Annotated in this window: 51 protein-coding genes and 1 pseudogene (2 of these 52 running past the window's edge); 21 read left to right on the forward strand and 31 right to left on the reverse strand. The window is 72.1% G+C overall.

What is annotated here, in order from left to right:
- From AC060K_RS04475 to AC060K_RS04485, 3 genes are all read left to right on the forward strand, one after another.
- A protein-coding gene (locus AC060K_RS04475; protein WP_483764254.1) for a site-specific DNA-methyltransferase crosses the window boundary here: on the forward strand, positions 1-236 show its 3' portion. It extends 2,500 nt beyond the left edge of the window; the window shows 236 of its 2,736 coding nt (coding positions 2,501-2,736); the start codon falls outside the window, past its left edge; its stop codon occupies positions 234-236.
- A gap of 1 nt (position 237) precedes the next feature.
- The gene (locus AC060K_RS04480) at positions 238-3,024 is read left to right on the forward strand and encodes an ATP-dependent helicase (RefSeq protein WP_483764255.1); all 2,787 of its coding nucleotides are present in this window, start codon (positions 238-240) and stop codon (positions 3,022-3,024) included.
- A gap of 120 nt (positions 3,025-3,144) precedes the next feature.
- Positions 3,145-4,290: a Fic family protein gene (locus AC060K_RS04485; RefSeq protein ID WP_483764256.1), complete on the forward strand. Its 1,146-nt coding sequence runs from the start codon at positions 3,145-3,147 to the stop codon at positions 4,288-4,290.
- Positions 4,291-4,366: 76 nt separating this feature from the next.
- Here the strand turns inward: AC060K_RS04485 and AC060K_RS04490 are convergent, their stop codons facing one another.
- Positions 4,367-4,675 carry a hypothetical protein gene (locus AC060K_RS04490; RefSeq protein ID WP_483764257.1) on the reverse strand — a complete coding sequence of 103 codons (309 nt, stop codon included), beginning with the start codon at positions 4,673-4,675 and terminating at the stop codon, positions 4,367-4,369.
- 152 nt (positions 4,676-4,827) lie between these two features.
- Between AC060K_RS04490 and AC060K_RS04495 the strand changes: the two genes are divergently transcribed.
- Positions 4,828-5,028 carry a hypothetical protein gene (locus AC060K_RS04495; protein WP_483764258.1) on the forward strand — a complete coding sequence of 67 codons (201 nt, stop codon included), beginning with the start codon at positions 4,828-4,830 and terminating at the stop codon, positions 5,026-5,028.
- Between the two features lie 76 nt (positions 5,029-5,104).
- Here the strand turns inward: AC060K_RS04495 and ileS are convergent, their stop codons facing one another.
- Positions 5,105-8,395, reverse strand: coding sequence for an isoleucine--tRNA ligase (gene ileS / locus AC060K_RS04500; RefSeq protein WP_483764259.1), 3,291 nt, complete (start codon positions 8,393-8,395; stop codon positions 5,105-5,107).
- Here ileS and AC060K_RS04505 point away from each other — a divergent pair.
- Positions 8,394-8,549 (forward strand): hypothetical protein, encoded by a 156-nt coding sequence (locus AC060K_RS04505; RefSeq protein ID WP_483764260.1) that lies wholly within the window; start codon positions 8,394-8,396, stop codon positions 8,547-8,549. The two genes, ileS and AC060K_RS04505, sit on opposite strands and share 2 nt — an antisense overlap.
- Before the next feature lie 143 nt (positions 8,550-8,692).
- On the opposite strand, the gene AC060K_RS04510 is transcribed toward AC060K_RS04505, so the two are convergent.
- Together AC060K_RS04510 and AC060K_RS04515 are read right to left on the reverse strand one after the other, a co-directional pair.
- Entirely contained in the window at positions 8,693-9,058 is a 366-nt protein-coding gene (locus tag AC060K_RS04510; RefSeq protein WP_483764261.1) for a type II toxin-antitoxin system PemK/MazF family toxin, read from the reverse strand.
- The gene (locus AC060K_RS04515; RefSeq protein WP_483764262.1) at positions 9,030-9,251 is read right to left on the reverse strand and encodes a hypothetical protein; all 222 of its coding nucleotides are present in this window, start codon (positions 9,249-9,251) and stop codon (positions 9,030-9,032) included. The genes AC060K_RS04510 and AC060K_RS04515 overlap by 29 nt, the downstream gene beginning before the upstream one ends.
- 110 nt (positions 9,252-9,361) lie before the next feature.
- On the opposite strand from AC060K_RS04515, the gene AC060K_RS04520 reads away from it, so the two are divergent.
- On the forward strand, positions 9,362-9,856 hold the full coding sequence (locus AC060K_RS04520; protein WP_483764263.1) for a DUF3817 domain-containing protein: 495 nt from the start codon (positions 9,362-9,364) through the stop codon (positions 9,854-9,856).
- 2 nt (positions 9,857-9,858) lie between these two features.
- Here AC060K_RS04520 and AC060K_RS04525 read toward each other — a convergent pair whose 3' ends face one another.
- From AC060K_RS04525 to AC060K_RS04545, 5 genes are all read right to left on the reverse strand, one after another.
- Complete coding sequence (locus AC060K_RS04525; RefSeq protein WP_483764264.1) at positions 9,859-10,392, reverse strand: hypothetical protein; 534 nt, start codon at positions 10,390-10,392, stop codon at positions 9,859-9,861.
- A complete protein-coding gene (locus AC060K_RS04530; RefSeq protein ID WP_483764265.1) occupies positions 10,389-10,745 on the reverse strand; it encodes a PadR family transcriptional regulator in 357 nt (118 codons plus the stop codon). Before AC060K_RS04530 ends, AC060K_RS04525 begins: the two co-directional genes overlap by 4 nt.
- Before the next feature lie 32 nt (positions 10,746-10,777).
- Complete coding sequence (locus tag AC060K_RS04535) at positions 10,778-12,220, reverse strand: MFS transporter (protein ID WP_483764266.1); 1,443 nt, start codon at positions 12,218-12,220, stop codon at positions 10,778-10,780.
- 132 nt (positions 12,221-12,352) lie between these two features.
- A complete protein-coding gene (locus AC060K_RS04540) occupies positions 12,353-13,999 on the reverse strand; it encodes a molybdopterin-dependent oxidoreductase (RefSeq protein ID WP_483764267.1) in 1,647 nt (548 codons plus the stop codon).
- Between the two features lie 63 nt (positions 14,000-14,062).
- The gene (locus tag AC060K_RS04545; RefSeq protein ID WP_483764268.1) at positions 14,063-14,860 is read right to left on the reverse strand and encodes an SDR family oxidoreductase; all 798 of its coding nucleotides are present in this window, start codon (positions 14,858-14,860) and stop codon (positions 14,063-14,065) included.
- A 314-nt stretch (positions 14,861-15,174) separates the two neighbouring features.
- Between AC060K_RS04545 and AC060K_RS04550 the strand changes: the two genes are divergently transcribed.
- From AC060K_RS04550 to AC060K_RS04565, 4 genes are all read left to right on the forward strand, one after another.
- Entirely contained in the window at positions 15,175-16,227 is a 1,053-nt protein-coding gene (locus AC060K_RS04550; protein ID WP_483764269.1) for a putative F420-0 ABC transporter substrate-binding protein, read from the forward strand.
- A 119-nt stretch (positions 16,228-16,346) separates the two neighbouring features.
- On the forward strand, positions 16,347-17,360 hold the full coding sequence (locus tag AC060K_RS04555; RefSeq protein WP_483764322.1) for a putative F420-0 ABC transporter permease subunit: 1,014 nt from the start codon (positions 16,347-16,349) through the stop codon (positions 17,358-17,360).
- Positions 17,357-18,229, forward strand: coding sequence for a putative F420-0 ABC transporter ATP-binding protein (locus AC060K_RS04560; protein WP_483764270.1), 873 nt, complete (start codon positions 17,357-17,359; stop codon positions 18,227-18,229). The genes AC060K_RS04555 and AC060K_RS04560 overlap by 4 nt, the downstream gene beginning before the upstream one ends.
- A gap of 52 nt (positions 18,230-18,281) precedes the next feature.
- Positions 18,282-18,692: a nitroreductase family deazaflavin-dependent oxidoreductase gene (locus AC060K_RS04565; protein ID WP_483764271.1), complete on the forward strand. Its 411-nt coding sequence runs from the start codon at positions 18,282-18,284 to the stop codon at positions 18,690-18,692.
- An 18-nt stretch (positions 18,693-18,710) separates the two neighbouring features.
- Here the strand turns inward: AC060K_RS04565 and AC060K_RS04570 are convergent, their stop codons facing one another.
- Positions 18,711-19,271, reverse strand: a complete 561-nt coding sequence (locus AC060K_RS04570) for an AMIN-like domain-containing (lipo)protein (protein ID WP_483764272.1) — start codon at positions 19,269-19,271, stop codon at positions 18,711-18,713.
- A 127-nt stretch (positions 19,272-19,398) separates the two neighbouring features.
- Here AC060K_RS04570 and AC060K_RS04575 point away from each other — a divergent pair, with 127 nt between their 5' ends.
- A complete protein-coding gene (locus AC060K_RS04575; RefSeq protein WP_483764273.1) occupies positions 19,399-19,965 on the forward strand; it encodes an HhH-GPD-type base excision DNA repair protein in 567 nt (188 codons plus the stop codon).
- A 34-nt stretch (positions 19,966-19,999) separates the two neighbouring features.
- Here the strand turns inward: AC060K_RS04575 and AC060K_RS04580 are convergent, their stop codons facing one another.
- The 5 genes and pseudogenes from AC060K_RS04580 to AC060K_RS04600 all read right to left on the reverse strand — a co-directional run bounded on the left by AC060K_RS04580 (position 20,000) and on the right by AC060K_RS04600 (position 26,496).
- Positions 20,000-21,505, reverse strand: coding sequence for a family 43 glycosylhydrolase (locus AC060K_RS04580; protein WP_483764274.1), 1,506 nt, complete (start codon positions 21,503-21,505; stop codon positions 20,000-20,002).
- Positions 21,506-21,518: 13 nt separating this feature from the next.
- Positions 21,519-22,391 (reverse strand): AbfB domain-containing protein, encoded by an 873-nt coding sequence (locus AC060K_RS04585; protein WP_483764323.1) that lies wholly within the window; start codon positions 22,389-22,391, stop codon positions 21,519-21,521.
- Positions 22,392-22,823, reverse strand: a pseudogene (locus tag AC060K_RS04590) (glycoside hydrolase family protein); the annotation flags it as partial.
- A gap of 189 nt (positions 22,824-23,012) precedes the next feature.
- A complete protein-coding gene (locus AC060K_RS04595) occupies positions 23,013-25,811 on the reverse strand; it encodes a beta-L-arabinofuranosidase domain-containing protein (protein ID WP_483764275.1) in 2,799 nt (932 codons plus the stop codon).
- A gap of 232 nt (positions 25,812-26,043) precedes the next feature.
- Positions 26,044-26,496 (reverse strand): anthrone oxygenase family protein, encoded by a 453-nt coding sequence (locus tag AC060K_RS04600; RefSeq protein ID WP_483764276.1) that lies wholly within the window; start codon positions 26,494-26,496, stop codon positions 26,044-26,046.
- 110 nt (positions 26,497-26,606) lie between these two features.
- Here AC060K_RS04600 and AC060K_RS04605 point away from each other — a divergent pair, with 110 nt between their 5' ends.
- Together AC060K_RS04605 and AC060K_RS04610 are read left to right on the forward strand one after the other, a co-directional pair.
- Complete coding sequence (locus AC060K_RS04605; protein WP_483764277.1) at positions 26,607-27,662, forward strand: glutathione S-transferase family protein; 1,056 nt, start codon at positions 26,607-26,609, stop codon at positions 27,660-27,662.
- A gap of 84 nt (positions 27,663-27,746) precedes the next feature.
- Positions 27,747-28,343: a DUF4126 domain-containing protein gene (locus tag AC060K_RS04610; protein ID WP_483764278.1), complete on the forward strand. Its 597-nt coding sequence runs from the start codon at positions 27,747-27,749 to the stop codon at positions 28,341-28,343.
- Positions 28,344-28,355: 12 nt separating this feature from the next.
- Here AC060K_RS04610 and AC060K_RS04615 read toward each other — a convergent pair whose 3' ends face one another.
- The 5 genes from AC060K_RS04615 to AC060K_RS04635 form a co-directional block, all read right to left on the reverse strand.
- The gene (locus AC060K_RS04615; protein WP_483764279.1) at positions 28,356-28,892 is read right to left on the reverse strand and encodes a hypothetical protein; all 537 of its coding nucleotides are present in this window, start codon (positions 28,890-28,892) and stop codon (positions 28,356-28,358) included.
- Between the two features lie 61 nt (positions 28,893-28,953).
- Positions 28,954-29,121 (reverse strand): hypothetical protein, encoded by a 168-nt coding sequence (locus AC060K_RS04620; protein WP_483764280.1) that lies wholly within the window; start codon positions 29,119-29,121, stop codon positions 28,954-28,956.
- Positions 29,122-29,259: 138 nt separating this feature from the next.
- On the reverse strand, positions 29,260-29,586 hold the full coding sequence (locus AC060K_RS04625) for a YkvA family protein (protein ID WP_483764281.1): 327 nt from the start codon (positions 29,584-29,586) through the stop codon (positions 29,260-29,262).
- A 45-nt stretch (positions 29,587-29,631) separates the two neighbouring features.
- Complete coding sequence (locus AC060K_RS04630) at positions 29,632-30,321, reverse strand: YdcF family protein (RefSeq protein WP_483764282.1); 690 nt, start codon at positions 30,319-30,321, stop codon at positions 29,632-29,634.
- A 175-nt stretch (positions 30,322-30,496) separates the two neighbouring features.
- On the reverse strand, positions 30,497-30,766 hold the full coding sequence (locus AC060K_RS04635; RefSeq protein ID WP_483764283.1) for a helix-turn-helix domain-containing protein: 270 nt from the start codon (positions 30,764-30,766) through the stop codon (positions 30,497-30,499).
- Between the two features lie 272 nt (positions 30,767-31,038).
- Between AC060K_RS04635 and AC060K_RS04640 the strand changes: the two genes are divergently transcribed.
- Genes AC060K_RS04640 through AC060K_RS04650 form a run of 3 tightly spaced genes read left to right on the forward strand, consistent with a single transcriptional unit; the run spans position 31,039 to position 36,700 of the window.
- Positions 31,039-32,505 carry a DUF3375 family protein gene (locus AC060K_RS04640; RefSeq protein WP_483764284.1) on the forward strand — a complete coding sequence of 489 codons (1,467 nt, stop codon included), beginning with the start codon at positions 31,039-31,041 and terminating at the stop codon, positions 32,503-32,505.
- Positions 32,502-33,284 (forward strand): DUF4194 domain-containing protein, encoded by a 783-nt coding sequence (locus AC060K_RS04645; protein WP_483764285.1) that lies wholly within the window; start codon positions 32,502-32,504, stop codon positions 33,282-33,284. Before AC060K_RS04640 ends, AC060K_RS04645 begins: the two co-directional genes overlap by 4 nt.
- A complete protein-coding gene (locus AC060K_RS04650) occupies positions 33,281-36,700 on the forward strand; it encodes an ATP-binding protein (RefSeq protein WP_483764286.1) in 3,420 nt (1,139 codons plus the stop codon). Before AC060K_RS04645 ends, AC060K_RS04650 begins: the two co-directional genes overlap by 4 nt.
- Positions 36,701-36,721: 21 nt before the next feature.
- On the opposite strand, the gene cofE is transcribed toward AC060K_RS04650, so the two are convergent.
- Both cofE and AC060K_RS04660 read right to left on the reverse strand, forming a co-directional pair.
- The gene (gene cofE, locus AC060K_RS04655; RefSeq protein ID WP_483764287.1) at positions 36,722-37,498 is read right to left on the reverse strand and encodes a coenzyme F420-0:L-glutamate ligase; all 777 of its coding nucleotides are present in this window, start codon (positions 37,496-37,498) and stop codon (positions 36,722-36,724) included.
- A 101-nt stretch (positions 37,499-37,599) separates the two neighbouring features.
- Positions 37,600-38,592, reverse strand: a complete 993-nt coding sequence (locus AC060K_RS04660) for a TIGR03557 family F420-dependent LLM class oxidoreductase (protein ID WP_483764288.1) — start codon at positions 38,590-38,592, stop codon at positions 37,600-37,602.
- Positions 38,593-38,662: 70 nt separating this feature from the next.
- Here AC060K_RS04660 and AC060K_RS04665 point away from each other — a divergent pair, with 70 nt between their 5' ends.
- The 3 genes from AC060K_RS04665 to AC060K_RS04675 all read left to right on the forward strand — a co-directional run bounded on the left by AC060K_RS04665 (position 38,663) and on the right by AC060K_RS04675 (position 43,016).
- Entirely contained in the window at positions 38,663-42,226 is a 3,564-nt protein-coding gene (locus AC060K_RS04665; RefSeq protein WP_483764289.1) for an ATP-binding cassette domain-containing protein, read from the forward strand.
- Positions 42,227-42,300: 74 nt separating this feature from the next.
- Positions 42,301-42,798, forward strand: coding sequence for a DUF2975 domain-containing protein (locus AC060K_RS04670; protein ID WP_483764290.1), 498 nt, complete (start codon positions 42,301-42,303; stop codon positions 42,796-42,798).
- A complete protein-coding gene (locus tag AC060K_RS04675; protein ID WP_483764291.1) occupies positions 42,798-43,016 on the forward strand; it encodes a helix-turn-helix domain-containing protein in 219 nt (72 codons plus the stop codon). Before AC060K_RS04670 ends, AC060K_RS04675 begins: the two co-directional genes overlap by 1 nt.
- A gap of 102 nt (positions 43,017-43,118) precedes the next feature.
- On the opposite strand, the gene AC060K_RS04680 is transcribed toward AC060K_RS04675, so the two are convergent.
- From AC060K_RS04680 to AC060K_RS04690, 3 genes are all read right to left on the reverse strand, one after another.
- Positions 43,119-44,423, reverse strand: coding sequence for an FAD-binding oxidoreductase (locus tag AC060K_RS04680; protein WP_483764292.1), 1,305 nt, complete (start codon positions 44,421-44,423; stop codon positions 43,119-43,121).
- 10 nt (positions 44,424-44,433) lie between these two features.
- Positions 44,434-44,865, reverse strand: coding sequence for a carboxymuconolactone decarboxylase family protein (locus tag AC060K_RS04685; protein ID WP_483764293.1), 432 nt, complete (start codon positions 44,863-44,865; stop codon positions 44,434-44,436).
- 91 nt (positions 44,866-44,956) lie between these two features.
- Positions 44,957-45,436, reverse strand: coding sequence for an RrF2 family transcriptional regulator (locus tag AC060K_RS04690; RefSeq protein WP_483764294.1), 480 nt, complete (start codon positions 45,434-45,436; stop codon positions 44,957-44,959).
- A 132-nt stretch (positions 45,437-45,568) separates the two neighbouring features.
- Here AC060K_RS04690 and valS point away from each other — a divergent pair, with 132 nt between their 5' ends.
- Positions 45,569-48,325, forward strand: coding sequence for a valine--tRNA ligase (valS, locus tag AC060K_RS04695; RefSeq protein ID WP_483764295.1), 2,757 nt, complete (start codon positions 45,569-45,571; stop codon positions 48,323-48,325).
- A gap of 128 nt (positions 48,326-48,453) precedes the next feature.
- Here valS and AC060K_RS04700 read toward each other — a convergent pair whose 3' ends face one another.
- The gene (locus AC060K_RS04700) at positions 48,454-49,653 is read right to left on the reverse strand and encodes a baeRF2 domain-containing protein (RefSeq protein WP_483764296.1); all 1,200 of its coding nucleotides are present in this window, start codon (positions 49,651-49,653) and stop codon (positions 48,454-48,456) included.
- Positions 49,654-49,838: 185 nt separating this feature from the next.
- On the reverse strand, positions 49,839-50,174 hold the full coding sequence (locus AC060K_RS04705; RefSeq protein ID WP_483764297.1) for a chorismate mutase: 336 nt from the start codon (positions 50,172-50,174) through the stop codon (positions 49,839-49,841).
- 152 nt (positions 50,175-50,326) lie between these two features.
- Between AC060K_RS04705 and AC060K_RS04710 the strand changes: the two genes are divergently transcribed.
- Complete coding sequence (locus AC060K_RS04710; protein ID WP_483764298.1) at positions 50,327-52,177, forward strand: AMP-dependent synthetase/ligase; 1,851 nt, start codon at positions 50,327-50,329, stop codon at positions 52,175-52,177.
- Between the two features lie 88 nt (positions 52,178-52,265).
- Here AC060K_RS04710 and clpX read toward each other — a convergent pair whose 3' ends face one another.
- From clpX to tig, 4 genes are all read right to left on the reverse strand, one after another.
- Positions 52,266-53,558, reverse strand: coding sequence for an ATP-dependent Clp protease ATP-binding subunit ClpX (gene clpX / locus AC060K_RS04715; RefSeq protein WP_483764299.1), 1,293 nt, complete (start codon positions 53,556-53,558; stop codon positions 52,266-52,268).
- A 250-nt stretch (positions 53,559-53,808) separates the two neighbouring features.
- The gene (locus AC060K_RS04720) at positions 53,809-54,534 is read right to left on the reverse strand and encodes an ATP-dependent Clp protease proteolytic subunit (RefSeq protein WP_483764300.1); all 726 of its coding nucleotides are present in this window, start codon (positions 54,532-54,534) and stop codon (positions 53,809-53,811) included.
- Between the two features lie 45 nt (positions 54,535-54,579).
- Positions 54,580-55,218, reverse strand: a complete 639-nt coding sequence (locus AC060K_RS04725) for an ATP-dependent Clp protease proteolytic subunit (RefSeq protein WP_483764301.1) — start codon at positions 55,216-55,218, stop codon at positions 54,580-54,582.
- 178 nt (positions 55,219-55,396) lie between these two features.
- Positions 55,397-56,334, reverse strand: partial view of a trigger factor gene (gene tig / locus AC060K_RS04730; RefSeq protein WP_483764302.1) — the 3' portion only. The gene runs 418 nt beyond the window's last position; 938 of the gene's 1,356 nt are visible here — the last part of the coding sequence; its start codon lies off the right edge, out of view; it ends in the stop codon at positions 55,397-55,399.

Below are 56,334 nucleotides of genomic sequence, written 5' to 3' on the forward strand. Positions count from 1 at the left end.
TCGACACGAACTACAACGAGGAGTCGTTCTTCGTCCGGCACGGCTACTTCACCGGCGGCAACGACCCGTTCAAGCGGCTCAAGACCGCGCTCAAGGCGGAGATCGACGCCGACGCGTGGGCCACCCTCTACGACACGACGTCGCGCCCGTTCGACAAGCCCGCCACCGGCAAGATCGCCGTCAAGGTCATCAACGACTACGGCGACGAGGTCATGAAGGTCTTCACGGTGGAGTGACATGACGACCTACACCCCGGCACAGCGCGAGGCGATCGAGTGCCTCGACGAGCCCCTGCAGATCATCGCCTGCGCGGGCTCCGGCAAGACGCAGGTGATCTCCCAGCGGATCGCCGACCTCCTCGCACTGCCCGGCGTGACGCCGGCGAACATTGTGGCCTTCACCTTCACGGAGAAGGCGGCGGCGGAGCTCAAGGACCGCGTCCTGGGCCTCGTCGCCGAGCAGCAGGGCAGCACCACGGGGCTCGCCGAGATGTTCGTGGGCACCATGCACGCCTACTGCCTGAACCTGCTCCAGACGTACGTGCCGGAGACGTTCAAGTACTCCGTGCTCTCCGAGATCACGCAGCGGCTGTTCATCGACCGCAACAGCAAGCGGTCGGGGCTGACCGACTGCCCCACCACGTCGTCGGGCACCCCGAAGCTCCGGCGCTACATCCACTCCCGGCTGTACATGCAGCTGCTGTCCGTCCTCGCGGAGGACGAGGTGGACCCCGCCCTGATCCCCGCCGGCGTGATCCAGTCGCAGTACGCCTACAAGACGCTCCTGCGCAGCGGCGCCTTCTTCGACTACACGACGATGCTGGAGCTCGCCGTCCAGCTCCTCGAGTCCGACGAGGGCGACGCCCACGCCGACACCCTCCTCAAGCACGTCCAGCAGGACGTCCGCTACGTCGTCGTCGACGAGTACCAGGACGTGAACCCGCTCCAGGAGCGCCTCGTGCGCGCCCTGGTCCGGTACGGCGCCAACCTCTGCGTGGTAGGCGACGACGACCAGACGATCTACCAGTGGCGCGGCAGCGAGGTCGCCAACATCATCTCGTTCGCCGACCGGTACGACGGCGTCCGCCAGGTCACCCTGGCCGACAACTTCCGCTCCACGGACGGCGTCGTGGCCGTCGGCAAGGCGATCGCCGAGAGCATCTCCCCCGCGCACCGGCTCGCCAAGTCGATGCAGTACGCGTCCCACCAGTCGTGGAGACGGGGCGACATCCTGGCACTCGAGCACGCGAGAGCCGACGACGAGGCGCGCTGGATCTGTGACCGCATCCAGGCCCTGCGCGGCGTCGCGTTCCAGGACAACCCGGACTCTGCGCCGCGCGGCATGTCCTGGTCGGACATGGCGATCCTCCTGCGCTCGGTCGCCCGCGACGCCGGACCCGTGGTCGCGGAGCTGGAGCGCCGGGGCATCCCGTACATGGTCAAGGGGCTCACCCGGCTCTTCGACGCCCCTGAGGTCAAGGCCGTTGCGGCGATGTTCCGCTACCTCGTCGGTGACCTGGGCCGCGCCGAGTTCGAGCACGTCTGGTCGCTGGGTCGTCTCACGCCGCCCGGATACTCGCTCGCACCGCTGCTGGCGGTCCTCAACGAGGGCGGGCGGTTCGACCAGGGCGAGCGGTGGAGCAACTACAACATCCAGCGTGTCTACCTGGCTGCGCTGGAGGCAGTCGGTGTCCGCGAGGACACCATCCCGGGGGACCCGGTCCGCGGGGAGCTCGTCTTCTACCAGCTCGGGAAGTTCAGCCAGGTCATCTCCGACTTCGAGACCATCCACTTCGCATCGTCGCCCGAGCAAAAGTACCGGGGCTTCGTGGACTGGCTGGAGCATCAGGCGCCGGGCTACTACGACGACGCGGACGCCGACGCGGGCTACGCGACGCCCGACGCCGTGACGATCTCGACCGTGCACCGGGCCAAAGGCATGCAGTGGCCCGCCGTGTTCGTCCCGTGCCTCCGGAAGAACCGCTTCCCGAGCAAGCGCCAGGGCGGGCTGGGCGTGTTCCACGTCATCCCCGACACCGCCGTGCACGACCCCGACCGGTACAAGGGCACGAACGAGGACGAGCGGCGGCTCTTCTACGTTGCCGTGACCCGCGCGCAGAAGTACCTGTACCTCTCGTACTCGCCGGGCGAGAGCACGATGTACCAGAAGCCGTCGGAGTTCCTGAAGGACGTCACGGCCGTGGCGCACGTGTCGACGGCCGATGCCGGTCTGCCCACCGACGTACCCCGTCTGACTCCGCAGGCCAAGTTCGAGACGCCGCAGGTCACGCTCTCTTTCTCCGAGCTGAAGTTCCTCTTCGAGTGCCCGTACCAGTTCAAGCTCCGCTTCCTGTACGGGTTCAACCCGCCGATCCACGAGGCACTCGGGTACAGCAAGGGACTGCACGACGCCCTCGCCGAGATGCACAAGCGCGCCCTCGCCGGCGACATCGCCACCGCCGACGACGTGGACCAGCTCGTGAACCGGCACCTGCACACGCCGTACGCCTACCCGGCCCTGCGTGAGCAGCTCCAGGACGCGGCCAAGAAGTCGCTGCGTCGCTACCTCGACAAGCACGGCGGCGACCTCGAGCGGACGATCCACTCGGAGAAGCAGATCCAGGTGCACATCGCACCCGGCATCACCGTCGACGGACGCATCGACCTGGTGAAGCGGATCGAGACCGACGAGGTGTCGATCGTGGACTTCAAGTCGTCGGAACGCGCACAGGCTGAAGACGTCACGCGGGACCAGCTACATGTCTACGCGGTCGGCTATGCGGAGCTCACCGGGACCGACGCGGACCTCGTCGAGGTACTCAACCTCGACCCCGACGGCAAGAACGTGCGCGAGCAGGTCCAGGACACTCTGCTGGAGGACGTCCGGGGCCGTATCCGTGACGCTGGTGAGGCGCTGCGAAGGAACGAACTCGCCCGTCTGCCGGTGTGGTCCAGCGCTTGCGACACCTGCGACCTAGCGGGCCTGTGCCGGACGCAACCGCCGAATCACCAACCCGCTTACTAACACTTTGGATGAAACTGTTAGTAAGGTAGCCCCGTGACAACAGATCGGAGCCCCTTCGCACCCCTCCCGATCGAACCGGTCGGACACGAAGACCACCACTGGGTCGCCGAGACCAACGGCATGGTTACTCGCGCCCAGCTCAGCGCCGCCTCCGGACCCTATCGATCGACCGTCCCGCCTCGGATCGAGCGCTACCAGCCCACCCTTCCGGCGGACCTCGCCGCAGACGTTGAGGAAGCCGCAGCCGCGCTCGCCCGGTTCGACTCGTACGCGCGCGGCCTCCTCGGTGCAACGAGCCCGACGCTCGGCCCCATGGGCTCCATCCTTCTTCGCACCGAGTCGACATCTTCTTCGCAGATCGAAAACCTAACGGTAGGCGCCCGGCAGCTCGCTCTCGCCGAGATCGATCAGTCCACGAGCGAGAACGCCAAGGTCGTCGTGGCCAATGTCCGCGCGATGGAGGCTGCACTCACGCTCGCCGACCGCCTCGACGACGACGCGATCCTCGCGATGCAGGCCGAGCTCCTCTCCCGCCAGCGCGGCTGGGAAGAGCACGCCGGCCGTTATCGCGACGGACTTGTCTGGGTCGGCAGCAGCAGCATCAGCCCTCGGGGGGCGACCCACGTGGGTCCTCAGCCGCAGCTGGTCCGCGCCGCGATGGACGACTTGATCCAGTTCCTCCGCCGAGACGACCTCCCCGTCCTCGTTCAGGTGGCCGTTGCCCACGCCCAGTTCGAGACCATCCACCCATTCGCTGACGGCAACGGACGCACAGGGCGGGCACTCGTGCATGCCCTGCTCAAGGCAAAGGGAGTGCTGACCAGCACCACGGCGCCGGTCTCGGCCGGGCTGCTGAAGGAGACCGAGGCCTACTTCGACGCTCTGGGCACTTATCGCGCAGGGGACGCCCGGCCCATCGTCGAGCGGTTCACCGCCGCAAGCCGCTTCGCGGCGACGTCGGGCGCACGTCTCGTGGACAGCCTGGCCGCTCAGGTTGACGACTCCCGCTCCAAGCTCGCCGGGCTGCGCCCGCAGGCTGCGGGGTGGAAGGTACTACCGCACCTCGTGGCCCACCCTGTCGTCAACGCACGGTTCCTCTCGCAGCACGTGGGCTTGAGCGAGATGACGGCCCAGCGGGCCCTCACCCAGCTCGCCGAAGCCGGCGTCCTCGAGGAAAGGACCGGACTGCAGCGCAACCGGGTGTGGCAGCACGGGGGGATTCTCGCAGTCCTCGACAACTACGCGGAGCAGCTCCGACGCCGTTAGGCGACCTGACGGCGGCCCGGCCCGCCCCACGCAAGTACCCGCGCAGCGGCGGCCCGGCCCGCCGTCGGGCAGCCTGCTACTCCTCGAACTCGAGGTTGCCGCGGCACGCCTCGCCGGGGCTCGGAACGGACGCCTTGAACCCGTGGCTGACCCACCGACCGTAGCTCTGGACGTGTCCGTCGGTGACGAAGTCGTCGTTGAACTCCGGCGGCTGGGGCTCCATCGAGTCCGGCAGGTCCTGCCCCGAGAACGCGCAGGCCGACCTGGCCATGTGCGCACCCGGGATCGGGTCACCGTTCCCGTTGGTCTCGCCCGCCTGTGCCGACATCCCGCCACCCAGCGTCAGTCCTGCGGCGACGGCGCACGTCATGATCACGCGCCTCATCTGCCCACCTACTCGTGGGAAGGACGTCCGGGTAGGCCTGTCGAACCCGGCCCGTCCCTACCTGTCGACGGTACGACCGGCGTGTCGGCCCGGACCCGCCGGGCAGGCGAAATCACCCGTCACCGGAGAAGGCTGGGCGTACGGTGATGAGCATGCACGACGAGCCCATGACTCAACCCGACCCGGCTGGGCCGGCCGACCCGGCCTCGGAGCCCCTGGAGCACCTCGTTATCCAAGGGCTCGCCGAGCGTCCAGCCGCACAGCCTTCCGGCTGGCGCGACCTCGTCACCCGGCCCAGTCGGTCGCGACTCTCGACCGAGGAGTTGCTGGCCGAGTCGCGGGGTGACCACTGACACCCGCCCACGTTGTCAGAGGCTCTCCGGCATATAGGCCGGAGAGCCTCTGACAACTCCGCGACGCGAAGGCACGTCAGACCTTCGCCACCGTCACCGCCCGCTCCGCCCCCGGCGTCACCTCGAGCGACACCGCCAGCGTCTCCCGCATCACCAGGTCGCGGTGCGCCTCGACGGCACCCACGAACTCGGCCGGTACGGTCAGCGCCAGCGCGATCCGGTCGGACACCTGCAGGCCTGCCGCCTTGCGCGCGTCCTGCACGTCGCGGACGGTGTCGCGGGCGTAGCCCTCGGCGCGCAGCGCGTCGTCGAGCGCCAGGTCCAGCACCACGAACCCGCCCACGGTCAGCACCGCCGCGGCCACCTCGGCGGAGTCACCGGAGGCCACCACGGTGGCCAGCTCGTACTCGCTCTCCTCGAGCGGCACGTCGCCGTCGTCGGTCTGCACGACGACGGCCCCCGTGGCCGCCTTGGTCCACGCGCCCGCCTTCGCAGCCTTGATGACCGACTGCACGCCCCGTCCGAGGCGCGGCCCCGCCGCGCGGGCGTTCACGGCCAGCCGCTCGGTCACGCCGAACTCGGCGGCGACGTCGGGCGAGAACTTCACGAGCTGCACGTCCTTGACGTTCAGCTCCGAGGCGAGCAGGCCGGCGAACGGCGCGACGCCCTCAGGGTCGTGCACCGCCACCGTGAGCCCCCGCAGCGGCTGGCGCACGCGCAGCTTGTTCGTCTTGCGCAGCGCGAGCGTCTGCGACACGACGGCACGGGCCGACTCGACGGCGTCCACGAGCGCGTCGTCGGCGAGCAGCATGTCGCCCACGAAGCCCGGGCCGTCCACGAGCGACGGCCAGTCGGTGAGGTGCACCGAACGGCCGCCCGTGAGCCCGCGCCACACCTCTTCGGTGAGCAGCGGGGCCAGCGGCGCCATGACCCGCGTGAGCACCTCGAGCGCCGTGTGCAGGGTGTCGAACGCGTCGGCGTCCTCGGCCCAGAACCGGTCGCGCTGCGTACGCACGTACCAGTTGGTCAGCGCGTCGAGGTACTGGCGCACCGACTCGCACGCCCCGGCGATGTCGTACCCGTCGAGCTGCTCCGTCACCGTGGCGACCAGCCCGCGCGTCCGGGCCAGAAGGTACCGGTCCATGACGGGCAGGCCGCTCACGCGCTCGGGCGTGACCCCCTGCCCGAGCCGCGCGCCGCCGTCGGCCCCCGAGGCGGCGTTGGCGTACAGCGTGAAGAAGTAGTACGTGCTCCACAGCGGGAGCAGCACCTGCCGCACCGCGTCGCGGATGGCCTCCTCCGTGACCACCAGGTTGCCGCCGCGCAGGATCGGCGAGGCCATGAGGAACCAGCGCATCGCGTCGGACCCGTCGCGGTCGAAGACCTCGTTGACGTCCGGGTAGTTCCGCAGCGACTTGGACATCTTGCGGCCGTCGGACCCGAGGACGATGCCGTGGGAGACGGCGGTGTCGAACGCGGGACGGTCGAACAGCGCCGTGGCGAGGACGTGCAGCGTGTAGAACCAGCCGCGCGTCTGGCCGATGTACTCCACGATGAAGTCGCCCGGGTAGTGGTGCTCGAACCACTCGCGGTTCTCGAACGGGTAGTGCACCTGGGCGTACGGCATGGACCCGGAGTCGAACCAGACGTCGAGCACGTCCTCGACCCGGCGCATCGTCGACCGGCCCGACGGGTCGTCCGGGTTGGGACGCGTCAGGTCGTCGACGAACGGCCGGTGCAGGTCCGGGTTGCCGTCCGCGTCCCGCGGGAGCCGGCCGAAGTCGCGCTCGATGTCCTCGAACGACCCGTACACGTCGACGCGCGGGAACTTCGGGTTGTCGCTCTTCCACACCGGCACGGGCGAACCCCAGAACCGGTTCCGTGTGATGGACCAGTCGCGGGCGTTCTCGAGCCACTTTCCGAACGAGCCCTGCTTGATGTGGTCAGGCACCCAGGTGATCTGCTCGTTGAGCTCGAGCATGCGGTCCTTGAACGTCGAGACCTCGACGAACCACGACGACACGCCCATGTACATGAGCGGCTGCCGGCAGCGCCAGCAGTGCGGGTACGAGTGGGCGTACTGCTCACGACGGAGCAGCACCGTGCCCGACGTCGTCGCCGCCGCCTCCCCGTCACCGGCGCCCCGCGTGCGGGCCTTGAGGTGGTCGATGATCAGGGCGTTCGCGTCGAACACCTGGACGCCGGCGTAGTCGCTCACCGGGAAGACGAACCGGCCGTCGGCCCCGACGGGGATGACGGGCTCGACGCCCTCGCGGTCGCTGACCTGCTTGTCCTCCTCGCCGAACGCGCCGGCGTTGTGGACCAGGCCGGTACCGTCGGTGGTGGTGACGAAGTCGGCCTCGACGACGCGGTGCGCCCCCTCGTGGCCCTCGAAGTACGAGAACGGCGGGGTGTAGCGCACGCCCACCAGGTCGGACCCCTTGAGCCGCGCCACGACCCGCGGCGCGTCGGCGCCCTCGTCCGTCAGCTCCCGCGCGTACGCGTCCACCCGCGCCTCGCCCAGGACGTACCGCCGCGGGGCGCCCGTGAACGACGACTCCACCACGACGTAGTCGACGTCCGGCCCCACCATGACGAGCAGGTTGGACGGCAGCGTCCACGGCGTCGTGGTCCAGATGAGCAGCAGGTCGCCGTCGGCCAGCGGACCGCCCTCGGGCGCGCCCGTGACGCCGAAGCCGACCGTGACGGCCGGGTCCTGACGCACCTGGTACACGTCGTCGTCCATGCGCAGCTCGTGGTTGGAGAGCGGCGTCTGGTCGTTCCAGCAGTAGGGCAGCACGCGGAAGCCCTCGTAGACGAGCCCCTTCTCGTACAGCGACTTGAACGCCCAGATCACCGACTCCATGTAGGAGGGGTTGAGCGTCTTGTAGTCGTTCTCGAAGTCGACCCAGCGGGCCTGGCGCGTCACGTACGTGCGCCACTCGTCCGTGTACTTGAGCACCGACGACCGGCAGGCCGCGTTGAACTTCTCGATGCCCAGGGAGACGATCTCGTCCTTGGTCTTGATCCCGAGCTGGCTCATGGCCTCCAGCTCGGCGGGCAGGCCGTGCGTGTCCCAGCCGAAGCGGCGCTCGACGCGCTGGCCGCGCATGGTGCGGTAGCGCGGCACCACGTCCTTGGCATAACCGGTCAGCAGGTGGCCGTAGTGCGGCAGGCCGTTGGCGAAGGGCGGGCCGTCGTAGAAGACGAACTCGTTGGCGCCGTCCGCGCCGGCGTCGCGCTGGTCGATCGACGCCTGGAACGTGCCGTCCTTGTCCCAGAAGTCGAGGACCTCGCGCTCGAGCGCGGGCAGGTCGGGCGAGGCGGGGACGCCGTCGGCGTCGCGGTGCAGCGGATAGTGCGCCATGTTCGGGTGGCTCCTGAAGCAGCAGGTGGACGACTCGGTGGTGCTCTGCTGCGAGGACGACACGCCGGAGCGCGCCGCGGTACCACCCCGCTTGCGGGCTCGCGCCCGCCTCTCGTTGACGGCTGTGACGGGCCTCCCCGTCCGGTTCTACTAGGGACCTCCGCCCGACGCCGGTCGCTCGCCTCGCGAGGTCGCGTCACCCGGGTCTTCGGTCCTGTTCTTCCGGAGGCTCACCGGTGATAGCCGGGTCGATGCCTGTGGCTCCATGGTACCGAGCCGCGCAACCCGGTTTCGGCGTCAGGAGATCCCGAGGTGCAGGAGCATCGCATCGTCGAGCTCTGCCATCTGCTCCGTCGACAGCCGACCGACCCGCTCAACGAGCCGTGCCATGTCGACGGCCCGGAGCTGCTCCGCCTGAGCTTTCGAGTCGACCTTCAGACCCGACCCTGACTTCTTCACCAGAACCTGGAACGACAGCACCCGCTTGACGTTGCTCGTGAGAGGGACAACCGTCAGAACTCCGCGGCCGACCCGCCGCGCCGCCAGGTTGTACGCGTCATTGGAAACGATCACGACCGGCCGGATCTTGTTGGCCTCCGACCCACGTACCGGGTCGAGATCGGCATACCAGACCTCACCGCGACGCATCTGAGTCCAGCCCATCTCCCACGGTCACGTCCCATACCTCGGCCTCGCCGGAGTCATACCAGTCGGCGATGGCCTCCTCGTACTCCAAGGTGAGCGCCATCTGCCGAAGCGCACCAATGGCACGCTGAACGCCCGCGGACCGGGAGCCCAGATTCTCCTCCGCGACGAAGTTGTCCAAGAACTGCAAGTCTTGGTCGGGGATGCTCACACTTACCTTCATACCTGGCATCCTACTCTTCGAACCAGGGGTCATGCTAGGGGTCATACCATCGTTGCTACTAGTTCGCTGTAGCCCGCCCGGCTTGCGAGGATGGGGGCGTGTCCCTCACCTCCGCACCCGCAGCCTCCCTCACCCCGCGCCGCCTCTACCGCGTGCTCGCCGTCGCCGAGACCGTCACGTGGGCGCTCCTCATCCTCGGCATGGTGCTGAAGTACCTCGTCCAGGTGGGTGACTGGCCCGTCCAGGTCGCCGGCCCGGTCCACGGCACCGTGTTCGTCGCGTACGCCTTCACGGCGGCCCTCGTGGGCGTCAACCAGCGGTGGGGCGCCGTACAGACGGCGGCCGCGGTGGCGACCGCCGTCGTGCCGTTCGCGACGATCCCGTTCGACCTCCGGCTCGAGCGCCGAGGCCTGCTGGAGGGCGGCTGGCGCCGGGAGAAGACCGACCACCCCGGCGACGCGACGTGGGTCAGCGCCGCGCTGCGCTTCCTCCTCGCCCATCCGGTACTCCTCGGCGCCGCGATGGTCGTGGCCGTCGCCGTCGTGGTGGGCGTGCTGCTGGTGCTCGGCCCACCGAGCGAGTGGGGCGCGTAGGTCTACGCCGCTGCTGCGGGACGCATCGACGGCGGGATGTTGCCCTTGAGGACGTGCCTGCGCCAGGCCTGGCGGACGAGTATCCGACGCGTCAGGAAGATTGACAGGACGAGCCCCGAGAGCACGACCACGTAGTACCAGGACGGCAGGCGGGCAGGGCTCGCGGCGAACATGCTGGCCTGCCAGAGGACGAGCACCAGGACGACCCCGATGTTGGGACCCCGGTACCGCAGGAAGAAGAGCGGCCCCTGGATGTCGTCCACCACCCACCACCAGTACCGCTCGGGGAGCCTCCGGTCGAGCAGCCGGTACAGCAGCCAGCGCCAGAACGGCGGACGCTCCCGCCACCGCAGCCCCCAGCCCGCTCGGAGCAAGCCCAGCACCTCGGCGAGCGGGAGACGTGAGGCGGCCACGGCGTCGTCGGGCAGCCCGTAGAGGTCCGCGAGGACCGCGAGGAACTCCTCGCCGTGCTGGTTGCGCCACCGGCGCGGGTAGGCCCTGAGCCAGAACCGGGCACTCCGCTCGAAGCGGGTCATGCGAGGCCCCCGGCGAGACCCGGGGCCGCCCCCGGCGCACCGAGCGCCCGCGAGCCACGCGAGGCGAGCTCCGCGAGGCGGTTCGTCTCCTCCTGCGCCGCCCGGCGACCGTCCGGCGTGAGGCGGTAGTACCGGCGCAGCCGCCCGTCGACCGCCTCCTCGCCGGCCGGCTCGACGAGTCCGGCAGCGACGAGCCGGTCCAGGTTTCCGTAGAGAGTGGCAGCGGCCAGGACCGTCCGCCCGCCGGAGATCTCGCGGACGGACTGGATCACCGCGTACCCATGGAGCGGCCCGGGGGTCAGGGCGAGCAGGACGAGGTAGGCCTGCTCGGTCATGCGGAACGCTGGTGCCATAGGCGATATATATCGCCGGGCGACCTATCCGGTCAACCCTCCTGGTATCGCCTGCTCAGCAGCCGGTAGTACTTGCTCGACAGCGCGTACCCGGTCAGCAGCAGGCCCAGCACCGCGGTGAGGACGAACACGAGCGCGATCCCCCGCTCCTGCCCGGTCCCGAACCAGCTGCCGATCCAGCGCGCGCCGGCGCCGTCGGACATGAACGGGATGAAGAAGAACTGGGTCAGCGGGCTGATGAGGAACGCCGTGAGCGGTGACGCCGCCTGCTCGACGCTCTGCGCGAAGCCGAACACGCGTCCCTGCCGCTCGTAGGGCACCACCTTCTGCAGCACCGTCTGCTCCGACGCCTCGACGTACGGCATCGCCACCATGTAGACCGCGAGCCCGGCAACGAGCCAGATGACGGAGTCCCGCAGCGGGAAGATCATCGTGACGCCCCACGTCACCATGTTCACCAGGAGGATGGTGCGGACAGGGTTGGACCCCAGGCCGGTGCGGGCGATCATCAGCCCGCCCACGATCATCAGCGCGCTCAGGCCGCCCCAGACCAGCCCCCACGCCTGGACGGACATCATCGACAGGCCGTAGGCGTCCATGAGCGCCATGAACACGCCGCCCAGCAGGTTGTTCACGGCGGCGAAGCAGATGAGCGCCACCATGCCGGGGATGACGCGCACCACCTGGATGGTGCCGCGCAGGTCCACCTTGTTGCTCTCGCCCTCGGCGGCGGCGTGCGACAGCGCCTCGGGCACCCGGACGAGCTGCAGGTGGACGATCGCGACCGCGAGGATCCCGACCGCCAGGATCAGTACCCACAGCATCCCGCTCGACCCCACGAGCAGGCCGCTGATCACGGACGTCACCAGGAACGAGATGCCCATGACGGTGCCGACCAGGCCGTTGGCGCGGTCGCGCCGGGCCTCGTCGAACAGGGCGGTCACCACCGTGGGCAGCGCGATGCCGCGGACGTTGCCCGCGATGACGCCGGTCATCAGCAGCACGACGAACAGCCACAGGCGGACGCTCGCCGGGTCCTGCCACTCGCTCGCCGGGGTGGTCAGGTAGAGCGCGAACGACGCGACGTACGCGGCCAGCGACACGACCGCCGACACCTGCATCACCGTCTTCTTGCGGTGGTGGTCCACGAGGCTGCCGAACCAGATGCCCGTCGCGACCGTGCTGAGCAGGAAGATGCCCGAGATGACGCCGGTGGCGAAGACCGACCCGGTCTGCAGGTACACGTAGAACGTGATGGCGAACCAGACGGTGTAGTTGATCACCGACACCAGCAGCACGTTGACGAGGAGCTGCACGAAGGTGCGGACCTCCGGGTCGGCGAACCGGAGGCGGGGCGCATCCGGCGCGCCCCCCGCATCCCCGCCTTCGCCCGCTGCAGCATCCTCCGGCACCACGGTGGTGGACGTGAACCGGTCCGCCAGGGTAGGCGGCTCGGGCTGGTCGTGCTCTGACATGGGGGTGGCTCCGTTCGGATGGTGCGTCCTGTACGGGATACGACGACGCGGCGGCCCGGAACTCATCGCCGGTGCACCGCCGTGCGCCTCTCCACGACGCTAGAACCTCGACCGAGGTCGAGGTCAACCCGTTCAGCCGACCCGGATCGTCACCGTGTGGTGCCCGGTCGCGCCGTCGGGCGCCGGGGGCGCCTCGCCGGCGGTCTGGACGCGGCCGTCGGCGTCCGTGGCCCGGACCTGCAGCCTGTGCTCGCCCGGGTCGACGTCGTCCAGCACGGCCCACCACTGCCGCCACGTGTCGGGACCCACCGTGGCGGCGAGCTCGGCCGGGCGCCACGGCCCGTCGTCGACCCGGACCTCCACACCGGAGATCCCGGTGTGCTGCGCCCACGCCACCCCGGCGACGACGCCGTCGCGCACCGTGCCGCCCGGTCGCGGCACGTCGATCCGCGACTGCAGCTTGACCGGTCCCAGCGCCGACCAGCCGCGGGGCGTCCAGTAGCCCTCGTCGTCGGCGAAGCGCGTGACCCGGAGCTCGGTGACCCACTTCGTGGCGGACACATAGCCGAACAGACCGGGCACGACGAGCCGCGCGGGGAAGCCGTGGTCCACGGGGAGCGGCTCGCCGTTCATGCCGACCGCGAGCAGGGACGCGCGGTCCGGGTCCGTGAGCGCGTCGAGCGGGGTCCCGGCCGTGAAGCCGTCGACGGACCGCGACATCACCATGTCGGCGCCTGCCCGGGGCCGGGCTCGGGCCAGGAGCTCGCGCACGGGGTAGCCGAGCCACAGCGCGTTGCCGATGAGGTCGCCGCCCACCTCGTTGGAGACGCACGCGAGCGTGACGTGGTGCTCCTCGAGCGGGAGGGCGAGCAGCTCGTCCCAGGTCAGGGTGAACGGCTCGTCGACCAGGCCGGTCACGGTCAGCGACCACTCCGCCGGGTCCACCTGCGGCACGCGCAGCGCCGTGTCGATCCGGTAGAACTCGGCGTTGGGCGTCACGTACGGGGTGAGCCCGTCGAGCGCCGCGGGCGCCAGGTCCACCGTCCCGGTCGCCGCCGCGGACGCGAGGTCGGCGGTCGCCGGGACCGGCGCCGCGACGCTCGCCGCGGCGGGCAGCCGCAGCGCACCGCGGACGGCGTCCACGGTGCGCGCCGCCACCGACACCGCCCGCGACGCACCCAGCGCGACGACCGCCGCCGCGGCCGACAGACCCGTCACCAGGAGGAACCGACGCCGGTCCAGCGCCGCACCCGGGCGGGGCGCCTGCGGCATGGCGCCGGGGCGAGCCGGTGCAGCCGCGGGGGCGTCCGGCGTCGTACCACCCGTGCCCGACGGCGCCGCACCCGCCCAGCCGCGCAGCCTCGCCGACGCCGCGCGCAGCAGGGCCGCGGCGACCGCCACGCCGAGGAGGCTCGGGACGGCCCACAGGACCGTGGCCCCGGGCCGGAGCACGGCGACCACACCGGCGACCAGGCCCACCGCCCCCACGAGTCCCGCGCCCAGAGGAGGCCGACGGAGCTCGAGGACGCCCGCGAGCGCCGCGCCCGCCGCGAGGACGACGCCCATGGTCCCGAGCAGCACCGCCTTGTCGGCGGTGCCGAACCAGGAGATCGCGAGGTCCTTGAGCCAGGCGGGGACCCCGTCGACCACGGCGGCGCCGGCCGCGAACACGGGGCTGGAGCCCTGCGCGACGACGGCGGCGACGAGCTCGGCGACGGCAAGTCCGGTACCGGTGGTCACGACGCCGGCGACGACCGCCCACCAGGGAGTCTGCTTCACCCTGTCAGGGTCCCACCCCGGGGCCCTGACGCCTACGCCGCGGCGGCCGTCGTCAGGTGATCGTCAGACGCCGGTGCGGGCGGTCTTGGTGTTGTGCGCCTGGGCGCGGGGTCGCACCACGACGAGGTCGACGTTGACGTGCGGCGGCTGGGCGAGGGTCCAGGCGATGGTCTCGGCGATGTCGTCGGCGACGAGCGGCTGGTAGCCGTCGTAGACCTTCGCAGCGCGTTCGGCGTCGCCGCCGAACCGTACGAGCGAGAACTCCTCGGTCGCGACGGCGCCCGGGGCCAGCTCGATGACGCGCACGGGCTCGCCGACGATCTCCCAGCGCAGGGTGGTCGACAGCATCCGCTCGGCGTGCTTCGCGGCGGTGTACCCGGCGCCGCCCTCGTACGCGCCGTGCGCGGCCGTGGACGTGACGAACACGATGTCGCCCTCGGCCGCGCGGACCAGGGGCAGGACCGCCTGGGTCACGCGGAGGGTCCCGATCACGTTGAGCTCGTACATCCCGCGCCACGCGCCGAGGTCGGCCGACTCCACGGGGTCGAGCCCGAAGGCACCGCCCGCGTTGTTCACGACGGCGTCGAGGCCGCCGGTCGACGCGAGGTGCTCGGCGAGCGCGGCGACCTGCCCGTCGTCGGTCACGTCGACCTGGAACGCCTGGGCGCCGGTCTCCTCGGCCAGCGCGTCGAGGCGTTCCTTGCGGCGGGCCGCGGCCACGACGTCCCAGCCGTCGGCGCGCAGCCGTCGCACGGTCGCGGCCCCGATGCCCGACGACGCCCCGGTCACCAGGGCACGCCTCGCGGGCCGGGCCTCGACCGCGGTGACGGTCGGCTGAGCGTTCTCGGTGCTGTTGGTCATGGTGGTGCCTTCCGTGCCGTGCGACGTCTGCTCCGCGCAGGCTATCCGCCCCGTCGCCGACTCGGTGACTTCGTCGGACGAAGGCACTGTCTCGGCGGGGTGGGTGGTGACGACGCCGGCAGCGAAGGTGTCCTGCGCGGCGCGCGGGTTGTATTGTTCTGGGCGGATCGCGAGCCCCTGGATGGCTCGTGGGGGCGGCCTCTGTCTTGGGGCCGCGGGTCCGGGCGACGCGAGCTGACGCGTCACATCACCTGAACGCGCCCGCGTCGCCCTGTGCTGACGTGCGGACGCCCCCGATTCCCAGGAGCCCTGTCGTGCCCCGTCCTCAGTACCGTCCCGCCCGCATCCCTCGTGCACGTTCCCGCGCCCGGCTCCTCGGTGCCGCCGGGGCCGGTGTGCTCGTCGCCGGCCTCGCCGCCTGCTCGCCCGGCGACGCCGGCGGGACCACCGTGGAGGTGACCCCTCCGGCGTCGGGCACGGGGTATCCCCTCACCGTGGACAGCTGCGGTTTCGAGACCACGTTCGAGAAGGCCCCCGAGCGGGTGGTGACGATCAAGTCGTCGTCGACCGAGATGCTGCTGGCGCTCGGGCTGGGCGACCGGATCGTGGCGTCCGCGTTCCTGGACGGGCCCGTGCCGGAGTCGCTGGCCGACGCGGCGGCCGAGGTGCCCGCGGTGGCCGAGCCCCTGTCGGACGAGGCGCCCGGCGCCGAGGCGGTCCTCGAGCTGGAGCCCGACCTGGTCTACGCCGGCTGGGAGTCGAACCTGACGGCCGAGACGGCCGGCGACCGCGAGACGCTCGCCGGGCTGGGGGTGGCCACGTACGTCTCGCCGGCCGCGTGCAAGGAGCCCGGGTACATGCCCGACCCGCTGACCTTCGAGGACGTGTTCGCCGAGATCGAGCAGGTGGGCGCCGTCTTCGACGTGACGGACGCCGCGGACGACCTGGTCGCCGAGCAGCGCGCCACGCTCGAGAGCGTCACGCCGGACGACCGCGGGCTCACGGCGCTGTGGTACTCGTCCGGCACGGACACCCCGTACGTGGGCGCGGGGATCGGCGCACCGCAGATGATCCTCGACGCCGTCGGCCTGGAGAACGTGGCCGCCGACGTGCACGACACCTGGACGTCCTACTCGTGGGAGAAGGCCGTGGAGGCCGACCCCGACGTCATCGTGCTGGTCGACGCCGCGTGGAACACGGCGGACTCGAAGGTCGAGCGGCTCGAGGGCAATCCCGCGACCGCGGAGCTGACGGCGGTCCGCGAGGGCCGCTACCTCGTGCTCCCGTTCCCGGCGTCCGAGGCGGGCGTCCGGAACGTCGACGCCGTCGTGGACCTCGCGGCCCAGCTGGAGGCGCTCGGCCTGTGAACGGGACGACGGCGGGGCCCGCGCTCGACGCGGGACCTCAGGGACGCGAGGCCGCAGCGGCTGCTGCCCGGCCGGTTCGCCAGGGCGCAGGGGGCCCGGGCGGGACGGGCGGCACACGGGTGCGCGGCGTCGCATGGTTGTGCGCGACGGCCGTCGCGCTGGTCGTCACGGTTCTGGCGTCGGTGACGATCGGCCCGGCCGACCTCTCCGTGTCCGAGGTGTGGCGGTCGATCGCCACCCACCTCGGCCTGGGGGGCCTGCTCGATCTCGAGCCGTTGTCCCGCATCCGCGACGGCATGGTGTGGCAGCTCCGCCTCCCCCGCATCCTCACCGCCGCGGCCGTGGGCGGCGGGCTCGCGGTGTGCGGCGTGGTGATGCAGTCCCTCACGCGCAACCCGCTGGCCGACCCGTACCTCCTGGGGCTCTCCTCGGGCGCGTCGCTGGGCGCGGTGCTCGTGCTGCTCGTCGGCATCCCGCTGCTCCTGCCGGTCGCGGCGTTCGCCGGAGCGGTGCTCGCCCTGGTCGCAGCCCTGGGCCTCGCCGGGTCCCTCGGCGCGATCACCCCCACCCGCACGGTGCTCGCGGGGCTCGCGGTGAGCCAGCTGTGCGCGGCGGCGGTGTCGTTCGTGATCTTCTGGTCGGCCACGGGGGACGCGTTCCGCGAGGTGCTGTCGTGGCTCATGGGGTCCGTCGCGTCGGCGACGTGGACGTCGGTCGCGATCACCGGGGTGGCCGTCGTCGTGCTCGGGACAGCCCTGTCCCTGTCGGGGTCGGTGCTCGACGCGTTCACGTTCGGCGACACGTCCGCCGCCGCCCTGGGACTGCCGGTGAACCGGGTGCGGTGGGTGCTGCTGATCGGCGTCGCCCTGCTGACCGGCACGCTCGTCTCGCAGAGCGGGTCCATCGGCTTCGTCGGGCTGATCCTGCCGCACGCCGTCCGGCTGCTCACCGGCGCGCGGCACCGGCTGCTCCTGCCGCTGTCGGCCCTGCTCGGGGCGTCGTTCCTGGTCTGGGCCGACACGCTGGCTCGCACGGTGTTCGAGCCGAGGGAGCTGCCGGTGGGCATCGTCACGGCCGCCGTGGGGGCGCCCGTGTTCGCGCTGCTGCTGTGGCGAGGAAGGGGGAAGGCATGACCACGACGTCGCACCGTTCGATGGCGCCCACGCCGGGGGCCGCAGCCGGAGACTCCCCGCTGGCCGGGCTCGACGCCTCACGAGTGTCCTGGGCCGTGGACGGCCGCCTGCTCCTCGACGGCGTCGACTGCACGGCACCGCCCGGCGCGGTCACGGGACTGCTCGGGCCGAACGGGTCGGGCAAGTCGACACTCCTCCGCGTGATCGCCGGGGTGCAGCCGGCCGGGGCGGCGGCGGTCGGCACCACCTCCGGCCGGGAGGGCGGTATCCGGTTCGGGGGCGACGACCTGGGGGCGCTGCCGCGCCGTCGTCGGGCACGGACGGTCGCCCTCGTGGAGCAGGACGCGACCACCGACCTGCCCGTCTCCGTGCTCGACGCCGTGCTGCTCGGGCGGATCCCGCACCGATCACTCCTCGCCGGCGACTCCGACGCCGACCGGGCGGCCGCCTGGGCGGCGCTCCGCACCGCGGGCGCCGAGGCGCTGGCCGACCGCGAGGTCGCCACGCTGTCAGGAGGAGAGCGTCAGCGCGTCCACATGGCACGCGCCCTGGCACAGCAGCCGCGCCTCCTCCTCCTCGACGAACCGACCAACCACCTCGATATCGCCGCCCAGCTGCATGCCATGCGCGTGCTGCGCCGGCTCGCCGACGACGGCGTGACCGTCCTCGCAGCGCTGCACGACCTCAACCTCGCGGCCGCGACGTGCGACCACGTGGTGCTGCTCGCGGACGGCAGGGTCGCGGCCGCCGGGCCGGTGGGCCAGGTGCTCGTCCCCGAGGTGATCGAACCGGTCTACGGCGTGCGGTGCGACGTGCTGACCCACCCGCGCACCGGGCGGCCGGTCCTGGTGTTCGGCGACCCCGTGTGATCGGCAGGGGGTCCGCGGTGGCGAGCCGCGCCCCGCGGAGCATGATGGGGACATGGCTGCTCCCCAGGTCGTCGCCCGTGCCGCGAAGGCGTTGAACCCCGTCGCCCTGAAGGCGTCGTCGAAGGCGCCGCCCTTCGCGACCGTGCACCACGTCGGGCGGCGCAGCGGCAAGCAGTACGCCACGCCCGTCGTGGCGTTCGCCGCCCGCGACGACGCCGCCGGCGAGGTGCTGGTCCTCACGCCGCTGCCCTGGGGCCAGGACACCGACTGGATGCGCAACCTGCGCGCGGCCGGTTCTTTCCGGCTCACCCGCGGCGGCCACGACTACCAGGTGGACCGCGTCCGGGTGCTCGACGCCGACGAGGCGGCCCGGCTGCTCGCCCCGGCTCCCCGGGCCCTCGCCACCGGGCTCGGGATCGGGCAGTTCCTGGCCGGGCGGCTGCACCGGGCGCCGGTGGTCTGACCCGGCGCCCTCACCCGGTCAGCAGTCGGTGTGACCCGTCGCGCACCACTGGTGACCCACGTCGACCACCAGCCGCGACCCGCTGCCCGGCCCCGCCAGGACGAACGCCCGGAACGGCAGCCGAGCCCGCACGCCCAGCCCCACCTTCGTGACACCCTCGTAGCTGCCCGCCCAGGCGACGTGCCGGAAGGTGCTGTAGCCGGTGGTGTCGACCAGGTCGCCCGAACCGGTGAAGAACGAGTCCGTCGGGACGACCCCCACGCGCGCCACGACCTCCAGGCGTGCCCCGCCGCGCACCGGCACGACGAACCCGGAGCCGTCGCTGGTGACCTGGCTGACGTACCGCACCGACCAGCCGGTGAGCGGCGCATCGACGTCGAGCACCAGGCGGTCGAAGCAGGCGTGGCGGCCGGCGCGCACGTCCGTGAGCTGCCCGAGGGACATCCCGGGCGCTCCCCGGGCGGTCGAGCCCCACACCTGCCCGCAGTACGGATGGGCTGTTGCCGCTGGAGCCGTGAGCACGGTCCCGGTGACGAGCAGCGACAGGATGGACACCCAGATCAGCATGATGCGACGCATGATGTACTCCCTCGTACCCCTTCGACGATCCTCCCGCCCCACGGAGCCGTCAATGGGCACCGGTCGCCGTCGGGGGTGAATTCCCGCGGCGCTCGCGGCGGTAGCGCGCGCCTGCCATGCTTCGAGGATGTCGTTCCGGATCACGGGCCTCCCGGAGGCCGACGCCGTGCTGGACGAGCATCCGTTCGCGGTCCTCGCGGGCATGATGCTGGACCAGCAGTACCCGATGGACCACGCGTTCCGCGGGCCGTGGAAGGTCGTCGAGCGTCTCGGCACCTTCGATCCCGCCGCGATCGCCGACGCCGACCCCGAGGAGTTCGTCGCCCTCGCCACCACGCCTCCGGCCATCCACCGGTACGGCCGCGCCATGGCCGCCCGGCTGCAGGAGCTCGCGCGGGTCGTCGTCGACGAGTACGACGGCGACGCCTCACGCATCTGGACCGAGGCGTCGTCCGGCGCCGACCTCCTGAAGCGGGTGAAGGCGCTGCCCGGGTTCGGCGAGCAGAAGGCACGAATCTTCGTCGCCCTCGTGGCCAAGCAGCTCGGCGTCCGGCCGGCCGGCTGGGAGAAGGCCGCCGGCGACTACGCCCTCGAGGGTTACCGCTCCGTCGCCGACGTGACCGGTCCCGACTCGCTGCAGAAGGTCCGCGACTTCAAGAAGGCGAAGAAGGCCGCCGCCACGACCACGGGTTGATTCCCGAGGTAGCAGCGGCGGCCTCCGGGCCTTCTCAGCCGACCAGGCGGAAGGTCGCGTCCTGGCGGGCGGTGTCGGTGCTGATCGGGTCGATCCGTAGGACGTAGCCGGTGTGGCGGAGGTACCGGTCGGGGAAGTTGTAGGACTGGTACGACGACCACGAGGAGCTGGCCAGCCCGGCGACCTGGCGGAAGGTCGCGTCGGCCTTGAAGGTGGTCGACCCGTCGTTCGGGGCGAGCCTGAGCACGTAGTTGTCGTGGCGCAGGTAATGGCCCGGGTAGTTCACCGACTCGAACGAGACGTACCCCGTGCCGCTGTTGGCCAGACCTGCGACGACGCGGAACTGGCCGTCCAGGGCCGGGCTGACGTCCGGGTCGATCCGGACGGCGAAGTCCGCGTGGCGCACGTAGCGGTCCTGGAAGTTGTAGGACTGCAGCCGCCGCACCGAGACTGCGCCAGGGTTGTTGTTCTCACCGGACGGGCCGGCCAGCACCGTCGAGGTCGAGACCGGTACCCCCAGGTTGGGCGTGCCGTCCGGGTTCCACGAGATCCGCTGCGCCCGGCTGGTCCGCGTGGTGCCGCACCCCTGGGAGGCCGAGGAGTTCGCGTGGTAGATGATCCAGTCCTCGGTCCCGTCCGGCGACGTGAAGAACGAGTGGTGGGCCGGCCCGTACACCCCGTTGGCGTCGCTTCGCTGGAAGAGGGGGTCGGCCAGCTTGGTCCAGTGGCTGCGGACCATCGGGTCCGACCCGGTCAGCTCCAGCGCGCCGATCTTGTAGTCCGGGGTCTGGCAGAAGCTCGCCGAGTACGTCAGGAACGTGCGCCCGTTACGTTGCAGCACGTACGGACCTTCGTTCACCGGGTTGCCCTGCCGTTCCCACGCCAAGGTGGGCTGGGAGATCAGCGTCCCGTGGGCCGCGACCGTCCACGGGTTCGTCATCCGGGAGATGTACAGGTTCTGGGTCGCTCCCGACTCGAAGCTGCCGTTGTCGGTGAAGGCCGAGAACACGAAGTAGTTCACGCCGCCCACCGCCATCACGCTGCCGTCGATCGCCCACCCGTCGTTCGGCATGAGGTTGAGCTTGGCCTTGTAGGTGTACGGGCCCATCGGGTCCGACCCCGCGCTCTCGAGCACGTGCTGACGCTGCCCACCACAGCAGGCGCTCGGACCGGCCGAGTAGTAGAGGTACCAGCGCCCGTTCAGCAGGTGCAGGCTCGGAGCCCACATGTTCGACGTCGCGTTCGGCTGGGACATCTGGAACACCCGCGTCTCAGGCGCCGTCCTCAGGCCCGCGAGCGTCGACGACTTACGGAGGTAGATGCTGCCCGTCCAGGTCGTGGCCGCGTAGTAGTAGAAACCGTTGTGGTACCCCAGCCACGGGTCCGCGCTGTTGGGCGTCCCGACGACCGGGTTCTGAAAGCTCGTGCCAGGAACAGCGGTGGCGACCGTGCCGGGCACGGTGAAGGGAAGCAGGACGAGCGCGGTGAGCGCGACCAGGAGCAGCCGCACAGCACGCCGCCGTTGGCGATGCTGATTCATGTCTTCGAACTCCTCAGTAGGTGATCTTGAAGGTGGCGTCCTGCTTGTCCGTGGTCGACGAGCTCGATGTCACGGGGTCGATGCGCAGCACGTAGCCGGAGTGCCGGAGGTAGCGGTCGGGGAAGTTGTACGAGCGGAACGAGGTCCACGTGCCGTCGGCGAGTCCCGCGACCTTCGTGAACGTCGCGTCGGCCCTGAAGGCCGCCGTCCCGTCGCTCCGTTCCAGCCGCACCTCGTAGTTGACGTGGCGCAGGTAGTGGCCCGGGTAGTTCACGGACTCGAACGAGACCCCTGACGCGCTGGCCAGGCCCGGCACCACGCGCCACTGCATGTCGGCGGTCGGGTCCATCGGCGCGACGTCGATCCGGGCCACGTTCGACGCGTGCCGCACGAAGCGCCCGGGAAAGTTGTACGACTTGAGCCGGTTCCAGCGGGGCGAGCCCCACCGGGCGACCAGGGCGTCGTACTCGGCCTGGGTGATCGGCTGGATGGTCATGTGCTTGGCGTTGATCGGCCCGGTGAACGTCCGCTGGTTCAGTGCCGACCACGTGGTGCCGTTGTTCGTCGAGGACCACCCGTAGAACACCGGGTTCAGCGGCACGAACGAGTCACCCCACAGGGACAGGGTGCTGCTCGTGTTCGACTTCACCAGGATGGGCGCCTCGATCGCGTCGCCCTGACGGAGCCCGGGGCTGATCGTGGTGAAGCTGTTCGGTGCGCCGGTCGTGGACCGCGCGACATACAGGTTGCCGTTGTCCATGTTCTTGTAGGCGAGGTAGAACGTGGAACCGTCGACCAGGACGTCTCCGTCCAGGACGTTGAAGCCCGGGTCGAAGAACACCTGCGGCGTACCCAGGTTCACGAAGTCGGTCGTGTAGTTCACCATGAGCACGTCCCGCGTGCCGTTGTAGGCGGAGTAGATCACCGCGTACTGGTTCCGCGACGGCACCCAGAAGGCCTCCGGCGCCCACGAGTGGGTCGCCATCGAGTGGAGCTTCACGCGGCGGTAGCCGGTGAACCCCGTGAGGTTCGCCGAGTCCCACACATGGATGTACTGGTTGTTCTCGGTGAACACCCGGCCTGTGAGGTCGGTCGCCAGAACGACGAAGGTACCGTCCTGCTGACGCAGGATGTAGGGATCACGCAGGCCCCGCGTGCCCGCCGTCGGCGCGACGACGGGGTTGTTCTGGTTGAGCGGCATCCATTCGGTGCCGTCCTTGCTGACGGCGAGGTGGAGGGCGTACGAGTCACCGGACTGGTTCGGCGACTCCGTGAAGTACCCCATGACGTACCCGGAGTAGGTGGCGGGGCAGCCGGCTGGACAGCCGCGGCGAGCACCAGGGTGGACGCCGCGGTCGCGAGCGCGGCCAAGGCTGCGACGACGCGTGAGCGCACCATCAGCTCACCGCCTCGGGTGACGCCGCGCAGGGACTGCCTGGGACGTGACAGGTGTGCATGTTCGCTCCTTTGCGATCGGGGTCAGAGCACGCTCGGCCTGCGGACCGGCTCAGACGAACCGCCAGAGGTGGTCGTTCGTGCCGTTGTCGTCCCAGAGGAGCACCTGGGCACCCTGTGCGGTCGACATGTCCTGGACGCCGAGGACCCGCCCGCCCGCGGCCTGGATGCGGAAGGTGTCACCGGAGGTGTGGCGGAGCCGCCACTGCTGGCTCGTCGCCCCGGTGTCGGTCGTCTGGACGACGCGCGTCCCGTTCGCCGTCCCGCCGGACTCGGCCGCGAGCACCTTGCTCGTGTGCTGGTTGCGCAGGCGGAGGTAGCCGTTGCTGCCCACCACGGCAGTCCACAGGTGGTCCGCGGTGCCCGTGTCGCCCCACTGGATCACCAGCGCGCCGTCGGCCGTGGACATGCCGGTCACGCCGAGCACCTGGCCGCTGTGGACGTTCTGGATCCGGCGGGCGCCCGAGGGGACGAACCGCCAGCGGTTGTCCGCCGACCCGTTGTCCGGGTCCATCACCACCGCCGCGCCCCGGGCCGTCGAGCCGCCCGCCGTACCGAGCAGCTTGCCCGTGTGGTTGTTGCGCACCCGGTGCGTGCCGTCGCCGTTGTCGAGGATGGTCCACAGGTGGTCGGCGGTGCCCGTGTCGCCCCACTGCAGGACGCGCGCCCCGTCGGCGGTGGACATGTCCTGCACGCCGAGGACCTTTCCGCTGTTCACGCAGCGGAGCTTGACCGCGGTCCCCGCGACCACGGGCACCCAGTCGTGGTCCGCGGTGCCGTTGTCGTCCCACTGGAGGGCGAGGGCGCCGTCGGCCGTCGACGCCTCCGCGATGCCGAGCACCAGGCCGCTCGCGGCGTTGAGCAGCCGGAACGGCGCGCCCCCGCCGGCTGCCCCGTTGGTCGACCAGTACACGGTGTAGTTGAACCCGTGCGCGTCGTAGAACGGCACCAGGTTGACGGTGGAACCGTTCGCCGTCGCCGTGAACGCGAGCGAGCTGCTGCTGGTACGTGTGACCGACGAGGTGTTCAGGGCAGGCAGGCTCGACAGGGCGGTGCTGCCGTAGTTGCCCGCCAGGACGACGGGTCCGTAGAAGACGGCGGCGACACCCGGGTTGTCGTTCGACGGCTCGACCCGCACCGCCATGGGCAGCCGGACCGTGACCACGTCACCGGAGGCCCAGGAGCGGGTCAGCGTGGCGTACGTGCCGGGGGTCGTGGCGATGGGCTGGGTCGCGCCGTTCACCGCGACCGTGGCCCCGGTGGCCCACACCGGGATACGCACCCGCATGGTCCACGACCCGGAGGCCGATCCCGTCACCGTGAGGGTGGTCGTGTCGCTCACCGGGTACGAGGTGGACTGCGTGACCGTGATCCCGCGCGCTGCCCACGTCAGGACCGAGGGCATGAACAGGTTCACCGTGAGGGTGGTCCCGGAGAAGAAGTAGATCGAGTCCATGAGCTTGGTGTTGGTCTCGAGGCCCGTGCCCTGGCAGCACCAGAACGAGTCGTAGTCGGTGCTCCAGGTGCCGCCGCCCAGGGCGGGCCCGACGCCGCGCCGGCCGCCCGGCTGGAGCGGCGTGAAGTAGGTGACGTGACCGTGCGCGCTGGCCGGGTTCTGCGAGCCGATGAGGTGGTTGAGGAGGGCGCGCTCGTAGAAGTCGAAGTACCCGGCGTTCGCAGTGTCGAGGAGCCACAGCTCCCGAGTGAGCTTCAGCATGTTGTACGTGTTGCACTGCTCGCAGGCGTCGTTCCGCAGGTAGGTGGAGATGGCGTTCGGCGCCCGGAAGTGCTCCGCCTGGCTGTTGCCCCCGATCGCGTAGGTGTGCGCGCCCACCGTGAGCGCCCAGGCGTTCCGCGCGATGTCCCGGTACCGCGTGGTGCCCGTCGCCTTGTACTCCCGGGCCGCGCCGATCCACTTGGGCACCTGCGTGTTGGCGTGCAGCCCGTTGAGCTGGTCCGTGTTGGTCGCGAGCGGGTCGAACACCGCGGCGTGGTCGAACCGCTGGGCGACGGTGAGCCACCGGGCGTCGTTCGTCATGAAGTGCAGGTCCGCCAGCACCGCGTTCATGCCACCGAACTCGACCCGCAGCGTCGTCTGCATCTGAGCGGTCGTCAGCCGTGCGGTGCGGGCGTCGACCCAGGCGGCCATCCGCAGCAGCACGTCGCGCGCCTGGGTGTTCTCCAGGTACCGCCACACGTCGAGCAGGCCCGCGAGGGTCTTGTGGAGCGCGTAGTACGGCACGTTGCCGTTGCCGCTGCCGGTCTCGGCGACGGAGATCTCCGACTCCGGGAAGCCGGACAGGTAGCCGGCCGCGAAACCGCGCGCGGAGTTGTTCGCCTGGCACCTGGCCAGCTCGGCGACCATGTAGGTGGCCTTGTCGCGGCAGACGGTGTCCCCGAGCACGGCCCAGGCCTGCGCCCACGCCGACAGGAAGTGGCCCTGGCTGTGGGTGCGGAACGAGAAGCTGGGCGCCTCCCAGCCGCCGAGCGCCGCGGCACCGTTCGTCGAGAGCCCGTGGTTGGCGCGGAAGCTGTACAAGAGCCGGTCCACGTCGATGAACCGCAGGTAGGACAGCGTGCGGTTCTGGTTGTCCATCCAGCGGCTGGCCGTGAGCCGGACCTGACCGAGCGTGAACTCCGAGGCCGCGGCGCCGACCTCGCCGCGGGCCGGCGGAATCACCGCGGCGGCGGGAGCAGCCGACAGCAAGGCCGGGCCGACGGCGGCCGCGGTCCCGGCGACGGCCGCCCCGCGGAGCACGGTCCGACGGGTCAGCGCGCGGGACTCGACGGCGGTCGAGGGGACGAGAGTGCTGGACATCTGGTGCATCGGCTGGTGCATCGGCTGGTGCATCGGCGAACCTCCGAAGGGAAGCGGCACCGGAGCGGGCACCCGCCTCGGGTGGCCCGCGGCGTCACTGCCGTGCGGGGCTGACCCGGAGCGCGGCGGCGAGCTCCAGCGAGGATGTGAGCGCTAACATGGTGCGAAGAGACTCTAACAGCAGCGAGCGGGGCCCGAGAAGACCCGGGCCCCGCTCAGCTGCTTCACCTGCCGGCGCAGGCCGGCCCTCCCACGCCAGGTCGGCTCAGAGCAGACCCACCACCGCGAGCGCCGACGCCGCCGCCCCCGCCAGCGCGCGCACGTGGTTCCACCGCGTCCACGGCTGGTGGTAGTCGCGCCAGCCCTCGGCCACGTCGGGCGCGGCGAGCAGGCCGTTGTTGAGCGGCACGTTGAGGACGACCGTCACGCCGAACGTCCCGACCGCGTAGACGGCCGTCGCGGCGAGGAACCAGCCGGCGCCCGGCAGGCCGGCCGCGTACGCCCAGACGGTCGTGACGAGCGGCAGGAGCAGCGCCCCCACGAAGACCACCATGAACGGCGGCCGCACCGCCTCGGCGTTGATGCCGTTCATCACGGCGCCCGCCTCGCCGTCCTCGGCGCGGCGCAGCCCGCGGACCACGAACGCGGAGAACCCGTAGAACACCCCGGCCGACAGGCCGAGCACCACGGCGGACAGGACCGCCAGCACATCGAACATCTCGCCACCTCCTGCCCCCAGTCTGGTGTCCGACGGCGGTCGCGCGCCTCGGGCGCGCCGGTCGCCCCGTCAGCGGGTCGGTCGTCAGTTGGTCGGCCTAGGCTCGGACCATGAGCGAGCCGACGTCGAACCCGGAGCATCCCGAGCACTCCGTCGGGGGCACGTACACGGTCCCGGGCAAGGAGTACACGCGCGACCAGAACTACGTCACCACCCGCATCACGGCGGACGGGCGGGACGGCTACGCCGTGGAGCCCGGCCGGTACCGGCTCGTGGCGGCACGTGCGTGCCCCTGGGCGAACCGGTCGATCATCGTGCGCCGGCTGCTGGGCCTGGAGGAGGCGATCTCCCTGGGCCTGCCGGGTCCTACGCACGACGCGCGGTCGTGGACGTTCGACCTCGATCCCGGGGGCCGGGACCCGGTGCTGGGCATCGAGCGCCTCCAGGAGGCGTACTTCGCACGGGACCCCGAGTACCCGCGCGGCATCACGGTGCCGGCCATCGTGGACACGCGTGACGGCGCCGTGGTGACGAACGACTTCGCGCAGATCACGCTGGACCTGTCGACCGAGTGGCGCCCGTACCACCGCGAGGGCGCGCCGGACCTGCTGCCGGCTGCTCACCGCGACGAGCTCGACTCGGTGATGCGCCGCATCTTCACCGAGGTGAACAACGGCGTCTACCGCTGCGGCTTCGCGGGCTCGCAGGCGGCCTACCAGAAGGCGTACGACCGGCTGTGGGCCGCCCTCGACTGGTTGGAGGACCGGCTGTCGCGGCAGCGGTACCTCGTCGGAGACACGATCACGGAGGCGGACGTCCGCCTCTTCACCACGCTCGTGCGGTTCGACCCGGTCTACCACGGGCACTTCAAGTGCAACCGGAACCGCCTGACCGAGATGCCCGCGCTGTGGGGCTACGCGCGGGACCTCTTCCAGACGCCCGGGTTCGGCGACACGGTGGACTTCTGGCAGATCAAGCAGCACTACTACGTGGTGCACACCGACATCAACCCCAGCCGGATCGTGCCCGGGGGACCGGACCTCACGGGCTGGGTGACGCCGCACGGGCGCGAGGAGCTCGGCGGAAGCCCGTTCGGCGACGGCACGCCACCGGGCCCCGTGCGGTCCGGCGAGGAGGTGGACCCGGAGCACACACCGCTGTCGTAGGCCGTCGGCGAGGTCACGTCACGGTTCGGCGACGGCCGTGAGAGCGGCGCCGGGAGTGTGGGTGGTGCGTGCCACACTGTGACCATGCTCGAGCTTGCCACCGGCAGCGGCCTCGCCCTGGCTGCCGGCCTCAACGCCTGGATCCCGCTCATCCTGCTCGGTCTGCTCTCGCGGTTCACCGACCTGCTGGAGCTGCCCGGATCGTGGGTCTGGCTCGAGAACCCCTGGGTGCTGGGGATCCTGGGGGTCCTGCTGGTGGTCGAGTTCGTCGCCGACAAGATCCCCGTCGTCGACAGCGTCAACGACGTGATCCAGACGGTGATCCGGCCCACGGCAGGCGGCATCGCGTTCGGGGCGGGCGCGGGCTCCGAGACGGTCACCGTCACCGACCCGCAGTCGTTCTTCCAGTCCGGGCAGTGGATGCCGGTGGTCCTGGGCATCGTCCTGGCACTCGGGGTCCATGCCACCAAGTCGGGGGCGCGCGTCCTCGCCAACACCGCGACGGGTGGCACCGCCGCCCCGTTCGTCAGCACCGCCGAGGACGTGGGCTCGGTGGGCGTGTCCTTCCTCGCCGTCCTGCTGCCCATCCTCGTGATCCCGCTGCTGCTCGGCCTGGTGGCGTGCATCGTGCTGGTGGTCCGCACCTGGCGCCGGCGAGGCGATCTCAAGGGCGCCTTCTAGCGCCCTGCCCTCTCAGGCGAAGACCTGGCTGCAGCGTGTGATGCGCACGCCGCCGGGCACCTGCCCCACGAGCATGTGGTAGTCGGCCGTGCCGTCGGGCTCGGCCAGGTGGACGGTGGCCTGCCCGGTGGCGGTGCGGACCGAGCGCAGCACGAGCGAGCGCCCGTCCGTGCCGTACATGACGGCGACCCGGTACCGGCAGGCCTCCTCGGCCTCCCGCGCGGTCAGCGGCGCGCGGCCGAGCCGGCCCCACCGGCCGTCGTCGGGCAGCGCCACCCGCGCCACCACCCGCCCCGGCGACCGGCCGGCGACGACCCGCCTCGGCAGCTCGGGCGCCGTGTCCGCGAAGTGCCGGCCCCGTCGCGGCGCAGGCAGCACCGTGGCCGGGATCCGGGGGACCGGGAGCCCGGCGACAGGTGTGGCGGGTGCACCGGCCACCGGAGCGGCCGGTACCGCCGGTGCGGTCCGGGAGAAGGGCCGGAGCGGGGGTATCCCGTCCGCCGGGAGGGTCAACGTCTCGACGTGCTCGTCTGTCGCGTTCTGTCCCATAGGGGCAGATTCGCAGCGCATCCCGCTCCCCGCCACCGGTGACGGTGAAGTGCGGAGACGGTCAGAACACGTACAGCAGGATCGCCGTCAGGATCCCGAGCGAGACCACCACCGCGACGACCTGGACCACCAGAGCGGTCCGCCCCGGAGAGGCCTGTCCGCGCCCCTCCGTCGACGCCTCGTCCGTCGCACCGTCATGGGTCGAGTGGGGGCCAGGGGATGCGGGCACAGGGAACCTCCGGAGTGATCAGCAGGGACGCTCCGAGGTTATGAGGCTTTCGCGAATTACGCGATAACACAGCCGTGGTACCGGCAGGTCGGCCGGGTGAATTCTGCCGGGCCCGTGACCTGGCAGGACGCGCCGCAGCTACCGCTTGGGCCGCGGCTTCGCCGTCACCTGCGGCACGTCGGTGCCCGCCACGCCGGGCGCGCCGCCCGTCGCCGTCCGGCCCGGTCCGGCGGTCCCCGGGCCGGCCGCGGGCTTGGCCCGCCCCGCCCGGAAGCGCCGCACGGCCGTGAACAGCGTGACGCCGGCGATCACCACCGCCACTGCGTCGTCGCCCAGGCCGAAGGGCGCGAGGACGTCCGGGATCAGGTCGACGGGACTCGCCACGTAGCCGAGCGACCCGACCAGCGTGACGACCTGCTTCCACGACAGGTGGAACGTGCCGCGTGCCGCCGGGTCCCGAGCCATGGCGTGAAACTATCCGATCGCCGCACGACCCGCCAGGACGCCGGGTCAGACAGCGACCGTGTCGCAGGCCTCGGGGACCAGGCGGCTCGTGTAGCCGGCGGCGACCAGGCGGTCGAACGCCAGCAGCACGTCGTCCGGCACATCCTCCTCGGGCTGCGCGATGAAGCCCTTCTCGGCGTAGAGCGTGAGCCGCTGGGTGTCGCCCACGATCATGTCGATGACGCGCGTGACGTCACCGATGTAGTCCACGTACTGGTCCAGCGGGAGCCGCTGCGAGGCGCAGTAGACCTCCACCTCGGGCCAGACCATGCGGCACGTGGCGTAGGCCCGGCGCTGCTGGTAGGGCCGGGTCACGAGGAGGACGGAACGCACCTCGATCTGCTCCTCGGCGAGCTTCTTCCGGCTGTACTCGAGGTTCTCGCTGGTGTTCCGCGCCCGGGGCTCGACGATGACGGCATCCGCCGGCACCCCGTGAGCCACGGCATGGTCCCGGTACCCCACGGCCTCCCCCGACGGGAAGGCGTCGAGCGTGGTGGGGGCGTTCGCCCCGGTGAACACGATGCGGGGGAAGTACCCCCGGTGGTAGAGCTCGGCCGCGTGCTCCGCGACGCCGAGGTCGTGGCCGCCGAGGCCTATGCAGACGTCGACGGGCCGCGGTTCGTGCCTCAGGTCGTGGTAGTCCCACAGCACCTCGACATCGGCCCGCACGTCGCCAGGGATCATGACGGTCGGCATATGGGGACCATACGGCTCAAAGCACTGGCTAGCACGAGGGGGCGTACGTGACACCTCGCCGGGAGCCCGGATCCCGGGGCGGGGCGAACATTCACCCGGCCCAGGATCGCGTGAGGGTGGCGCATGCTTCGACAAGTTAGCGCACGCGGCACCCTCGGCAGGACATGTGCCGCCTTCAGAGACACACCTCCCAGTGGTTGCCGTCGGGCGAGTCGGTCACGCGGACCACGAGCCGGAAGCCCGCCGCAGCGGCGATCCGGCGCAGCATCATGAGGCTGGGCTGCATACGTCCGGTCTCGATGCGGCTGATGGTGGAGGTGGGCACGCCCGCACGGCGGGCGAGCGTGCTCATGCTGAGCCCGCGCGAGAGGCGCAGGCGGGTGATGAGCTCGCCAGTGGTTCCTGGCGGGCCGACGGGCTGACGGGAGGTAGCGGTCCTGGACACGTGGGGCTCCGTCCGAAGAGGTCCTGAGCGCACGACAGGGCCCGCCGGAGGGGCATCGTCCCGGCAGACCCTGTGATGGCTAGCACTCTATTCCTCTAGGAGCAGTTCCGCGCGTCCACCGGAACAGTCAGGCATCTGCCCTGCTCACAGCGCCACGCGGCGTGTCGTCCTCGTCGCGCCCCGCGCTCGGCCGACCGGCCGCAGCGCTCTCACCCGCCCAAGCCCAGGACGCGGTCAAGAATGTCCATCCGGGGCCGATACTCTCTGCGGTCATGAGCACGCTGACCGCGGCGCGCGACGCACGACGCCTGGCACAGGAGCACCCCGCCTGGGTGCTCCTGCGGTCGCGCCACGCACCGGTGGCGGTCACGCTGCTGGCACGCTGCCTCGACGAGGGCGCACGACGCCTGCCCGAGCCCGAGCTCGTCGCGTTCCTGGAGGACGAGCTCGACCTGCTCCGGCACCAGGATGCCGACCTCCCGAGCGCCGCCGAGCTGGTCCACGAGTGGCTGACCGACGGGATCCTGGTCCGGCGCACGGTCACGCGGGGCACCCGCGGCAGCGCCGCAGAGGTGCTCGAACCGTCGGAGGGCGCCCTGGTCGCCCTGCGGTTCGCCGCCGAGCTCCACGCCCCTCCCCCGCGCGCCACCCCGGCCCGGCTCGCCCTGGTCGCCGACGGCCTGCGGCGCGTGGCCACGGCCACCGAGCCCGACCGGGACACCCGGCTCGCCGCCCTCCAGGCGGAGCGCGACCGCGTCGACGCCGAGATCGCCCGCGTGCGCCACGGCGACGCCCCCGTGCTCGCACGCGAGGACGCGGCCGAGCAGGTCCGCGAGCTGCTGTCGGTCGCTGCCGCGGTCCCCGCCGGGCTCGCCCGCGCCGTCGCCGAGCTGGAACGCGCCGACGACGGCCTCCGGCGTCGTCTCACCGAGGCCCAGGGGTCCGCCCCGGACACCGTCCGCCGTGACGCCGTGCTCGACGACCTCTTCCGCGGCGTGGACCACCTCGCGGAGTCGGCACCCGGCAGGACGGTCGCCGCGGTCAGGAGGGCCCTGCGCGAGCACGCCGCCGACCTCGACCCCACGCCTCTGCTCGACCCCTCCCGGATCGGCCTCACCCCTGCCGAGTCGGCCGCGCTGCGCCGCCTCGTCCCCGAGCTCGAGGCCGCCACCGACGACGCGGTGGCCACGCTGGCCGCCCTCCGGCGAGGGCTGGTCCGCCGCCTCCGGGCGCAGGCCCCCACCGCAGAGCAGGCGCTGCACGGTCTGCTCCGGGAGGCCGTGCACGCCTCGCTCGGCACGGCGGAGGCGATCCCGCTGGGGAGCCCCACGCGGCTCACGCTCGCCGTGGGCGCCGCCGACCCCGCCACTCCCGCCGGGCTCACGCTCCACCACCCGGAGGATGCCGAGCCGGCGCCGCCCGTCGTGAGCCACTCCGGCCGCACGACCCGCGTGGACGCCACCGTGCTGCGTCAGCTGGCGCGCGCGTCCGAGATCGACGTGACCGAGCTGCGCGCCCAGGTCAACGACACGGTGGCCCGGTCCGGCGCCGCCTCCGTCGGGCAGGTGCTCGCCCAGCACCCGGCCAGCCAGGGGCTCGCCAGCGTGGTGGGCCTGCTCGTCCTCGCCGAACGGCACGGCCGCCGCGCCCCCGGCGACGAGGACGTCTCCTGGACCACGCAGGCCGGACCCCGCCGCGCCACCGTGCCCCGCCACCTCTTCGAGGAGCTCGTCCCATGACCGAACTGAGCGCATCCCGCCCGGGCAGCCCGCCCACCGGCCGCCTCACCGCGGTCCGTACGGGCACCTTTCCCTCGGTGCCCGACGGCGAGGGCGGCGCCCGCTCGCCCTCCCCGAGCGGCCCGCCGCCGGCCGGGGGCGCCCGGGTGCCCACGACGGCCGGCGGGACGAGCGCAGGGGCCGCACGACCGCCGTCGGGCAGCGACGAGGTGACGGCCCTCTGGGCCGGGGACACCGGGACGCTCCGTGCCGCGACCCGCAGCGCGCTCGCGCTGCTCGTGCGCGGCCCGTACCTCTCCGCCGACCGCGACCCCGCCGCCTGGCGCGCACTGCTGGCCGACGAGGAGCAGGTCCGGTCGCGGCTGGCCGACCTGTACCTCGACCTGGTGCTCGACGTGGACACCCAGGTCGCCTTCGTGCGGGCGGCGAACGGCGCCACCACGTCGGCGGTGCGCGAGCAGCCGCTGACGTTCCTGGACACGGCCGTGCTGCTCCATCTGCGCGGGTGCCTGCTGGACACGGCGGGCGAGCGCACGGTCGTGTCGCGCGCCGGGGTGGGCGACGCGCTCGCCGGCCTGCGGCGACGGGCGGGCGTGGACGCCACGGAGTTCGTACAGCTCCTCGACGCGTCCTGGGCGCGCCTCGTCGACCGCAGCCTCCTCGAACCCACCGGGGCCGACCGCTACGAGGTCTCGCCCGTGCTGCGGGTCCTGTTCGGCGCCGACGAGGTGGCGGCCGTCCAGGCCGAGTACGCACGACTCGCCAAGGAGGGCGCATGACCGCCACGACACACCCCGGGCAGTGGCGACTCGCGCGGATCGAGGTCGTCAACTGGGGCACGTTCTCCGGTCACCACCGGGTCGACGTCGCCCGCGAGGGCTTCCTCGTCACGGGCCACTCGGGATCGGGCAAGTCGTCGCTCGTGGACGCAGTGGCGGCGGTGCTGACTCCCCCGGCCCGCCTGCGCTTCAACGCGGCGGCGGCCGGCGCCGCCGCGGCCGGCGCCGAGCCTCGTGCCGCCGACCGCGACGTGCTCGGGTACGTGCGTGGTGCGTGGCGGCACCGCACCGACGAGGCGACCGGCGAGGTCGTGGCCGACCACCTCCGCCCCGGGACCACGTGGAGCGGGGTCCTGCTGCGCTACGAGCAGGGCGTGCCCGCGGGTGAGGGCGGCTCGGGCGTGGTCACGCTCGTGACCCTGTTCCACGTCGGCCGGACGGCGACGGCGGTCGAGCAGCTGCACGTGCTGCTCGCCGACGACCTCGGGCTCCTCGACCTCGAGCCGTTCGCCCGGTCGGGGCTGGACGCCGCGGGCATCGCGTCGCGCTGGCCGTCCGCCGGCGTGACCGACCGGCACCGGTCGTTCACGGCTGCCTTCACCGAGGCCCTCGGCATCGAGGGCGAGAACGCCCTCGTGCTGCTCCACCGGACGCAGTCGGCCAAGAACCTCGGCAGCCTCGACGACCTCTTCCGCGGCGTGCTGGACGAGCCGCGCACCTTCGACCTCGCCGAGGCCGCCGTGGAGCAGTTCGGCGACCTGGCGCAGGCCCACGCCCAGCTGCTCGAGGCCCGGCGCCAGGAGCAGCACCTCGCCCGGCTGGTCCCCCTCGCCCGGGCCTACGACGAGGGCGCCGCCGCCGCGGTGCAGGCTGCCGGCCTGCGCGGGTCGCTCGAGACCTTCAAGGAGACGTGGAAGCTCGAGCTCGCCCGCACGGCGCTGGCCGACGCACGGCAGGCCGAGGACCTCGCCGCCCACTCCCGCGACGCGGCCGACACCGAGGTGCTCCAGGCGAGCAACGCGCACCAGCAGGCTCTGCTCGTGCTGCAGACCCGCGGCGGCCAGGCGCTCGCCACCCAGGGTGACCGGCTCGCCCGGGCCGGCGAGGTGGCGGCGCTCGTCCGCAACCGGCGCGCCGAGCTCGCCGAGGACCTCGCGGACGCGGGCCTCGACTTCCCGGCGTCGTTCGAGGACTTCGCCGCCCTGCGCGCCACCGCACGCCGGGTGCTGTCCGGTGGCGACTCGACGCTCGAGGACGCCCGGCGTGAGGTGCGGCGGGCGCACGAGGCGCGCGCCGTCGTCGGGCAGCGCAAGGACGCCCTCACGGCTGAGCTGGACGCGCTGCGCGACGGCGGGACCGCCATGGGCGCCGCGCTGCTGGCCGCGCGGGCACAGGTGTGCGAGGCCACCGGGCTCAGCACCGCCGCGCTCCCGTTCGCGGGCGAGCTGATGCGCGTCCGCTCGTTCGACGCCGAGTGGCAGGGAGCCCTGGAGCGGGTGCTGCGGCCCCTCGCGACCACGCTGCTGGTCCCCGCCGCGCACCGCGACGTGGTTGCCGCGGCGCTCGACGCGGCCGACCTCGGGACCCGGCTCGAGGTGGAGGTGGTGGGCGTGCGCGTCGACGCGCCGCGACCTGCCGCCGCCGACTCGCTGATCCACAAGATCGAGGTCAAGGACGGGCCGATGGCCGGGTGGCTGCACCGGCGGCTGTCCGACCAGTACGACTACCGGTGCGTCGCCTCGCTGACGGGGTTCGACCTGGACGGCCCGGCCGTCACGCTCGAGGGCCTCGTCGCCGGCGGGGACCGGCTCGTCAAGGACGACACGACCACCGTGGGCGACCCGGCGACCTGGGTGCTCGGCTGGGACGGCGACGACAAGCTCGACCACCTCCTCACCGTCGCCGCCGAGGTCGAGGCCCAGGCCGAGGCTGCGGAGGAGGCCCTCGCAGCCGCCGAACGGGCCGAGCGCACCGAGCAGCGCCGCCGCACCGCCCTGCGGCAGGTGGAGCGGCGCGACTGGGCCGACGTCGACATCGACACGGCGGAGCGGTTCCTCGTCGAAGCCCAGCACGAGCTCGACGCGCTCCTCAACGGCACGCAGGACCTCGTCTCCGCCTCCAAGGACGTCGGTGACGCGGAGCGGTGGCTCGACGAGGCGCGCCAGGCTGCCTCCGGCGCGGCCGACCTGCTCGCCGAGGCCCGCGCACACCGGCGGGCCGTGGAGCGCGTCGTCACCGAGCTCGGCGGCACGACGCTCCCGCCGCTCCCCCTCGCCCACCGTGCCGAGCTGGAGCGCCGCTACCACGACCTGGCCCCCGACGTCACGCACGAGACCATCGACGACGTCTCCCTGCGCGTCGCGCGAGGGATCGACGCGGAGCGCGAGGCCGGGCTGCGGAGCGCGGGGGCGGCCGAGCGCGAGATCGTCGCGCTCCTCGGCGAGTTCCGTCGCCGGTGGCCGGCCGTGGCCCGCGACCTCACCGACCAGGTGAACGACCGCAGCCGCTACCTCGCGGTGCTCGAGGCCCTCCGCACCCAGCGCCTGCCGTCCCTGGAGACCACGTTCCTGGGGCTCCTCGCGAACGAGTCCCAGCGCGACCTCGAACGCCTCGCGGCCGAGGTGCGCCGGGCGGGCGCCGAGATCCGCGAGCGCATCACGCCCGTCAACGCCTCCCTGCTGCGGTCGCCGTTCGACGCCGGGCGCTACCTCCAGATCCGCGTCAAGGAGCGGCGGCCCGCCGTGGTCGACCGGTTCCTCACCGAGCTCGACGCCCTGTCGGTGCCCTGGGCGCTCGACGACATGGACGCCGCCGAGCGCTCCTTCGCCGTGCTGGAGCGGCTGATGCGCCGGCTGGGCTCCGCCGAGCCCGCCGACCGCGCCTGGCGGACGCTGTGCCTCGACACGCGACGGCACGTCCGGTTCACCGGCGTGGAGGTCGACGGCCAGGGCATGGTCCTCGACGTGCACGACTCCTCCGCCGGCCTGTCCGGCGGCCAGCGGCAGAAGCTCGTCGTGTTCTGCCTGGCCGCGGCGCTGCGCTACCAGCTCGCGCCAGGTGAGGACGACGTGCCGGCGTTCGGGTCCGTGATCCTCGACGAGGCGTTCGACAAGGCCGACACGGAGTTCACGCGCACCGCCATGGACGTGTTCCGCGCGTTCGGTTTCCACATGATCCTCGCGACGCCGCTCAAGCTGCTGCAGACGCTGGAGGACTACGTGGGCGGGGTCGGGCTCGCGACGTGCCGGGACTTCCGCGACTCGCGGATCGACGTGGTGGAGCTGGCGCCGGTGGAGGCCGCGGCCGCGGTGCCGGGCACCGGCCCGGCCACGGACGCGTCGTCGGGCGACGACGAGGCGGTGCTGCCGCCGTGGGACGCGGCGGACGCCGACGTCACACGGGACGCCGCGAGGTAGTGCCGTCGTCGGACGACGACGTCACTGTCTCGGCGGGTTGGCCGCCGCGCCGTCGGCGTAGCCGCGGGCGTAGGCCTCGGCCGAGCCCTCGCGGAAGAGGTCGTCGACGCTGGGGCGCACCAGGGCGCGCGCGCCGGGTCCGTCGTCGGCCGTGACGTGGTGCGCCAGGCCGCGCACGACGGCCACGGCACGCCCGGTGGCCTTGCCGCGCACCAGCTCGCTCGCGGACGCGATCTCGTCGACCACGCTGGTCACCGTGACCGAGAGATGCCGGCCGTAGCTGTCCGTCCCGCCGCGGAGGTCGTGGGCGACGCGCACGCCCGCGGCGCCGATGGCGATATCGACGAGGGCTTCGCGCCAGGCCCGTCCGGCGGTGTCGGTGACGACCACGCCCAGCCGGCGCAGCCCGAACCGCTCGTGCAGCGCGGCGCGGATCGCCCGGGCCGTCGCGTCCGGATCCTCGGGCAGGAGCAGCACCGTGCCCTCGGGGGTGTTCGACGCGTCGACGCCGGCCGCCGCCATCACGAGCCCCAGCCGGTTCTCCACGATGCGCAGCGGCGGCAGCCCGGGCCGCTCGCGCGTCGCGACGACACGGACCGTCTCGGCGGTGATGGCGTCCTCGCGGTCGTCGGCGGCGACGACGCGTCCCTCCGCCTTGGACACGATCTTGGACGTGACCACCACGACGTCGCCGTCCTCGAGGCCCTCCTTCGCGAGGAGGTCGCCGATGAGGATTCCCAGGTCGTCGCCGGGCTGGATCTCGGGCAGGCCCTCAGGGGCCCAGACGGTGAGTCGCACGCACGTAGTCTCCCCCGGCGGGCCCCGGTGAGAGGCACCGGCCGGACCCGCATGTCCCGGGGACCGTCGGCCTTGACAAGGTCTCGCGCGCGAGGGACGGCTCAGCGGGACAGCTTCGGGAGGACCTCGCGCCCGAACGTCTCGATCCACTCCCGCTGGTTGCGGCCCACGTTGTGCAGGAACACCTTGTCGAACCCGAGGTCGAGGTAGCCCTGGACCGCCGCCCGGTGCTCGTCCGGGTCGGCGCTGACCAGGAGCCGGCCCTCGAAGTCCTCGGCCCGCACGTGCCGCGCGAGCTGCGCCAGGTCGTGCGGTGACCGGATGTCCGAGCGGTTGAACCGCATGCCGCCGTTCGGCCACTCCGTCAGGGCGTTCGCGAGCGCCTGCTCGTGCGTCGGCGCCCACGACAGGTGGAGCTGGAGCACGCGGGTGAGCGCGGAGGGGTCACGGCCGGCCTCGCGGGCACCGTCGGCCAGCCGCGCGAAGAGGAGCTCGACGCGGTCGGGCGGGGCGCCCATCGTGATCAGGCCGTCGGCCTGGCGGCCCGCTCGCCGGGCGGTGACCGGGCCGGCGGTGGCGACGAGGATCTCGGGCGGCGCGTCCGGCATGGTCCACAGCCGCGTGGACTCAAGCCGGTAGAACTGCCCGGCGTGCTTGACGTCGCGCCCGGCCAGGGATCCGGTGAAGAGCTTGCGGACGATCTCGACCGCCTCGAACATGCGGTTGATCCGCTCGGGCGCCTCAGGCCAGTAGCCGCCGACGACATGCTCGTCGAGCGCGTCACCGCTGCTCACGCCAAGCCAGTGCCGCCCCGGGTTCATCGCGGCCAGCGTGGCCGACGCCTGCGCCACCAGGGCGGGGTGCCACCGGAACGTGGGTGCGGTGACCACGCCCAGGTCTCCCCCGGTGCGCTCGCCCAGGGCACCGAGCACGTTCCAGACGAAGCCTGCGTGGCCCTGCTGAGGGACCGAGGGCTGGAAGCGGTCCGCGGCCATCACGCCGCGGAACCCGTTCGCCTCGGCGAACGCCGCCAGCTCCACCGCCTCCCGGGGATGGAACTGCTCGAGCATCGCGGCGTAGCCGATGGTCACCACAGTGCGACCTTAAGCCGCGAAGCGTCCTCGCCGTGCATCCGTGTGGGTGGCGGCTGGGAAGGTGTGAGGCATGCCGCACAGCTTCTCCGCGTCACGCGCGCGCCGGCCCGGCGCGCCGCGGTCCGGCGCGCCCTGGCCCGGCTCGCGAGCCGGCGGGTCCCGGGCCGGCTGGTCCCGGGCCGGCTGGCGGCCGCTCGTCGTCCGCACCGTGGCCGTGGTGCTCCCGGCGGCGCTGCTGAGCGCCGGGGCGTCGTCGTTCCTCGCGGTGCTGACGGGGCAGCTCGCCGCGGCGCCGACGCGTGCGGCGCTGACCGCGTTCGCCGTGGTGACGGCCGTGGCGATCGGCGCCGACGCCGTGACCACCCTGCTCGTCCAGCGGGCGGCGGCGCGGGCCGAGACTGCGTTGCGGTCCGAGCTGGTGACCGCCGTGCTCTCGCAGCCGCTCGCGGCTCTCGAGGACCAGGGGGTGGGCGAGCTCCTGGACCGGGTGGACGACGACCCGGCGACGCTCACGTCGAGCATCGCGTGGCTGGGGGTCGACGCCGGGCGGGCCGTCCTCGTCGCGGTCGTGTCCTGGGTGGTCGCGGGGATCACGTGGTGGCCGGCGTGGGTCGCGTTCCCGCTGGTCGCCGCCTCGGTGATCCTGCTCGCGCGGCGCGCTTCCAGGCCGTTGAAGGCGATCCAGCGCGACTCCGAGGCGGCCCAGTCCGACCACGTGTCGCAGCTCGAGGAGGCGGTGGCGGCGCGTGACGACCTGCGGACCTCGCTCGGGCAGCCGTTCGCGCTGCGCCGGTACGCCGAGCGGGCGGGCCGGTGGCTGGCCCTGCGCGACCGCTGGGCCGAGGTGTTCGGGGGCGTGCGGCTGCGGATCGAGCTGCCCCTCGACGCCCTCGTGGGTGCCGTGGTCGTGGGTGGCACGTGGGCCGTCGTGGGCGGGCGGCTCGACGTCGCCCAGCTGGTCACCGTGTGGGTGCTGGTCACCGGCTTCACCGGCCGCGTCGACTCGCTCGCCGGGATGATGCCCGCGATCGAGCAGGCGCTCGGCACGCTGCAGCGGGTCAGGTCGCTGCGCGAGGCCGAGCAGGAGCCGGCGGGCGGGCGGCCGTTCCCGGCGCCCGCGGGGGCCGGTGTCGACGTGGAGCTCCGGGAGGCCTCCTTCGCGTACGACGGCGGGTTCTCGCTCGGGCCGGTGTCCCTGCGCCTCCCCGCGGGGGCCACCTGTGCGCTGGTGGGTCGCACCGGCTCGGGAAAGACGACGCTGGCGAGGCTGCTGTCCCGTGCCGTGGAGCCGCCCCGGGGAACCGTGCTGCTCGGCGGCGTGGACGTGCACGACCTCGACCTGCAGGACCTGCGGCGCCACGTGGGGGTCGTCGGGCAGCGGACCGAGCTGCTTGCCGGGACCCTCCTCGAGAACGTCACCCTGTACGCGCCGGTGCCGCGAGCGCGGGTCGAGGAAGCGCTCGATGCGCTCGGCCTGCGCACCTGGGCCGCGCAGCTGCCCGAGGGCCTGGACACTCGCCTGGGCCCGGGCGGCGTCACGCTCTCCGCGGGCGAGGAACAGCTCGTCGCCTGCGCGCGCGTGCTCGTCCGCGACGTGTCCGTCGTGATCCTCGACGAGGCGACCGCGCGCATGGACCCCGCCACGGGCGAGCGGGTGGCACGGGCGACGCGGACCCTGCTCGCGGGCCGCACCTCCATCGTGGTCGCGCACCGGCTGTCGACGGTGCGGCACGCGGACCTGGTCGTCGTGCTCGACGACGGACGGGTCGTCGAGCACGGCCCGTGGGACACGCTCGCAGCGGGCGACGGGCACTTCGCCCGCCTGCTCGCGGCAGCGGGCCTCGACGACGGCTTCCCGGAGGGCGGCCCTCCGGCCGGGCCGCCGCCGTCGGGCGGCAGGGCACGACGCGGGCCCCACGCTGACCGGGCTGCGGGGCCTCGCCCGTCCCTCACCCGGGCGATCCGCGAGGTGCTGCGGGCACGCTGGCCGTGGGTGCTCGGGATGCTGATGCTCTGGGGGCCCGTCACCTACCTGGCGACCGGCGGCCTGGTCACGGGCTGGCTGTGGGCGTCGTTGGTCACCGGGCTCGACGACGGCGGGGCCCCGTGGCTGCTCGCCGCCGGCATCGTCGCGGCCATCCTGACCAACTCGCTGCTGCCCGCCGCGATGCGCCGGCTCAACGTGCGGTGGTGGGCCGAGTCCCGGGCGCGCCTGCGTCTCGACCTGTTGCGAGGCCAGACCGCCCAGGTCCGGAACCCGCGCGACGCGCCTGGGGAGATCACCGCGCGGGCCCAGGAGGACGGGCGGCTCCTGTCCCACGCCTGGGACTGGGCGGAGCTGGTCCTGCTGCCGCTGTCCGTCGGGGTCCTCGCGGCCACGACCGACAGCGCGGCCGCGACGGCGCTCGGGGCGGCGGCGGTGGCCGTCACCTTTGTCACGGCGGTGGTAGGACGGCGCGCCGTCGCACGCTCCGCGCGGGAGGCCGGCGACGCGCGGGCCGAGCTGGGCCGGCTGCTGGGCTCGGCGTTCGACGCGGTCCGCACGATCAAGCTCGCCGCAGCGGTCCCGGCGGTCCTCCGCCGCGTCGCGGAGGTCGACGCCCGGCGCGTCCGCGCGGCGCTCCGCGAGGACCTGACCACGTTCGCGATCTCGCTCTCGCCCCGCGTCGTCACCCAGGTTCTTACGGTGGTCGCGTGGGCGCTGCACGTGGCGGGCTCGTGGTCGCTGTTCACCACGCTCGTCGTGACGACGGCGATCGGCCGGTTCGGCTGGATCGGCAACGACCTGGGCTGGATGGCGACGCAGGCGCCCGTCGCGCGGCGGTGGCTCGACGTCGCGTCGCGCGTCGCCGGGACGGACCGGCTCGGGCGGCGTCCGGACGACGTCGACCTCTACGCGGGCACAGCAGCCGCACCGGAACCGCCCGTGCGGCGTGCCTCCCGGCTGGAACGGCTCTCCCTGCGCGGGGCGTCCGCGGTGCACGACGACGGCACCGTCGGCGTGGCGGGCGTGGACCTGACGATCCACCGCGGAGAGCTGGTGCTGGTCACGGGAGCTGTCGGGTCGGGAAAGTCGTCGCTGCTGGCTGGGCTGGCGGGTCTCGTCGACCTGCACGGGTCCGTGCGGTGGAACGGCGACGACGTGCGTGACGCCGACCGCGAGGTGTTCCTGCGACCGCCGCACGTGGCCTACGTCGCCCAGGTGCCGCGGGTGGTCTCGGGCACGTTCGAGGAGAACGTCCGCCTGGACCATGCCGAGCGACCCGTCGCCGGGCCGGTCCGCGACGCGGCGCTCGGGCCGGACGTCGAGGCGGCGGGCGGGCTCGGCACCCTCGTCGGGCACCGTGGGGTGCGGCTCTCCGGCGGCCAGGTCCAGCGCCTGGCCCTCGCGCGCGCTCTGGCGACCGGGGCCGACCTGCTCGTGGTCGACGACGTCTCCTCGGCTCTCGACGCCGCCACGGAGGCCCAGGTCTGGGCGGGGCTGCGTGCCTCGGGGGCGACGGTGCTGGGTTCGACGTCCCGCGCCGCGACCCTCGCCGCCGCCGACCGGGTCGTCGTCGTGGAGGCGGGACGGGTCGCCGCCGTGGGTCCGTGGGCGGCGCTCCAGGGCGACTGGTCGCACCTCGCGGGGTGACCTTCCGCCGCCAGGCTTGCCCCGCCTATCGTTTTTCGATAGATTCCTCTCGTGACTCGATCGAAGGAGCCCCGATGGGAAAACTGACAGTCCTCGCGTTACGGATCGTCCTCGCGGCGCTCTTCCTGGGCGCCGTATTCATCCAGGTCGTCATGGTGCCGCTGATCGGCACCGACATGAACGACCTCAATCCCGACTACGCGTACCTGAAGGCACCGGTCCTGACGATCATCGTGCTGGGGATGGTCGCCGTGGAGGTGGTGCTGGCCTGCGTGTGGCGGCTGACGACCATGGTGAAGTGGGGCACGGTCTTCTCCCCCGCGGCCTTCCGGTACGTGGACGTGATCATCGGCGCCGTCGTCGCGGCGGCCGCCCTGGTCTTCGCGTTCGCCGTGGTGCTCGCACCCGGCGAGGCCGCCGCGCCGGGCATCGTGCTCCTGATCTGCATCGCGTCCCTCGCGGTGCTCGGGGTCGCGCTCGTGGTGCTGGTGCTGCGCGCCCTGCTCAAGCAGGCCGTCGACCGGGACGCGGAGGCGTCCCAGCTCAAGGCCGAGCTCGACGAGGTCATCTGATGCCCATCGTGGTGGACGTCGACGTCATGCTCGCCCGGCGCAAGCTGTCGGTGGGTGAGCTCGCGGACCGCGTCGGGATCACTCCGGCCAACCTGGCGGTCCTGAAGAACGGCCGTGCCAAGGCGGTCCGCTTCACCACCCTCGCCGCCCTGTGCGAGGTGCTCGACTGCCAGCCGGGAGACCTGCTCCGCTGGGAGCCGGACGGCGAGGCCGGGTAGGGCGAGTCGTGCGTTCGGCAGTTCGGTGCGTGTTCGGCAGTTCGAACTGCCGAGCACGCACCGAACTACCGATCACGCCGGGGGCCGATGTCGGCCCCCGGCTCAGACCGGGAAGCTGCTCCGGAACACCCCCCGTGGGTCGCGCTCGGCCTTGATCGCCCGCAGCCTCGCGAGCTCCTCCGGCCCGAAAGCAGCGGCGGCCGACTCGCCCGGCGCGAGGAACGTGAACGGCTTGCGGCCGCTCACCCGGTCGCCGAGCGCCGTGACGATCTCCTGCTGCCGGGACCGGACGGCAGCACCGGCCTCCGGCGTGAACGGAACGCCGAAGAGGTACAGCGCGTACGGCTCGGCCAGCGCACCGTGGGGGCTGTCCGACGGCCGGGCCAGCGCGCCACCGAGGCGGCGCACCTGCACAGCGAGGAGGGGAGCATGCTGGCCGGCGAGCAGGACCCGCTCCACGACGTCGTCGAGGTCCGTCAGCAGCTCCGTACGCGAACGCCCGGCAGCGGGCTCCGTGGGCTCGGCGGTGATGGACCCGAGCTCGTCCGCGCCCAGGGTGCGGCGCGTGTCGGAGAGCCGCCCGGCCACGGCGTCGAGCGGGGCCAGGAGGTCTCGGGCCTCGCCCTCCTCACCCAGGTGCACGCTGTCGACAGCCACCACCGGGTCCGCGCCCGGGAAGCTCAGCAGCTCGAACCACACGGTCAGCGCGTCCGGCGCCGAGGTCGCCACCTGCCGGAAGGCGGCCAGGACGTCGGCTGCCCGCTCGACAGGCCACAGCATGCGCCCGCCGAACACCTCCGGCGCCGGGTGGAGGCGCAGCTCCAGGCTCGTGACAGCGGCAAAGTCGCCTCCGCCTCCGCGGAGCGCCCAGAACAGGTCCGGGTCGGAGTCGGCCGTGACGCGGCGGGGCTCGCCGTCGGCCCCCACCACGTCGAGCGCGACGACGGCGTCCGCGGCCCAGCCGTGCGCCCGCCCGAACCAGCTCAGGCCGCCGCCCAGCGTGTAGCCCGCCACCGTGACGACCGGCGAGCTGCCGGGCAGCCCGGTCAGGCCGTGGCGGGCCGCAGCGGCCTGGACGTCGCCCCAGCGCGCACCTGCGCCGACACGCGCGACGCGTTCGCGGGGCCGCACCTCGACGTCGTCGAGGCGGTGGGTCCGGACCAGGACCGTGCCGTCGGTGCCACCGGACGCGCCGTGACCGCTCGCCTGGAGGGACAGGGTGAGGCCGGAGGCGCGGGCGTGCCGGACGAGGGCGGCGACGTCGTCGGCGTTCTCGGGCTCTGCGACCGCCACGACCGGCTGGTCGACGGCGAGGTTCCAGGGTCGCCGCCGCTCGTCGAAGACGTCGTCGCCAGGCAGGTGGATCGCGCCGGCGAGCCGCGGACGCAGGGTGTCGAGGGTGGTCATGCGCTTCTCCTCAGGCAGCCGGCCGGAGCCGGGTCGTGATGCCGGACATGTTCCAGGTGGTGATGACGCCGACCGCGACGACCAGGTCGGCCCGGCGCTCCTCGCCGAGCAGACGGCCGGCCTCGTCCCAGAGGTCGTCGTCGACCGGCCCGATCCCGCCTGCGAGCGCCTCGGTGAACGCGAGGGCGACGCGCTGCGCCTCGTCGAAGAACGGGCTCTCCTGCCAGGCGGCGACCCCGTGGAGGGTCCGGCTCGGCAGGCCGCCCTGCTCGAGGTGGGTGGCGTGCAGGTCGACGCAGTAGGCGCAGCCGTTGATCTGGGAGGCCCGGAGCTTGACGAGCCCGTAGAGCTCGTCGCCGAGCGACTCGGCCATGCGCTGGTCCAGGGCGAGGAGGGCGCGGTACGTCTGCGGGGAGGCCTTGCGGGTGGAGGTGCGGGTCACTGTCACTCCTTCGATAGTGGATATCCGGTGTCCAGTTTTGGTTCGACGGCGCTGCGGCCAGGACTTCGCCTGGTGCGCAGCCTCGTGCAGGTCAGGCCCGGGAGAAGTGCCGCCGCGCGTCGTGCGGCACGCTCGGCGGGGTCGAGTCCGCGAGGTCGGCGATGGTGACGGACGCGAGATGGCGCCGCCAGGCCAGCTCGGCCTGGCGCATGGCGTACGCGATCCCGCACGGCGCGCGGAAGTCGGCGGCGGGGCGGTCCGCATTCATGCCCTGCTGCCGGATCTCTGTGCAGACGAACGCCTCCGCCCGCCCCTCGACGGCGCTGACGACGTCCATCAGCGAGATCTCGTGGGCGGGGCGCGCCAGCCGGACCCCGCCCCGCACCCCGGCGACCGACTCGGTGATCCCGGCGCGGGTGAGCGCCTGGACCTGCTTGACGAGGTAGGGGGCGGGCAGGTCGTAGGCCTCCGCGAGGCGGGCGGCGGGCACGGGGGTGGCGTCGTCGGCCTGGAGCCAGTGCAGCAGGATGCACACGTGCGCCGCCCACTCGACGCCCTCGCTCATCTTCATGGCACCCTCCTCCCCGAACCTGGACACAAACTATCCGGGTTCCTCCGCCCGGTCAACGGATGCTCCGGCAGACCGTTCCAGGCTGTGGAAAAGGTGCCGGAGAGGTTGCGCGGATCTGGGACACTTGGACCCATGAGCACTCCCACCTCCCCGGGGCCCGCGGACGCCCCGACGACCACCTCCGCCACGAACCCTCCCGCGCCCTCTGTAGCGGGTGCCGACGTCGTGCGTGCGGTGGTCCGGGAGGTACCCGAGAAGGTGAGCCTGGACGGCCTCGAGGAGCGCTACGACGAGCGCTGGACGCAGGACAGGACCTTCGCGTTCGACCGGTCCAAGAGCCGCGAGCAGGTGTTCTCGATCGACACCCCGCCGCCCACGGTGTCGGGCTCGCTCCACGTGGGCCACGTCTTCAGCTACACGCACACCGACGTGGTGGCGCGCTACAAGCGCATGCGCGGCCTCGAGGTGTTCTACCCGATGGGCTGGGACGACAACGGGCTGCCCACCGAGCGCCGGGTCCAGAACTACTTCGGCGTGCGCTGCGACCCCTCGCTCCCCTACGTGGAGGGTTTCGAACCGCCGCACCAGGGCACGGACGGCAAGAACGTCAAGCCGGGCGACCAGGTGCCGGTGAGCCGGCGCAACTTCATCGAGCTGTGCGAGCGCCTCACGGCGGACGACGAGCGGCTCTTCGAGGAGCTGTGGCGCCGTCTCGGCCTGTCGGTCGACTGGGCACAGACGTACCAGACCATCGACGCCACCTCCCGCGCCACCGCCCAGCGCGCCTTCCTGCGCAACCTCTCGCGCGGCGAGGCGTACCAGGCCGAGGCGCCCGGCCTGTGGGACGTGACGTTCCAGACGGCGGTGGCGCAGGCGGAGCTCGAGGCGCGCGACTATCCGGGCTTCTTCCACAAGGTGGCCTTCCACCGTCCTGACGGCGAGAAGGTCTACATCGAGACCACCCGCCCGGAGCTGATCCCGGCGGCGGCGGCCCTCATCGCGCACCCGGACGACGAGCGATACCAGCACCTCTTCGGCACCACCGTGACGTCGCCCCTGTTCGGCGTGGAGATCCCGGTGCTCGCCCACTCGGCGGCAGAGCCCGACAAGGGCGCCGGCATCGCGATGTGCTGCACCTTCGGCGACCTCACCGACGTGCAGTGGTGGCGCGAGCTGCAGCTGCCCACGCGCTCGGTGGTGCAGCGCGACGGCCGCATCACCACCGAGACACCGGAGTGGCTTGCCGACTCCTCCGGCCGTGCCCTGTTCGAGGAGTCGGTGGCCGGGAAGACCACGTTCTCCGCGCGTACCGCGATCGTGGACGCCCTGCGGGAGTCGGGCGACCTGGACGGCGAGCCCGTGGCCACGCAGCGCAAGGCGAACTTCTACGAGAAGGGCGACAAGCCCCTCGAGATCGTGACCTCGCGCCAGTGGTACATCCGGAACGGCGGCCGCGACAGCGGCCTCCGCGAGGAGCTCCTGGCCCGCGGCAAGGAGCTCGACTTCCACCCCGACTTCATGCGCGTGCGTTACGAGAACTGGGTGGGTGGCCTCAACGGCGACTGGCTGATCAGCCGCCAGCGCTTCTTCGGCGTCGCGATCCCGCTCTGGTACCCGGTGCTGCCATCGGGCGAGGTGGACCACGACAACCCGATCGTGCCGTCGGAGGCTGAGCTCCCGGTCGACCCCACGTCGCAGGCTCCCGCCGGCTACACCGACGACCAGCGGGGCGTGCCCGGCGGCTTCGTCGGCGACGCAGACGTGATGGACACGTGGGCCACGTCGTCGCTCACGCCGCAGATCGTCGGCGGCTGGGAGCGCGACGAGGACCTGTTCGCACGCGTCTTCCCGATGGACCTGCGCCCCCAGGGCCAGGACATCATCCGCACGTGGCTCTTCGCCACCGTGGTGCGCGCGCACCTCGAGAACGGCGTGCTGCCCTGGAAGAACGCCGCCATCAGCGGCTGGATCCTGGACCCCGACCGCAAGAAGATGTCCAAGTCCAAGGGCAACGTGGTGACGCCCATGGACCTGCTCGTGGAGCACGGTTCCGACGCGGTGCGCTACTGGGCCGCAGCGGCGCGCCTCGGCACGGACGCCGCCTTCGAGGTGGGCCAGATGAAGATCGGCCGCCGCCTCGCGATCAAGGTGCTCAACGCGTCCAAGTTCGCGCTCTCCTTCGGCGGCGGGGCGGGCTCGGTCATCGAGCTCGACGGCGCCAAGGTGACGCAGCCGCTCGACCGCGCCATGCTCGCCGGTCTCGCGGCGGTCGTGGAGCAGGCCACGCAGGCGCTGGAGACGTACGACCACACCCGCGCCCTCGAGGTCACGGAGACGTTCTTCTGGACGTTCTGCGACGACTATCTCGAGCTCGTCAAGGACCGCGCCTACGGCGCCGGGGCAGAGGCGAGCGAGGTCTCCCCCGAGACGGAGTCGGCCCGCACCGCCCTGGCGATCGCGCTCGACGTGATGCTGCGCCTCCTGGCGCCGTTCATCCCCTTCGCCACGGAAGAGGTCTGGTCCTGGTGGCGCGAGGGGTCGGTCCACCGCGCCCCCTGGCCGGACCCGCTGCCCCTCCGCGCCGTCGCCGGCGACGCGTACGCAGGTGACCTCGCGGCCGCCGGCCACGCACTCGCGGCGCTGCGCAAGGTGAAGTCGGAGGCCAAGGTCTCGATGCGCACGCCGATCCTGGGCGCCGCGCTGGCCGTGCCGGCCTCGGCGCTCGCCGGGGTGACCGCGGCGATCGACGACGTCAAGGCTGCCGGTCGCGTCACCGGTGAGCTCGCACTCACCGAGGCGGCCGAGGGCCAGGGCGACGCCGCCGTCCAGGGCGGCATCGTGGTCACGAGCAGCGAGCTCGGCGAGCCGGAAGCCCGCAAGAAGGGCTGACAGCGACGAGCACGACGACGCCCGGGCGCCTTCCCCACGGAAGGTGACCCGGGCGTCGTCGTGCATCCGGCCCGGCTGCCGAGACAGTCACGTCGTCGGACGAACGCACTGTCTCGGCGTGAGGGCTCTCAGCGGCGCTGGTCGTCGCCCGACATCGACAGCAGCGCCTCGGTCGGCGTGGAGTCGTCGTGCCAGCGCAACGTGGCCCCGACCCCGTCGATCAGGTCCACCGAGCCCTCGGGCGCGAAGGTCAGCCCCGCATCCTCGCCGATCGCGGCCCGGACGAGCGCGATCGCGGCCGGCAGCTCCTCGAGCCCCTCGGTGACCCCGAGGTCCTCGAGCTCTCCACGCGTGCCCGCGATGTGCAGGGGGTCCGGCCCGATCCACAGGGTGCGTCCGTCGAGCCGCCCGTTCCCGGTGGTGTCGGCGCCGAGCTCGCCGCTGCCGAGCTCCTCGGCGAGCACCAGCTCCTTGACCTGGCCGCGGGCGAGGACCGCGACCACGTCGTCCACCGAGGTGACCGCGCCCGTCTCACGGCCGAGGCCCTGCCGCAGCTCGGCGAGCACCTGCTCCCGCCGCCGTTCCCGGTAGCTGTCGAGGGCGTCCTCCACGTGCTCGTCGAAGGACGCGGCGCGCACGCCGCCGTTGCGGCCTCCGCCCGCGACCTCGACCACGCGGTCGGCCACGGGCCGGGCCAGCTCCGCCCGGACGAGCGGTACGGCGCGCACGTCACCGGTGAGGATCACCAGCTCGGGCTTGCTCTCGGCGACCTGACGGCCGATCTCGGCCGCCATCGCCTCCGCGTTGCGTTCCCAGGAGTCCTCGGCACGCGCCTCGATGTTCGAACGGCTGGAGCCGGTGGAGCTGGTCTTGTTGATCTCGTCGTGCGGCGCCTCGTACGACCAGCGCTCCTTGCCCGCCACGCCGGACCGCAGGAAGTCTGCGCCCTGCCGGTCGACGGCGACGCACAGCAGCTCGACGGACTCGTCGGCGGCGAGAGCCGCCTGGAGGAGGGCCGGTACCGGCCCCCAGCTGCCCGACGCGACGGCCGGCGGGCTCTTCACCGGCCGGTCCACGAGAACGCCGGTGTCGTCGGCGATGACGACCCTGCCGTGGAGGCCCCGCGGCCACAGCGGCCGCAGCACCACCTCCTCGATGGCGTCGAGGACGCCCTCGGGTGCGCCCTGCTGGGCGAGGGACTTGCGCACCGCTCGCCACCTGTTGGCAACGTCGCGGTCCCCCGCCTCGGCCGCCGGCGTGGCGTCCAGGAAGAGGGTCGCGAACGGGCCGGGATGGCCGAGGAGCGGGTGCAGCCAGTCGATCTTCATACGCACCTCCGGTCTGCTTCCACCGGGACCACCGGCCCCGGGGTGTCCCTCCAGGGTCGGTCGGATCGGGGTACGCCGCCACCCCTGGGCGTGAGGGTTCGTGGGAGATCCATTGCCCGACGACCGTGACTCGCCTCACACAGGTAAAGCCGCCATCGCGACGCGCACCCAGGCACTCATTCTCTTCATGCATAGGTGTCCAGCTGTGGGAGGTTTCCGTCCGCGTGCTCGCGCGCGATCCGCTCGTGGTGGCGGATGACCTCGCTCACGATGAACTGGCGGAACTGGACGGCGAACTCCGGGTCGAGGCCCGCGTCCGCCGCGATGCGCGTCAGGCGGTCGATCTGCTGCTGGTCACGGGCCGGGTCGGCCGGCGGGAGACCCCCGACCGCCTTGAGCTCGCCGACCTCGCGCGTGAGCTTGAAACGCTCGGCGAGGAGGTGCATCAGCGCGGCGTCGATGTTGTCGATGCTGGCACGCAGACGGTGGATCGCGGGCGGCACGGTGCCGGGGTTGGTCATGTCACGAGGCTATCCCGGCCGACCCTGGGCGGCCGCCGGATTCCAGGAGGACACCATCGTCCGGGGTACAGTCCTCACTGGCGCGCAGGGGACCGGCTCATCGCCGCAGGGCGCCGTACAACGGACGTACGACACCACGGGAGACCATCCACATGACCTTCGCCTCCTCGCCGGCCCTCGTGGAGGTGCCTGAGAGCACCAGCATCAACACGATCCTGCGGGAACGTGTCGCCAGGTCTGGTGAGCAGGTCCTCATCGAGCGCCGGGACAGCCCGACCGGCCCGTGGGTCCCCGTCACGGCCCGTGCCTTCGAGGAAGAGGTGTTCGGCCTCGCCCGTGGGCTCGTCGCCCGCGGCGTGAACCCGGGCGACCGCATCGCGATCATGTCCCGCACCCGCTACGAGTGGACGCTGCTCGACTTCGCGATCTGGGCTGTCGGCGGCATCCCCGTGCCGGTGTACGAGACGTCGTCGGCCGAGCAGGTGCACTGGATCCTGGGCGACGCGGGCGTCCGCCTGGCGTTCGTCGAGACCGCCCAGCACGCCGAGGTGGTGAACCAGGCGTGGCGGCACGGCCTGCCCATGCTCGAGGACGTCATGCTCATCGACGACGGCGCGCTGACGAACCTGCGAGACCGCGGCACCCACCTGTCGCCCATGGCCGTCTCCGAACGGCGCGACGCCGTCCGCCGTGACGACATCGCCACCATCATCTACACGTCCGGTTCCACGGGCCGCCCCAAGGGCGCCGTCCTGTCGCACGGCAACTTCGCGCACCTGACGATGAACGCCGCCTCCGGGATCCCCGAGCTGCTGGGCACGCCGGGCGCGCGCACGCTGCTCTTCCTACCGCTCGCGCACGTGTTCGCGCGCTTCGTCGAGGTTGCCGTCATCGGCGGCAGCGCAGTGCTGGGCCACTCCCCCGACGTCAAGAACCTGGTGCCCGACCTGGGGTCGTTCCGGCCGACGTTCCTGCTGGCCGTCCCCCGCGTCTTCGAGAAGGTCTACAACAGCGCCGAGCAGAAGGCCGGCTCCGGCGTGAAGAACCGCATCTTCACGTGGGCCGCCCGCGTGGCGGGCGACTACTCCCGGGCGCTCGACTCCGCCTCGGGCCCCGGCTGGTGGCTCCGCACCCAGCACGGCGTCGCCGACCGCCTGGTGTTCTCGAACCTGCGGACCGCCCTGGGCGGCGACCTCAGGTGGGCGGTGTCAGGTGGCGCCCCGCTCGGCGAGCGCCTGGGCCACTTCTTCCGCGGCGTCGGCGTGACGATCCTCGAAGGCTACGGGCTCACCGAGACGACGGCGCCCACCGCGGTGAACCTGCCCGGCCGGGTCGCCATGGGCACCGTGGGCCCGGCGTTCTTCGGCACGGCCGTCCGGCTCGCCGACGACGGGGAGATCCTGCTCGCAGGCCCGCACATCTTCCACGGGTACCTCAACCAGCCGGAGCTCACGGCCGAGGTGCTCGACGGCGGCTGGTTCCGGACCGGTGACCTCGGCAGCCTGGACGAGCGGGGCAACCTGCGGATCACGGGCCGCAAGAAGGAGATCATCGTCACGGCAGGCGGCAAGAACGTGGCGCCCGCCCAGCTCGAGGACCGGCTCCGGGCGCACCCGATCGTCAGCCAGGTCGTCGTGGTCGGCGACCAGCGCCCGTTCATCGGCGCGCTCGTGACGCTCGACGCCGAGATGCTGCCCGGCTGGTGCGCCACCAACGGGCTGCCGCCGCTCTCCGTCGCAGAGGCCCGCATGCACCCCACCGTCCTCGCGGCGCTCGACCAGGCCGTGAACCACGCCAACCAGGCCGTCTCCAAGGCGGAGTCGATCCGCAAGATCGCCGTGCTGGAGGGTGACTTCACGGAGGCGAACGGCTACCTCACGCCGTCGATCAAGGTGAAGCGCGCCAAGGTGATCGCCGACTTCGCCCCGACCATCGACGCCCTGTACGCCGGCGGACCGGCAGCTTCGACGACCAGCCCGTTCTCCGCCGTCGGCTCGCAGTAGACCGAGGCGCGACCACGAAGGAGGCCCCGGGCGATGGTGCCCGGGGCCTCCTTCGATCAGCTGGTGCTTCGCGGTTCCGCCCGGCGCCTCAGGCGCTCTTCTCGCGCGGCTGCCGGCCCCGGACGGGGCTGGTGCGCGGCACGAGGGTAGGATTGACGTTCTCCAGCACGACCTCGCGGTTGATGACCACCCGCTCGACGTCGTCGCGGCTCGGCACGTCGAACATGACCTGTTGCAGCACCTCTTCCATGATGGCGCGCAGACCGCGCGCGCCGGTGCCGCGGAGCAGGGCCTGCTCGGCGATCGCTTCGACGGCGCCCTCGTCGAACTCCAGGTCGACGCCGTCGATCTGGAACATGCGCTGGTACTGCTTCACCAGCGCGTTGCGGGGTTCCGTCAGGATCTGCACGAGCGCACCACGGTCCAGCGGCGCGACCGACGCGATGACGGGGAGACGGCCGATGAACTCGGGGATGAGGCCGTACTTCTGCAGGTCCTCGGGCCGGACCTCGGCGAAGAGGTTCTCCGTGCCCCCCGTCTCCATCGGGGCGCTGAACCCCACCCCGCGCTTGCGCGAGCGGGCTGCCACGATGTCGTCCAGCCCGGCAAAAGCCCCCGCCACGATGAACAGCACGTTCGTGGTGTCGATCTGGATGAACTCCTGGTGCGGGTGCTTGCGCCCGCCCTGGGGAGGCACCGAGGCCGTGGTGCCCTCGATGATCTTGAGGAGCGCCTGCTGGACGCCCTCACCCGAGACGTCACGGGTGATCGACGGGTTCTCCGCCTTGCGAGCCACCTTGTCGACCTCGTCGATGTAGATGATGCCCGTCTCGGCCTTCTTGACGTCGTAGTCCGCCGCCTGGATGAGCTTGAGGAGGATGTTCTCCACGTCCTCACCCACGTAGCCCGCCTCGGTCAGCGCGGTGGCGTCGGCAATGGCGAACGGCACGTTGAGCATCTTCGCCAGGGTCTGCGCCAGGTACGTCTTGCCCGTCCCCGTGGGGCCGATGAGCAGGATGTTCGACTTGGCGATCTCGACGTGGTCCCCGTCGTCGGACCCCGGGCTCGAGGGCCGGGCGAGCTCACCCGCCTGGATCCGCTTGTAATGGTTGTAGACGGCCACGGACAGGGCCTTCTTCGCCGAGTCCTGGCCGATGATGTACTGCTCGAGGAAGTCGAAGATCTCGCGCGGCTTGGGGAGGTCGGTGAGGCCGAGCTCCGCAGCTTCGCTGAGCTCCTCCTCGATGATCTCGTTGCACAGCTCGATGCACTCGTCACAGATGTACACGCCTGGGCCGGCGATGAGCTTCTTGACCTGCTTCTGCGACTTACCGCAGAAGTTGCACTTCAGCAGGTCCGCGCCGTCACCGATTCGCGCCACTACCCGTCTCCTCGCCTCAGTGCCCGACCGGATGCGCTCGCGCCGCCGGTGGACGTTCCCACCATCCATTCCACACCACGACGGGCCCGTTGTCAGTAGGACGCCCCGGTGGGTCGCTCACGTCTGTTTTCCCCCACATCACAGCACTTTGTCGCGATCTCCGCACCCTGGATGCAGGACGCCGGAGCACACCACCTCGTCGGGGGCGGGCTCCGGCGTTCTGCGACCGGGAGAGGGGCCGTCGGCCCGCTCAGCGCGGAGCGACCGCGACCGCTGCCTTACGGCTCTCCAGCACCTGGTCGACCAGGCCGTAGTCCTTGGCCTGGGCGGCGGTGAGGATCTTGTCGCGCTCGATGTCGTCGCGGACCTGCTCCACCGTTCGGCCGGAGTGAGCCGCCAGCGTGTCCTCGAGCCACTCGCGCATGCGGATCAGCTCGTTGGCGTGAATCTCGATGTCGGACGCCTGGGCGTAGCCGCCACCCTCCATCGCCGGCTGGTGGATCAGCACGCGCGCGTTCGGCAGGGCCAGGCGCTTGCCCGGCTGGCCGGCCGCGAGCAGCACCGCGGCGGCGGAGGCCGCCTGGCCGAGGCACACGGTCTGCACCTGCGGCTTGATGAACATCATCGTGTCGTACAGCGCCGTCATGGCCGTGAACGAACCACCGGGCGAGTTGATGTACAGGATGATGTCGCGGTCCGGGTCCTGGCTCTCCAGGACCAGGAGCTGGGCCATCACGTCGTCCGCGGACGCGTCGTCGACCTGGACACCCAGGAAGATGATGCGGTCCTCGAACAGCTTGGTGTACGGGTCCTGCCGCTTGAAGCCGTAGGCCGTGCGCTCCTCGAACTGGGGCAGCACGTAACGGCTGGACGGGGCGGCCCCGCCGGAGAACGGCAGGCCGTAGCCGCTCCCGGGACGGGCGTAGTTGCCGGCAAGGCGCTGCGCGGCGGCGACGAACTGGGCTTCAGGGCTCACGGTGTCTCCTCGGAAGATCTGGGTGTGTCTGCGATCCGGTACCGGTCAGGAACCCGTGCCGCCGCCGCCCGCGACCGACGAGGCGTTGGTGACGACGTGGTCGATGAACCCGTACTCGAGGGCCTCCGGCGCCGTGAACCAGCTGTCCCGGTCGTTGTCCTTGAGGATCTTCTCGAGCGGCTGCCCGGTCTGCTCGGCCGTCAGCTGGGCGAGCACCTGCTTCATGTGCATGATGAGCTGCGCGTTGATGCGCACGTCGGTCGCCGTACCGCCGATGCCGCCCGAGGGCTGGTGCATCATGACGCGGGCGTGGGGCGTGGCGTACCGCTTGCCCTTGGCGCCGGACGACAGCAGGAACTGCCCCATCGACGCCGCCATGCCCATCGCCACGGTCGCGACGTCGGGCTGGATGTACTGCATGGTGTCGTAGATCGCCATGCCCGCCGTGATGGACCCACCCGGCGAGTTGATGTACAGGTAGATGTCCTTGTCGGGGTCCTCGGCCGCGAGGAGCATCATCTGCGCGCAGATGGCGTTGGCGTTCTCGTCACGCACCTCCGACCCGAGCCAGATGATGCGCTCCTTGAGGAGCCGGTTGTAGATGGAGTCGTTGAGTCCGAAGGCAGGCCCATCGGCCCGCGCCACCGGCCCGGCGTCCATCCGCAGCAGATCGTTCACGTCCATCTCCTCGGTTCAGGCTCGTTCAGTCTTTGTGTTTCGCTCGACCCTAACGTGCAGGGCCCTGCCGGAACTCCCTGGTGCACCTGCTTTTCGCCGACAGCGCATCGGCGCTGCCCTGCGCGAAAAACAGCGGACGCCCGCCCTCCGGAGAAGGCGGGCGTCCGGCTGTCAGACAGGGCGCTCAGGCCTTGGCGGACTCCGCCTCAGCGGCGTCCGAGGCCTCGGCGACGGCGGCCTCGAGGGCCTCCGCGGCCTTGTCGTCCTCGTCCGAGCCGATGAACTCGCTCAGGTCGACGACGTTGCCGTCGGCGTCCTTCACGTCGACCTGGCGCAGCGCGACGGCCAGGGCCTTGGAGCGCGCGACCTCGCCGACCATGGCCGGGATCTGGCCGTTCTGGTCCAGGGTCGAGATGAACTCGCCCGGCTCCATGCCGTACTGGCGGGAGGCGCTCACCAGGTACTCGATGAGCTCGCCCTGGGCCACCTTGACCTCGAGCTTCTCGGCCAGGGTGTCCAGGAGGATCTGGTTCTGCACGGCCTTGGTGGCGTCGACGGTCACCTCGGCGCGGTGCTCGTCGTCCTCGAGGCGGCCCTCGGACTCGAGGTGACGGTGCACCTCGGCCTCGACCACGCCCGACGGGACGGGGATCTCGACGGAGGAGAGGAGCTTCTCCAGGAGCGCGTCCCGGGCCAGGACGGCCTGGTTCGACGTCTTGGCGGAGGCCACCTGCGCGCGCAGGTCGTCCTTCAGCTCGGCCAGCGTGTCGAACTCCGAGGCGAGCTGGGCGAAGTCGTCGTCCGCCTCGGGCAGGTCACGCTGCTTGACCGAGGTGGCCGTGACGGTGACGTCCGCGTCCTTGCCCTCGTGCTCGCCCCCGGCCAGGGGCGCGCTGAACGTGGTGGTCTCGCCGGCCGACAGGCCGGTCAGCGCCTCGTCCAGACCCTCGAGCATGTTGCCCGAGCCGATCTGGTAGGAGACGCCGGACACGGAGTCGACCTCCTCGTCGCCGATGACGGCCTTGAGGTCGATGACGACGTAGTCGCCCTCGGCGGCCGGACGGTCGACGCCGACCAGCGTGCCGAAGCGCTCACGCAGCGCCTCGAGGCGCTCGTTCACGT

This window comes from Antribacter sp. NEAU-D49, assembly GCF_057158775.1.

Excerpts from the sequence above, each read along its gene's own strand:
- AC060K_RS04480 (WP_483764255.1), top strand. The coding sequence starts at position 238 with ATGACGACCTACACCCCGGCACAGCGCGAGGCGATCGAGTGCCTCGAC.
- AC060K_RS04485 (WP_483764256.1), top strand. The coding sequence starts at position 3,145 with ATGGTTACTCGCGCCCAGCTCAGCGCCGCCTCCGGACCCTATCGATCG.
- AC060K_RS04490 (WP_483764257.1), bottom strand. The coding sequence starts at position 4,675 with ATGAGGCGCGTGATCATGACGTGCGCCGTCGCCGCAGGACTGACGCTG.
- AC060K_RS04495 (WP_483764258.1), top strand. The coding sequence starts at position 4,828 with ATGCACGACGAGCCCATGACTCAACCCGACCCGGCTGGGCCGGCCGAC.
- AC060K_RS04505 (WP_483764260.1), top strand. The coding sequence starts at position 8,394 with ATGTTCGGGTGGCTCCTGAAGCAGCAGGTGGACGACTCGGTGGTGCTC.
- ileS (WP_483764259.1), bottom strand. The coding sequence starts at position 8,395 with ATGGCGCACTATCCGCTGCACCGCGACGCCGACGGCGTCCCCGCCTCG.
- AC060K_RS04510 (WP_483764261.1), bottom strand. The coding sequence starts at position 9,058 with ATGGGCTGGACTCAGATGCGTCGCGGTGAGGTCTGGTATGCCGATCTC.
- AC060K_RS04525 (WP_483764264.1), bottom strand. The coding sequence starts at position 10,392 with ATGACCCGCTTCGAGCGGAGTGCCCGGTTCTGGCTCAGGGCCTACCCG.
- AC060K_RS04530 (WP_483764265.1), bottom strand. The coding sequence starts at position 10,745 with ATGGCACCAGCGTTCCGCATGACCGAGCAGGCCTACCTCGTCCTGCTC.
- AC060K_RS04535 (WP_483764266.1), bottom strand. The coding sequence starts at position 12,220 with ATGTCAGAGCACGACCAGCCCGAGCCGCCTACCCTGGCGGACCGGTTC.
- AC060K_RS04545 (WP_483764268.1), bottom strand. The coding sequence starts at position 14,860 with ATGACCAACAGCACCGAGAACGCTCAGCCGACCGTCACCGCGGTCGAG.
- AC060K_RS04560 (WP_483764270.1), top strand. The coding sequence starts at position 17,357 with ATGACCACGACGTCGCACCGTTCGATGGCGCCCACGCCGGGGGCCGCA.
- AC060K_RS04565 (WP_483764271.1), top strand. The coding sequence starts at position 18,282 with ATGGCTGCTCCCCAGGTCGTCGCCCGTGCCGCGAAGGCGTTGAACCCC.
- AC060K_RS04570 (WP_483764272.1), bottom strand. The coding sequence starts at position 19,271 with ATGCGTCGCATCATGCTGATCTGGGTGTCCATCCTGTCGCTGCTCGTC.
- AC060K_RS04575 (WP_483764273.1), top strand. The coding sequence starts at position 19,399 with ATGTCGTTCCGGATCACGGGCCTCCCGGAGGCCGACGCCGTGCTGGAC.
- AC060K_RS04580 (WP_483764274.1), bottom strand. The coding sequence starts at position 21,505 with ATGAATCAGCATCGCCAACGGCGGCGTGCTGTGCGGCTGCTCCTGGTC.
- AC060K_RS04585 (WP_483764323.1), bottom strand. The coding sequence starts at position 22,391 with ATGGTGAACTACACGACCGACTTCGTGAACCTGGGTACGCCGCAGGTG.
- AC060K_RS04595 (WP_483764275.1), bottom strand. The coding sequence starts at position 25,811 with ATGCACCAGCCGATGCACCAGCCGATGCACCAGATGTCCAGCACTCTC.
- AC060K_RS04600 (WP_483764276.1), bottom strand. The coding sequence starts at position 26,496 with ATGTTCGATGTGCTGGCGGTCCTGTCCGCCGTGGTGCTCGGCCTGTCG.
- AC060K_RS04605 (WP_483764277.1), top strand. The coding sequence starts at position 26,607 with ATGAGCGAGCCGACGTCGAACCCGGAGCATCCCGAGCACTCCGTCGGG.
- AC060K_RS04610 (WP_483764278.1), top strand. The coding sequence starts at position 27,747 with ATGCTCGAGCTTGCCACCGGCAGCGGCCTCGCCCTGGCTGCCGGCCTC.
- AC060K_RS04615 (WP_483764279.1), bottom strand. The coding sequence starts at position 28,892 with ATGGGACAGAACGCGACAGACGAGCACGTCGAGACGTTGACCCTCCCG.
- AC060K_RS04625 (WP_483764281.1), bottom strand. The coding sequence starts at position 29,586 with ATGGCTCGGGACCCGGCGGCACGCGGCACGTTCCACCTGTCGTGGAAG.
- AC060K_RS04630 (WP_483764282.1), bottom strand. The coding sequence starts at position 30,321 with ATGCCGACCGTCATGATCCCTGGCGACGTGCGGGCCGATGTCGAGGTG.
- AC060K_RS04640 (WP_483764284.1), top strand. The coding sequence starts at position 31,039 with ATGAGCACGCTGACCGCGGCGCGCGACGCACGACGCCTGGCACAGGAG.
- AC060K_RS04645 (WP_483764285.1), top strand. The coding sequence starts at position 32,502 with ATGACCGAACTGAGCGCATCCCGCCCGGGCAGCCCGCCCACCGGCCGC.
- AC060K_RS04650 (WP_483764286.1), top strand. The coding sequence starts at position 33,281 with ATGACCGCCACGACACACCCCGGGCAGTGGCGACTCGCGCGGATCGAG.
- AC060K_RS04665 (WP_483764289.1), top strand. The coding sequence starts at position 38,663 with ATGCCGCACAGCTTCTCCGCGTCACGCGCGCGCCGGCCCGGCGCGCCG.
- AC060K_RS04670 (WP_483764290.1), top strand. The coding sequence starts at position 42,301 with ATGGGAAAACTGACAGTCCTCGCGTTACGGATCGTCCTCGCGGCGCTC.
- AC060K_RS04675 (WP_483764291.1), top strand. The coding sequence starts at position 42,798 with ATGCCCATCGTGGTGGACGTCGACGTCATGCTCGCCCGGCGCAAGCTG.
- AC060K_RS04680 (WP_483764292.1), bottom strand. The coding sequence starts at position 44,423 with ATGACCACCCTCGACACCCTGCGTCCGCGGCTCGCCGGCGCGATCCAC.
- AC060K_RS04690 (WP_483764294.1), bottom strand. The coding sequence starts at position 45,436 with ATGAAGATGAGCGAGGGCGTCGAGTGGGCGGCGCACGTGTGCATCCTG.
- valS (WP_483764295.1), top strand. The coding sequence starts at position 45,569 with ATGAGCACTCCCACCTCCCCGGGGCCCGCGGACGCCCCGACGACCACC.
- AC060K_RS04700 (WP_483764296.1), bottom strand. The coding sequence starts at position 49,653 with ATGAAGATCGACTGGCTGCACCCGCTCCTCGGCCATCCCGGCCCGTTC.
- AC060K_RS04705 (WP_483764297.1), bottom strand. The coding sequence starts at position 50,174 with ATGACCAACCCCGGCACCGTGCCGCCCGCGATCCACCGTCTGCGTGCC.
- AC060K_RS04710 (WP_483764298.1), top strand. The coding sequence starts at position 50,327 with ATGACCTTCGCCTCCTCGCCGGCCCTCGTGGAGGTGCCTGAGAGCACC.
- AC060K_RS04725 (WP_483764301.1), bottom strand. The coding sequence starts at position 55,218 with ATGGACGTGAACGATCTGCTGCGGATGGACGCCGGGCCGGTGGCGCGG.